This is a genomic window from Terrihalobacillus insolitus (assembly GCF_028416575.1).
Taxonomy (GTDB): domain Bacteria; phylum Bacillota; class Bacilli; order Bacillales; family Amphibacillaceae; genus Terrihalobacillus; species Terrihalobacillus insolitus.
In genome coordinates this window covers 57,672-115,342 of the sequence record NZ_JAMQKB010000008.1, presented here as the reverse complement: position 1 = coordinate 115,342, position 57,671 = coordinate 57,672, and the positions used below count along the sequence as shown (strand labels likewise).

67 protein-coding genes (2 of these 67 cut by a window edge) are annotated in these 57,671 nt (G+C 37.9%); 61 read left to right on the top strand and 6 right to left on the bottom strand.

What is annotated here, in order from left to right; all coding sequences use genetic code 11:
• The 8 genes from NC797_RS09975 to NC797_RS09940 all read left to right on the top strand — a co-directional run.
• Nucleotides 1-94: the 3' portion of a D-alanyl-D-alanine carboxypeptidase family protein gene (locus NC797_RS09975; protein WP_417168704.1), read on the top strand. 977 nt of this gene lie to the left of the window's left edge; 94 of the gene's 1,071 nt are visible here — the last part of the coding sequence; the start codon falls outside the window, past its left edge; it ends in the stop codon at nucleotides 92-94.
• On the top strand, nucleotides 95-685 hold the full coding sequence (locus NC797_RS09970; RefSeq protein ID WP_272436636.1) for a nucleoside recognition domain-containing protein: 591 nt from the start codon (nucleotides 95-97) through the stop codon (nucleotides 683-685).
• Nucleotides 682-1,215 carry a spore maturation protein gene (locus NC797_RS09965; protein WP_272436635.1) on the top strand — a complete coding sequence of 178 codons (534 nt, stop codon included), beginning with the start codon at nucleotides 682-684 and terminating at the stop codon, nucleotides 1,213-1,215. Before NC797_RS09970 ends, NC797_RS09965 begins: the two co-directional genes overlap by 4 nt.
• A 72-nt stretch (nucleotides 1,216-1,287) precedes the next feature.
• Nucleotides 1,288-2,028, top strand: a complete 741-nt coding sequence (locus NC797_RS09960) for a pseudouridine synthase (protein ID WP_272436634.1) — start codon at nucleotides 1,288-1,290, stop codon at nucleotides 2,026-2,028.
• A 51-nt stretch (nucleotides 2,029-2,079) separates the two neighbouring features.
• Nucleotides 2,080-2,802: a response regulator transcription factor gene (locus NC797_RS09955; RefSeq protein ID WP_272436633.1), complete on the top strand. Its 723-nt coding sequence runs from the start codon at nucleotides 2,080-2,082 to the stop codon at nucleotides 2,800-2,802.
• Nucleotides 2,799-4,574, top strand: a complete 1,776-nt coding sequence (locus NC797_RS09950) for an ATP-binding protein (RefSeq protein ID WP_272436632.1) — start codon at nucleotides 2,799-2,801, stop codon at nucleotides 4,572-4,574. Before NC797_RS09955 ends, NC797_RS09950 begins: the two co-directional genes overlap by 4 nt.
• 196 nt (nucleotides 4,575-4,770) lie before the next feature.
• On the top strand, nucleotides 4,771-5,319 hold the full coding sequence (gene sigX, locus NC797_RS09945) for an RNA polymerase sigma factor SigX (protein ID WP_272436631.1): 549 nt from the start codon (nucleotides 4,771-4,773) through the stop codon (nucleotides 5,317-5,319).
• Complete coding sequence (locus NC797_RS09940) at nucleotides 5,300-6,511, top strand: hypothetical protein (RefSeq protein WP_272436630.1); 1,212 nt, start codon at nucleotides 5,300-5,302, stop codon at nucleotides 6,509-6,511. Before sigX ends, NC797_RS09940 begins: the two co-directional genes overlap by 20 nt.
• Nucleotides 6,512-6,965: 454 nt before the next feature.
• Here the strand turns inward: NC797_RS09940 and NC797_RS09935 are convergent, their stop codons facing one another.
• Nucleotides 6,966-7,214, bottom strand: coding sequence for a ferredoxin (locus NC797_RS09935; RefSeq protein WP_272436629.1), 249 nt, complete (start codon nucleotides 7,212-7,214; stop codon nucleotides 6,966-6,968).
• Between the two features lie 134 nt (nucleotides 7,215-7,348).
• On the opposite strand from NC797_RS09935, the gene NC797_RS09930 reads away from it, so the two are divergent.
• Genes NC797_RS09930 through NC797_RS09915 form a run of 4 tightly spaced genes read left to right on the top strand, consistent with a single transcriptional unit; the run spans nucleotide 7,349 to nucleotide 11,187 of the window.
• Nucleotides 7,349-8,410, top strand: a complete 1,062-nt coding sequence (locus NC797_RS09930) for a YpbB family protein (RefSeq protein WP_272436628.1) — start codon at nucleotides 7,349-7,351, stop codon at nucleotides 8,408-8,410.
• Nucleotides 8,407-9,963, top strand: a complete 1,557-nt coding sequence (locus NC797_RS09925) for a RecQ family ATP-dependent DNA helicase (protein ID WP_272436627.1) — start codon at nucleotides 8,407-8,409, stop codon at nucleotides 9,961-9,963. The genes NC797_RS09930 and NC797_RS09925 overlap by 4 nt, the downstream gene beginning before the upstream one ends.
• Nucleotides 9,938-10,525: a CPBP family intramembrane glutamic endopeptidase gene (locus NC797_RS09920; protein WP_272436626.1), complete on the top strand. Its 588-nt coding sequence runs from the start codon at nucleotides 9,938-9,940 to the stop codon at nucleotides 10,523-10,525. Before NC797_RS09925 ends, NC797_RS09920 begins: the two co-directional genes overlap by 26 nt.
• Complete coding sequence (locus NC797_RS09915; RefSeq protein ID WP_272436625.1) at nucleotides 10,522-11,187, top strand: LysM peptidoglycan-binding domain-containing protein; 666 nt, start codon at nucleotides 10,522-10,524, stop codon at nucleotides 11,185-11,187. Before NC797_RS09920 ends, NC797_RS09915 begins: the two co-directional genes overlap by 4 nt.
• A 64-nt stretch (nucleotides 11,188-11,251) precedes the next feature.
• On the opposite strand, the gene NC797_RS09910 is transcribed toward NC797_RS09915, so the two are convergent.
• From NC797_RS09910 to NC797_RS09900, 3 genes are read right to left on the bottom strand one after another with little or no spacing between them, the layout of a single operon-like run.
• Nucleotides 11,252-11,821, bottom strand: a complete 570-nt coding sequence (locus NC797_RS09910) for a manganese catalase family protein (RefSeq protein WP_272436624.1) — start codon at nucleotides 11,819-11,821, stop codon at nucleotides 11,252-11,254.
• A 27-nt stretch (nucleotides 11,822-11,848) separates the two neighbouring features.
• Nucleotides 11,849-12,112, bottom strand: a complete 264-nt coding sequence (locus NC797_RS09905) for a spore coat protein CotJB (RefSeq protein WP_272436623.1) — start codon at nucleotides 12,110-12,112, stop codon at nucleotides 11,849-11,851.
• Complete coding sequence (locus tag NC797_RS09900; RefSeq protein ID WP_272436622.1) at nucleotides 12,109-12,336, bottom strand: spore coat associated protein CotJA; 228 nt, start codon at nucleotides 12,334-12,336, stop codon at nucleotides 12,109-12,111. Before NC797_RS09900 ends, NC797_RS09905 begins: the two co-directional genes overlap by 4 nt.
• A 249-nt stretch (nucleotides 12,337-12,585) precedes the next feature.
• On the opposite strand from NC797_RS09900, the gene NC797_RS09895 reads away from it, so the two are divergent.
• The 4 genes from NC797_RS09895 (at nucleotide 12,586) to NC797_RS09880 (ending at nucleotide 16,891) form a co-directional block, all read left to right on the top strand.
• Nucleotides 12,586-13,389, top strand: a complete 804-nt coding sequence (locus tag NC797_RS09895; protein WP_272436621.1) for a metallophosphoesterase — start codon at nucleotides 12,586-12,588, stop codon at nucleotides 13,387-13,389.
• Nucleotides 13,390-13,478: 89 nt separating this feature from the next.
• Nucleotides 13,479-14,057, top strand: coding sequence for a genetic competence negative regulator (locus tag NC797_RS09890; protein WP_272436620.1), 579 nt, complete (start codon nucleotides 13,479-13,481; stop codon nucleotides 14,055-14,057).
• Nucleotides 14,058-14,355: 298 nt separating this feature from the next.
• Nucleotides 14,356-15,636 (top strand): Glu/Leu/Phe/Val family dehydrogenase, encoded by a 1,281-nt coding sequence (locus NC797_RS09885; RefSeq protein ID WP_272436619.1) that lies wholly within the window; start codon nucleotides 14,356-14,358, stop codon nucleotides 15,634-15,636.
• Between the two features lie 271 nt (nucleotides 15,637-15,907).
• On the top strand, nucleotides 15,908-16,891 hold the full coding sequence (locus NC797_RS09880; RefSeq protein ID WP_272436618.1) for a YpdA family putative bacillithiol disulfide reductase: 984 nt from the start codon (nucleotides 15,908-15,910) through the stop codon (nucleotides 16,889-16,891).
• Between the two features lie 61 nt (nucleotides 16,892-16,952).
• On the opposite strand, the gene NC797_RS09875 is transcribed toward NC797_RS09880, so the two are convergent.
• Entirely contained in the window at nucleotides 16,953-17,924 is a 972-nt protein-coding gene (locus tag NC797_RS09875; protein WP_272436617.1) for an asparaginase, read from the bottom strand.
• Nucleotides 17,925-18,005: 81 nt separating this feature from the next.
• Between NC797_RS09875 and prsW the strand changes: the two genes are divergently transcribed.
• The 38 genes from prsW (at nucleotide 18,006) to NC797_RS09685 (ending at nucleotide 50,881) form a co-directional block, all read left to right on the top strand.
• Entirely contained in the window at nucleotides 18,006-18,689 is a 684-nt protein-coding gene (prsW, locus tag NC797_RS09870) for a glutamic-type intramembrane protease PrsW (RefSeq protein WP_272436616.1), read from the top strand.
• Between the two features lie 164 nt (nucleotides 18,690-18,853).
• Nucleotides 18,854-19,741, top strand: coding sequence for a spore cortex-lytic enzyme (sleB, locus tag NC797_RS09865; protein WP_272436615.1), 888 nt, complete (start codon nucleotides 18,854-18,856; stop codon nucleotides 19,739-19,741).
• Between the two features lie 14 nt (nucleotides 19,742-19,755).
• Nucleotides 19,756-21,099, top strand: a complete 1,344-nt coding sequence (gene ypeB / locus NC797_RS09860; RefSeq protein WP_272436614.1) for a germination protein YpeB — start codon at nucleotides 19,756-19,758, stop codon at nucleotides 21,097-21,099.
• 94 nt (nucleotides 21,100-21,193) lie between these two features.
• Nucleotides 21,194-21,853, top strand: coding sequence for a flagellar brake protein (locus NC797_RS09855; protein ID WP_272436613.1), 660 nt, complete (start codon nucleotides 21,194-21,196; stop codon nucleotides 21,851-21,853).
• A 158-nt stretch (nucleotides 21,854-22,011) separates the two neighbouring features.
• Nucleotides 22,012-22,212: a DUF5359 family protein gene (locus NC797_RS09850; protein WP_272436612.1), complete on the top strand. Its 201-nt coding sequence runs from the start codon at nucleotides 22,012-22,014 to the stop codon at nucleotides 22,210-22,212.
• Nucleotides 22,213-22,285: 73 nt separating this feature from the next.
• On the top strand, nucleotides 22,286-22,963 hold the full coding sequence (gene cmk / locus NC797_RS09845; protein WP_272436611.1) for a (d)CMP kinase: 678 nt from the start codon (nucleotides 22,286-22,288) through the stop codon (nucleotides 22,961-22,963).
• Nucleotides 22,964-22,977: 14 nt separating this feature from the next.
• Nucleotides 22,978-23,559 carry a lysophospholipid acyltransferase family protein gene (locus NC797_RS09840; RefSeq protein WP_272436610.1) on the top strand — a complete coding sequence of 194 codons (582 nt, stop codon included), beginning with the start codon at nucleotides 22,978-22,980 and terminating at the stop codon, nucleotides 23,557-23,559.
• A gap of 104 nt (nucleotides 23,560-23,663) precedes the next feature.
• Entirely contained in the window at nucleotides 23,664-24,803 is a 1,140-nt protein-coding gene (rpsA, locus tag NC797_RS09835; protein ID WP_272436609.1) for a 30S ribosomal protein S1, read from the top strand.
• Between the two features lie 126 nt (nucleotides 24,804-24,929).
• Nucleotides 24,930-25,535, top strand: coding sequence for a YphA family membrane protein (locus tag NC797_RS09830; protein WP_272436608.1), 606 nt, complete (start codon nucleotides 24,930-24,932; stop codon nucleotides 25,533-25,535).
• A complete protein-coding gene (locus tag NC797_RS09825) occupies nucleotides 25,528-26,415 on the top strand; it encodes a YIEGIA family protein (protein WP_272436607.1) in 888 nt (295 codons plus the stop codon). Before NC797_RS09830 ends, NC797_RS09825 begins: the two co-directional genes overlap by 8 nt.
• Entirely contained in the window at nucleotides 26,416-26,601 is a 186-nt protein-coding gene (locus tag NC797_RS09820) for a capping complex subunit for YIEGIA (RefSeq protein ID WP_272436606.1), read from the top strand.
• A gap of 96 nt (nucleotides 26,602-26,697) precedes the next feature.
• Nucleotides 26,698-28,008, top strand: a complete 1,311-nt coding sequence (gene der, locus NC797_RS09815) for a ribosome biogenesis GTPase Der (protein ID WP_272436605.1) — start codon at nucleotides 26,698-26,700, stop codon at nucleotides 28,006-28,008.
• A 12-nt stretch (nucleotides 28,009-28,020) separates the two neighbouring features.
• Entirely contained in the window at nucleotides 28,021-29,061 is a 1,041-nt protein-coding gene (locus NC797_RS09810) for an NAD(P)H-dependent glycerol-3-phosphate dehydrogenase (RefSeq protein ID WP_272436604.1), read from the top strand.
• Between the two features lie 340 nt (nucleotides 29,062-29,401).
• A complete protein-coding gene (locus tag NC797_RS09805) occupies nucleotides 29,402-29,665 on the top strand; it encodes a stage VI sporulation protein F (RefSeq protein WP_272436603.1) in 264 nt (87 codons plus the stop codon).
• A 234-nt stretch (nucleotides 29,666-29,899) separates the two neighbouring features.
• Entirely contained in the window at nucleotides 29,900-30,160 is a 261-nt protein-coding gene (locus tag NC797_RS09800; RefSeq protein ID WP_417168702.1) for a DUF2768 domain-containing protein, read from the top strand.
• 29 nt (nucleotides 30,161-30,189) lie between these two features.
• Nucleotides 30,190-30,921 (top strand): hypothetical protein, encoded by a 732-nt coding sequence (locus tag NC797_RS09795; protein ID WP_272436601.1) that lies wholly within the window; start codon nucleotides 30,190-30,192, stop codon nucleotides 30,919-30,921.
• Nucleotides 30,922-31,214: 293 nt separating this feature from the next.
• The gene (gene spoIVA / locus NC797_RS09790; RefSeq protein ID WP_272436600.1) at nucleotides 31,215-32,693 is read left to right on the top strand and encodes a stage IV sporulation protein A; all 1,479 of its coding nucleotides are present in this window, start codon (nucleotides 31,215-31,217) and stop codon (nucleotides 32,691-32,693) included.
• 314 nt (nucleotides 32,694-33,007) lie between these two features.
• Nucleotides 33,008-33,280, top strand: a complete 273-nt coding sequence (locus tag NC797_RS09785) for an HU family DNA-binding protein (protein WP_272436599.1) — start codon at nucleotides 33,008-33,010, stop codon at nucleotides 33,278-33,280.
• A gap of 289 nt (nucleotides 33,281-33,569) precedes the next feature.
• Nucleotides 33,570-34,367, top strand: a complete 798-nt coding sequence (locus NC797_RS09780) for a heptaprenyl diphosphate synthase component 1 (protein ID WP_417168701.1) — start codon at nucleotides 33,570-33,572, stop codon at nucleotides 34,365-34,367.
• A gap of 4 nt (nucleotides 34,368-34,371) precedes the next feature.
• Nucleotides 34,372-35,085: a demethylmenaquinone methyltransferase gene (locus tag NC797_RS09775; RefSeq protein ID WP_272436597.1), complete on the top strand. Its 714-nt coding sequence runs from the start codon at nucleotides 34,372-34,374 to the stop codon at nucleotides 35,083-35,085.
• A gap of 19 nt (nucleotides 35,086-35,104) precedes the next feature.
• Nucleotides 35,105-36,076 (top strand): heptaprenyl diphosphate synthase component II, encoded by a 972-nt coding sequence (gene hepT, locus NC797_RS09770; protein WP_272436596.1) that lies wholly within the window; start codon nucleotides 35,105-35,107, stop codon nucleotides 36,074-36,076.
• 114 nt (nucleotides 36,077-36,190) lie between these two features.
• A complete protein-coding gene (ndk, locus tag NC797_RS09765) occupies nucleotides 36,191-36,637 on the top strand; it encodes a nucleoside-diphosphate kinase (RefSeq protein WP_272436595.1) in 447 nt (148 codons plus the stop codon).
• Nucleotides 36,638-36,895: 258 nt separating this feature from the next.
• On the top strand, nucleotides 36,896-38,062 hold the full coding sequence (gene aroC, locus NC797_RS09760) for a chorismate synthase (protein WP_272436594.1): 1,167 nt from the start codon (nucleotides 36,896-36,898) through the stop codon (nucleotides 38,060-38,062).
• Entirely contained in the window at nucleotides 38,062-39,141 is a 1,080-nt protein-coding gene (gene aroB, locus NC797_RS09755) for a 3-dehydroquinate synthase (protein ID WP_272436593.1), read from the top strand. The genes aroC and aroB overlap by 1 nt, the downstream gene beginning before the upstream one ends.
• Nucleotides 39,138-39,518, top strand: a complete 381-nt coding sequence (gene aroH, locus NC797_RS09750) for a chorismate mutase (protein ID WP_272436592.1) — start codon at nucleotides 39,138-39,140, stop codon at nucleotides 39,516-39,518. The genes aroB and aroH overlap by 4 nt, the downstream gene beginning before the upstream one ends.
• Entirely contained in the window at nucleotides 39,515-40,612 is a 1,098-nt protein-coding gene (gene hisC, locus NC797_RS09745; protein WP_272436591.1) for a histidinol-phosphate transaminase, read from the top strand. The genes aroH and hisC overlap by 4 nt, the downstream gene beginning before the upstream one ends.
• 43 nt (nucleotides 40,613-40,655) lie before the next feature.
• Complete coding sequence (locus NC797_RS09740; RefSeq protein WP_272436590.1) at nucleotides 40,656-41,759, top strand: prephenate dehydrogenase; 1,104 nt, start codon at nucleotides 40,656-40,658, stop codon at nucleotides 41,757-41,759.
• 14 nt (nucleotides 41,760-41,773) lie between these two features.
• The gene (aroA, locus tag NC797_RS09735) at nucleotides 41,774-43,069 is read left to right on the top strand and encodes a 3-phosphoshikimate 1-carboxyvinyltransferase (RefSeq protein WP_272436589.1); all 1,296 of its coding nucleotides are present in this window, start codon (nucleotides 41,774-41,776) and stop codon (nucleotides 43,067-43,069) included.
• A 63-nt stretch (nucleotides 43,070-43,132) separates the two neighbouring features.
• Nucleotides 43,133-44,023: a hypothetical protein gene (locus tag NC797_RS09730; RefSeq protein WP_272436588.1), complete on the top strand. Its 891-nt coding sequence runs from the start codon at nucleotides 43,133-43,135 to the stop codon at nucleotides 44,021-44,023.
• A 25-nt stretch (nucleotides 44,024-44,048) separates the two neighbouring features.
• On the top strand, nucleotides 44,049-45,314 hold the full coding sequence (locus NC797_RS09725; RefSeq protein WP_272436587.1) for a tetratricopeptide repeat protein: 1,266 nt from the start codon (nucleotides 44,049-44,051) through the stop codon (nucleotides 45,312-45,314).
• A gap of 34 nt (nucleotides 45,315-45,348) precedes the next feature.
• Complete coding sequence (locus NC797_RS09720) at nucleotides 45,349-45,915, top strand: ReoY family proteolytic degradation factor (RefSeq protein WP_272436586.1); 567 nt, start codon at nucleotides 45,349-45,351, stop codon at nucleotides 45,913-45,915.
• 108 nt (nucleotides 45,916-46,023) lie between these two features.
• Nucleotides 46,024-46,482, top strand: coding sequence for a DUF2487 family protein (locus tag NC797_RS09715; RefSeq protein ID WP_272436585.1), 459 nt, complete (start codon nucleotides 46,024-46,026; stop codon nucleotides 46,480-46,482).
• A gap of 128 nt (nucleotides 46,483-46,610) precedes the next feature.
• Nucleotides 46,611-47,120: a QcrA and Rieske domain-containing protein gene (locus NC797_RS09710; RefSeq protein WP_272436584.1), complete on the top strand. Its 510-nt coding sequence runs from the start codon at nucleotides 46,611-46,613 to the stop codon at nucleotides 47,118-47,120.
• A 4-nt stretch (nucleotides 47,121-47,124) separates the two neighbouring features.
• Nucleotides 47,125-47,799 carry a menaquinol-cytochrome c reductase cytochrome b subunit gene (gene qcrB / locus NC797_RS09705; protein WP_272436583.1) on the top strand — a complete coding sequence of 225 codons (675 nt, stop codon included), beginning with the start codon at nucleotides 47,125-47,127 and terminating at the stop codon, nucleotides 47,797-47,799.
• Nucleotides 47,800-47,831: 32 nt separating this feature from the next.
• The gene (locus tag NC797_RS09700; RefSeq protein ID WP_272436582.1) at nucleotides 47,832-48,608 is read left to right on the top strand and encodes a menaquinol-cytochrome c reductase cytochrome b/c subunit; all 777 of its coding nucleotides are present in this window, start codon (nucleotides 47,832-47,834) and stop codon (nucleotides 48,606-48,608) included.
• Nucleotides 48,609-48,715: 107 nt separating this feature from the next.
• Nucleotides 48,716-49,303 carry a lipoprotein heptaprenylglyceryl N-acetyltransferase LhaT gene (lhaT, locus tag NC797_RS09695; RefSeq protein WP_272436581.1) on the top strand — a complete coding sequence of 196 codons (588 nt, stop codon included), beginning with the start codon at nucleotides 48,716-48,718 and terminating at the stop codon, nucleotides 49,301-49,303.
• A gap of 60 nt (nucleotides 49,304-49,363) precedes the next feature.
• Nucleotides 49,364-50,134, top strand: a complete 771-nt coding sequence (locus NC797_RS09690; RefSeq protein ID WP_272436580.1) for a sporulation protein YpjB — start codon at nucleotides 49,364-49,366, stop codon at nucleotides 50,132-50,134.
• A 60-nt stretch (nucleotides 50,135-50,194) separates the two neighbouring features.
• The gene (locus NC797_RS09685; RefSeq protein ID WP_272436670.1) at nucleotides 50,195-50,881 is read left to right on the top strand and encodes a zinc metallopeptidase; all 687 of its coding nucleotides are present in this window, start codon (nucleotides 50,195-50,197) and stop codon (nucleotides 50,879-50,881) included.
• A gap of 104 nt (nucleotides 50,882-50,985) precedes the next feature.
• On the opposite strand, the gene NC797_RS09680 is transcribed toward NC797_RS09685, so the two are convergent.
• Nucleotides 50,986-51,861: a YitT family protein gene (locus NC797_RS09680; RefSeq protein ID WP_272436579.1), complete on the bottom strand. Its 876-nt coding sequence runs from the start codon at nucleotides 51,859-51,861 to the stop codon at nucleotides 50,986-50,988.
• Between the two features lie 388 nt (nucleotides 51,862-52,249).
• Between NC797_RS09680 and NC797_RS09675 the strand changes: the two genes are divergently transcribed.
• The 7 genes in view from NC797_RS09675 to panB are tightly spaced (at most 14 nt apart) and all read left to right on the top strand, a layout consistent with a single transcriptional unit that may run on beyond the window.
• Nucleotides 52,250-52,600 (top strand): nucleotide pyrophosphohydrolase, encoded by a 351-nt coding sequence (locus tag NC797_RS09675; protein ID WP_272436578.1) that lies wholly within the window; start codon nucleotides 52,250-52,252, stop codon nucleotides 52,598-52,600.
• Entirely contained in the window at nucleotides 52,593-53,393 is an 801-nt protein-coding gene (dapB, locus tag NC797_RS09670) for a 4-hydroxy-tetrahydrodipicolinate reductase (protein ID WP_272436577.1), read from the top strand. Before NC797_RS09675 ends, dapB begins: the two co-directional genes overlap by 8 nt.
• Before the next feature lie 11 nt (nucleotides 53,394-53,404).
• Nucleotides 53,405-53,830 carry a methylglyoxal synthase gene (mgsA, locus tag NC797_RS09665; protein ID WP_272436576.1) on the top strand — a complete coding sequence of 142 codons (426 nt, stop codon included), beginning with the start codon at nucleotides 53,405-53,407 and terminating at the stop codon, nucleotides 53,828-53,830.
• A complete protein-coding gene (bshA, locus tag NC797_RS09660; protein WP_272436575.1) occupies nucleotides 53,779-54,981 on the top strand; it encodes an N-acetyl-alpha-D-glucosaminyl L-malate synthase BshA in 1,203 nt (400 codons plus the stop codon). The genes mgsA and bshA overlap by 52 nt, the downstream gene beginning before the upstream one ends.
• The gene (locus NC797_RS09655) at nucleotides 54,959-56,167 is read left to right on the top strand and encodes a CCA tRNA nucleotidyltransferase (protein WP_272436574.1); all 1,209 of its coding nucleotides are present in this window, start codon (nucleotides 54,959-54,961) and stop codon (nucleotides 56,165-56,167) included. The genes bshA and NC797_RS09655 overlap by 23 nt, the downstream gene beginning before the upstream one ends.
• Nucleotides 56,143-57,117, top strand: a complete 975-nt coding sequence (locus NC797_RS09650) for a biotin--[acetyl-CoA-carboxylase] ligase (RefSeq protein WP_272436573.1) — start codon at nucleotides 56,143-56,145, stop codon at nucleotides 57,115-57,117. The genes NC797_RS09655 and NC797_RS09650 overlap by 25 nt, the downstream gene beginning before the upstream one ends.
• A gap of 14 nt (nucleotides 57,118-57,131) precedes the next feature.
• Nucleotides 57,132-57,671, top strand: partial view of a 3-methyl-2-oxobutanoate hydroxymethyltransferase gene (gene panB / locus NC797_RS09645; RefSeq protein ID WP_272436572.1) — the 5' portion only. 297 nt of this gene lie beyond the right edge of the window; 540 of the gene's 837 nt are visible here — the first part of the coding sequence; the start codon lies at nucleotides 57,132-57,134; its stop codon lies off the right edge, out of view.

Sequence of the window (57,671 nt, the reverse complement as noted above, 5' to 3'; positions counted from 1 at the left end):
AATATACCAAAAACAACAGGAAACAGAGGAAGAAGATACTGGTTTTTGGAATGAGTTTACACAACTTATCTATCAAACGATCGGAGTTTCTTAGATGGTTAATATCATATGGGCCTCCATGGCGATTCTCGGAATTGTCTATGCGATGTTTAATGGAACAATGGAGGAAGTGAATAAGGCATTATTTGAAAGTGCTGATGAAGCAGTAATGCTATCGATTGGTTTAATTAGTGTACTCGTCTTCTGGTTAGGTTTAATGAAAGTTGCAGAAAAGGCGGGACTTTTACGAATCTTAACGAAAATGTTTCGTCCATTTGTATCAAGATTGTTTCCAGATATACCAAAGGATCATCCAGCAATGGGATATATTTTATCGAATATTACTGCAAACCTCTTTGGTTTAGGGAATGCCGCAACACCGATGGGAATTAAGGCAATGGAGCAAATGAAAGAATTAAGTCAATCTGATCATGCAAGTAGGTCAATGATAACTTTCCTAGCAATAAATACATCAAGTGTCACATTAATACCGACCACTGTTATTGCGATTCGCATGAAATATGAGTCTGGTGCCCCAACAGAAATCGTCGGTACTACTATTATTGCAACGTTCATATCCTCTTTAGGAGCAATTATAGTTGATCGAATATTCTACTATAGAAGGGTGCGTAAAACAAAACGATGAGTGTAATAACAACCATTAGTACGTGGCTCATTCCAAGTCTCATTTTATTCGTTTTATTAGTAGCTACTTGGAAAAAGTTACCGACGTATGAGTTATTTGTGGAAGGAGGAAAAGAAGGAGTCAAAATGGCTGTTTCCCTTCTTCCATTTTTATTAGGAATGATTGTTTCGATTGCGATTCTCCGGAGTTCTGGTGCTTTGGAGGCAATGATCCAATTTATTTCCCCACTACTGTCCCTTTTTGGCGTCCCTTCAGAAATTGTGCCACTGGCCCTTGTTCGACCGATTTCAGGAACAGCTGCACTCGGAATGACAACAGAGCTAATCCAAACGTATGGCCCTGATTCTTTTATTGGAAGACTTGCTTCCACCATGCAAGGAAGTACAGACACGACACTTTATATTTTAACGGTTTATTTTGGAGCAGTTGGAATTAGGAGGATGGGGGATGCTCTTAAGGTTGGACTGATAGCAGATCTTATTGGTATAATAGCATCAATCGTAATTGTAACGATTGTATTCTCGACTTAAGGCGTTAACGTACATGTTAACGCTCTTGTTTTTGTAAAGATATGGGGAAAATACAAACAAAATGGTGATGATATGGAAAATAATGGAGACAGATTGCAAAAAGTAATTGCCCAAAGTGGCGTAACTTCTAGACGTAAAGCTGAAGAATTAATCGTAGCTGGTAAGGTAAAAGTTAATGGAAAAGTTCAAATTAAATTAGGTACAAAGGTTGCACATCATGATAAAATCGAAGTGAATGGTATCCCACTTGAAAAAGAAGAACCCGTCTATTTTTTACTATACAAACCAAGAGGCGTTATTTCTAGTGTAAAGGATGACAAAGATAGAAAAGTTGTTACGGACTTCTTACCAGATATTCAGCAAAGAGTGTATCCAATCGGAAGACTTGATTACGATACATCTGGTTTACTTTTGTTAACAAACGATGGCGATTTTGCAAACATGCTTATGCATCCGAAACATGAGATCGAAAAAGTGTATATTGCTAAAACAAAAGGGATCCCCACAATCGATCAATTGGCACGGTTAAAAAAAGGAATTCAAGCTGATGGGGAACGATTGAGAGCTGTTCGAACAAGCATTATTTCGACGGACAACAAAAATAAAAAGGCAATCGTTGAAATTGTGTTGCACGAAGGAAAAAATAGACAAATAAAAAAAATGTTAGAAGCCATTGATGCTCCTGTTGAAAAACTAAAACGAGAAAAATATGGTTTTCTAACGACGACAGGAATGCACCCTGGTGAGGTAAGGGAGTTAACCCCTCATGAGGTGAAGCAACTAAGGAACCTTGCGACTAAAAACATTTTGTAATGATCCACGTTCCATACGTACATTTAATGTGAGACTTTAGGGGGGATGAAATTGGAGACGGAAGAAGCTAGAATCCTAGTAGTTGATGATGAAGAAAGAATTCGGCGTTTAATACGGATGTATTTAGAACGGGAAGGCTATGCTATCGAGGAAGCGGAAGACGGGGATGAAGCATTAAGCCTTGCACTTGCTATTGACTTTGATCTGATCGTATTAGATGTCATGATGCCTGGTATGGATGGTATTGAGGTATGCAAAGAACTAAGAGAAACGAAAGCTACACCAGTAATTATGCTTACCGCAAAAGGGGAAGAAACGAACCGTGTAGAAGGTTTTGAAGTTGGAACAGATGACTACATTGTGAAGCCTTTTAGCCCGCGGGAGGTTGTATTACGAGTGAAAGCTTTATTACGCAGGGCTTCTGGAACCAAATATCTCCAAACAGATGTTGCTACGAAAAATGTACTTGTTTTTCCGCATTTAACGATTGATAACGATGCACATCGGGTTACAGCCGATGGGGAATTAGTTAATTTAACGCCTAAGGAATACGAATTACTATGTTTTCTTGCTAAAGCACCAGACAAGGTTTTCGATCGAGAACAGTTATTAAAAGAAGTGTGGAAATATGAGTTTTTCGGAGATTTGCGGACAGTTGATACCCATGTAAAACGGTTAAGAGAAAAGCTTAATAAGGTTTCACAAGACGCAGCAAAGATGATCGTAACTGTTTGGGGAGTGGGCTACAAATTCGAGGTCGAAGAAGAACAGTGATTTGGCGCAGTTTAGTAGGGAAATTATGGCTTACCATTCTTTTGCTCGTGTCATTCGTATTATTTGTTTTAACCATCTTATTATTGGAGTTTTTAGGGAATTTTCATGTGTCCCAAGCAGAAAAAGATTTAATGGAAACAGCTACAAAAGTTTCGGATATGGTGGAGCAATTAGGTGTTGAAAATGATTTGACCATCGATACTGTGAATCGAATAAAAGATCCATCAAGTAGGATAGCAATTGTATATAATAACCAAGATATCTGGCTTTCCGATACAAACGATAACAATCTTTCAAAAGTGACGTTAGATTGGCTGAAAAAGGACAAGGATTTATCTCTCGTTTTATCTGATAGGGCAGAGAAAAAGAAATTAACAAAGATACCCAACTTTGATGACGAGGTAATGATTGTCGGAACCCCCATATTAGGGTCAAAAAGAGCGGTTTTCGCATACCAATCGCTGAATGCAGTTGAAGAAACGTCAAAGCAAACCACACAAATTATTTTTTTAGGTGCAGGAATTGCTTTTATATTAACAACCGTTTTTGCCTTCTTTTTATCCACTAGAATAACATCCCCTCTCATTAAGATGAGGGAAGGAGCATTTGAGCTAGCTCGTGGCGAGTTTAACACGAAAGTTCCAATTTTAACGCATGATGAAATTGGTGAATTGGCAATGGCGTTTAACCGTATGGGAAGACAATTAAAATTTCATATTAATGCATTAAGACAGGAAAAGGAACAATTATCAGGTATTCTCAGTTCTATGGCAGATGGAGTGATCACTGTAAACCGAAAAGGAGATATTAGTATAACAAACCCGCCTGCACAGCATTTTTTAATGGATTTCTTTTACGAAAAAGATGTGCAGCAGGATATAAATGGTGTTGTGTTACCAAAGGAGTTAATATCCATTTTAGAAGAAGTAATTTCAACGGAAAAAGAGGTCATGCGTGAAATTAACTTGCAAGGTAGAAGCTGGGTTATGATCATGACCCCGTTATATGATCAAACGTATATACGTGGTGCAGTGGCTGTCATTCGAGATATGACAGAAGAGAGAAGATTAGATACGTTAAGAGAAGATTTTATAGCAAACGTCTCACATGAACTAAGGACACCTATTTCTATGCTTCAAGGGTATAGTGAAGCAATTGTGGACGATGTAGCTGTAACAAGGGAAGAAAAAAATGAGTTAGCCTCTATTATTTATGAGGAATCATTAAGAATGGGACGCCTCGTTAACCAGTTATTAGATTTAGCCCAAATGGAGGCTGGTCACCTACAACTTCAATTAGAATCAGTAAAACTAATGCCGTTTCTAGAACGCATCGTAAAGAAATTTAAAGGTTTAACAACAGAACATTCCATTGCCTTGCAGTTGACAGTGGATAAAGACATTGATGAATTGTCGCTTGATCCGGATCGAATTGAACAAGTGCTCACGAATCTTATCGACAATGCGATAAGACATACAAATCAACACGGAACCGTTGAAGTTGTTGTAAGTGATGAGGGTGATAGTATCCGCTTTTCGATTATGGATACTGGCTCAGGTATTCCACAAGAGGATCTACCGTTTGTATTTGAACGTTTTTATAAGGCTGATAAATCACGAAAGCGAAAAAACGGTAACACTGGAACTGGACTTGGACTGGCTATCGCCAAAAACATCGTTGAATCGCATAATGGGACAATTTCCGCACAAAGTAAAAAACAAGAAGGAACAACTTTCTCCTTTCAACTCCCAAAAAATCACGAAAATGCATAAATATTGTTGGAAAATCTTGTTCCTTATGAAACATGGAACAATTGTTTGACCCATATTTAAAAAGTGCCGGCTCAATAGCTAGTCGGTACTTTTTATTTGAATTTTATACTGAAGCAACTGTATTTTATGTATAATTGGGTAAGTTGTAACTTTATTGTGGATTATACGACTAATAAGAAGACTGGGGGATCTCAAGATGAGAGGCTTCTTTCAGGAATTATATGACTCATATCATACATCGTTATACCAATTTATTTTTTATATGGTAAAAGAGAAAGAGCTTGCAGAAGATTTGATTCAGGAAGTGTATATAAAAGTACTCAAATCGTATCATACCTTTAAAGGTGATAGCAGCGAAAAAACTTGGCTTTTTTCCATTGCAAGGCATGTTGTAATCGACTACTTCCGTAAACAAAGTAGCAAAAAAAGTCGCATAATGGAATATTTCGATTTTGGAGAGAAAGGCCATATAATGAAAGACAATCAACCACTGCCTGAGGAGATTGCTCTACAGAATGATGAAATGAAACGTATTTATCAATGTCTTGATCTGTGCACAGTTGACCAAAAAAGTGTTTTGGTATTGAGATATATTCAGTCGTTTTCTATCCAAGAAACAGCTGACATTTTGGGGTGGAGTGTTAGTAAAGTGAAAACCACTCAGCACAGGGCAATCAAAGCATTAAAGGTTCTTCTTGAAGAAGAAGGTAAGGAGGACAATCCAAATGGATCGCAAAGAGTATAAGGAAGAAAACATTGAATCGTTACTTTCACAATTACCTGTCGTAAACGATGACATGGATCGAAATGACTTATACCAGAAAGTCTCCGCTAGGTTATCGACCAATAAATCTTTTGCATGGACAAAATTTAAATGGATCATTCCAACTTTTGCTGCTTTAACGGTATTGTTCCTTTTGGTTTTATTAATTCCTCCATTCGTTAATCAGTCTAACGAATACTCAAAGGAAGCAGATATGCAAACCGGTGAAGCATCATCTGCCAATTCAGATACTGGTTCTACTGCATCCAATTCTACTTTAGAGGAGGAAGCGACCATAGAGAAAGCTGACCAAACGGAAGAAAGCGAGAGAATAGGACTTACAAGTGATGAGAAACCTGACTTCGTTAGTCACGTACTTAACCAAACCATTGATGGAATGTCGTTCATTCAATCGGGAGTACTAGACACTAATGCGCAGTACCTTATTCCCATTTCCTTTCGTGTTCCAAGTGGTTATACACGGATGGAGCTTTATAATCGACTTCCTCAAATGATCCAGGAAGAAGAATGGGGAGTGTATGCATTCCCTTTGAATCGGGTATCGTTTACGCTAAATAAAGGTGAAGAGCAGGTCACGATGCGCATTCCAGAAAAGTATTCACTCAATGAGGGCTATCAAAAGCTGTATGTTGACCTATTATCTTATATGTTTACACCACTTAAAGTAAGTAAGGTTAAAATTGAACAAACAGGAAATGAAACTGCTAATTTTGGGATGTATGGGAATGTAAATGAAATTGAGTTAGAGCCATTGGGGAAGCAAAGTTATTTCGTGTATCAAGTAAGTGAAAATAAGCCACAATTTTTAGTTGCTGTACCACAGGATAAGGAATCGACTTTAGAAGAGGCTCTCCAGTTTATGCAAGTACCAGTTGATACACCGAACATTTCTCCTTCTATACAAAAAGAAATGCTATTTACTGTTGAAACATATGATCAAATGAAGCGTGCTAAAATAACGGTATCCAATCAGACGAAACTCCGTAACAATCAAACAAGTTTGAACATGATAGAATCGATCATGATGACTGCCAAAAGTTACGGATATGAAACAGTCACCTTTGATCTTCCTATTCAAAAAATCGGACCATATGAATTTACCGAGGAATTACCAGTTCCAGTAGCCGCTAACCCAATGCCTTTCACAGAATAAAGAAAAAGAGGCTATGTAGCATTGATTGTGCTTCATCGTGTGCTCTCGAGAACAATGGTGGACGGTGAACTGTGAGGCTCCTGTGTAAAATCGCATGGCGATACCCCACACAGAGGTATGGACGAGGAGGGGGGCAGTTTGTCCTCGGAGAGCCAGTAGTTTCCTGGCTCTCTTTTCTTCTGTAAATTTTTTCTGGTAAAAAATCATAATGAAATGGTATGATAGGATAAACCTACTATGATGATTCCATTAAAGAGGTTGTTCAAAAAGTCACCAAATGATAAGCTGCGCATCTCTTCGTTGGCTTGTTTTTCCGTTACTCACGTATTAAAAGCATACGCTCCGTTACTCAAAACAGCGCCGCCTCGACCTGCTTGCTTCTAATTTGCCGACTTTTTGAACACGCACTTAAATCAAAAAAAACTCCCTAATATATAAAAAGGGAGAATGAGGCTTATTCGTGCTTAAACGGGTCACCATTAAACGGTTTATCTGCTACTTTGATCGAATCCGTAGGGCACCCTTCGTAAGCATCGATCATGTCTTCCTCAAGGAATTCTGGTACTTCTGCTGTTCCTTGGTTATCATCTAAAACGACGTAAGCAATTCCTTCGTCATCATAATCATATATGTCAAGCGCAGATGCTCCACAAGCACCGCACGCTATACATGTTTCTTTATCAACAATGGTGTATTTAGCCATTCATGTATTCCCCTCTCAGACTTCCAGATGGATCTCTGCCTCTATATTAAATCTGTTTTCCATTCTTTTCAACAAAGAGACTATATGATGCCTTAATCCTTACTTATAATGATCACATTAAAGGAGACTGCCCCATGTTTGAATTATTAGTGTTACAATGCTTAAATAAAATCAACCAAGAAAGAACCGTCTACAACATTTTTCACTTGTTAAAAGGAAAGCGATCCTCTCAAACATTGCAGGATGCCCATATTTATAAATTGAAAAACTACTTTGGCATCTATAAAAATATAAATAAGAAAACCTTTCATTCGTGTATCGATCGCTTAACAAAACATGGTTATTTAGAGAATGGATCCAGTTCCACATGCGTGGTTACAGACAAAGGGAAAAGAAAGTTGGAACAGAATAGAGATCTAGTGCAACGAACACCCTTCCGTGGAATGGAATATTCAAATGTTGCTCAAATACTTCTCGAACGTCTCCTTTTGTTTATACAGACAACAACCAATATTGTTTCTGGTAACCACATTTTTATACCAATAACAGATAAAAGCGAAGTACTTCGATGGGTAAAGCGCATTTATAGAAAAAATAAAGAAATGTTACCCGAACTACTGGAAAAGTTGTATAGCGAATTGATGCTGTTTTGTGAGTCATTACCAGACCAAGAAGCTTGTATTTTTGTTGATCAATTAACTGGTTATCGGAAATATGGATTAAGTAAAGAACAGTTAGCAATGAAATATAATCTCCCGTTGGAGGATGTGGAATTAAAGCGGGCACTTATCATCCATAAACTAATCAACCATATTAATCGTGTCTGTCAAACTACTGATCTATTACCATTTTTTATAAAAGATTTGCAACAACCATTTTTTTTAACAACTTCTGCACAAAAAACATATACACTTCTGCAAAAAGGTTTTACTATTGAACAAATTACAACTTTACGTCGGCTCAAGGAAAGTACGGTATTCGACCACATTGTAGAAATAGCACTAGTTGATCCAACTCTACCAATAGATCCCTATGTTTCAAAAGAAGCGATCGACAATATCCTGGAGATAACGGATCAACTTCATACAATTAAATTGAAAGAAATTAGACAAGCACTTGAAAACCAGTATAGTTATTTTCAAATACGTTTAGCACTTGCTATCGCAAAAAACCATCGGAGAAGAGATGTGTTATGACGAGAGATTTAGAATATGCATTACAACAATATTACGGTCATGCTGCCTTCCGTGAGGGTCAAAAAGAAATAATAGAGGATGTCTTAGCAGGGAAAGATGTTTTAGGCATTTTACCAACTGGTTCAGGTAAATCGTTATGCTATCAATTACCAGCTAGAATGGTTGACGGAGCTGTATTGGTTGTGTCTCCATTAATTTCGTTAATGATTGATCAAGAAAAACAGTTAGTCGCGACGGGTTTTAAGCAGGTTATTGCCATTACAAGCTTTCTTAGCAAATCCACTAAGGAAAGGGTAATGCACCAGCTGGAACAGTACAAGCTCATATACGTATCACCAGAAATGCTTCAAACAAAACAACTTATCGACAAATTGAGAAGCATTCCGATCTCTGTTTTCGTTGTTGATGAGGCACACTGTATTTCTCAATGGGGGCACGAGTTCCGACCAGATTATCTAAAGCTACATCAGGTCGTCGAAACGCTGAATTACCCTACTGTGCTTGCTCTTAGCGCAACTGCCACTCCGGATGTCCAACAAGATATTATCGAGCAGCTCAAATGTGAACGCATGGTAAGACATGTTTACCCAATGGATAGAGAAAATATTGCACTGTCAATTGAAAAAGTAAAGAACAATCAAGAGAAGCTCCATTTTCTGATCGATACCTTAAATAAATTCCCAGGTCCAACGATGATTTATTTTTCTAGTCGGATGTGGGCAGAAAAAGTAACAGATGAGCTGTGCAAACACTTGCCAAATTTAAGGACGGCCTATTACCATGGTGGTATGGAACAAGCTGACCGACTCCTTATTCAACAACAGTTTATGAATAATCAACTTGACGTTGTTTGCTGCACGAGTGCATTTGGTATGGGAATCAACAAAAAAAACATTAGACTAGTCGTTCATTTTCATCTTCCAACACAAATTGAATCGTATATACAAGAAATTGGAAGAGCAGGTAGGGACGGTAAACAAAGTGTGTCACTTTTGTTATTCGCTCCACATGACGTAAGTATCCCAAAACGTTTAATAGAATCAGAACTTCCATCGCCAATGATGATAAACATTGTCTTACAGTTTTTAAAAGAAAGAGCAAACACAAACCAAATGTTACCAGATGACAAAGAAGTACTCGAAATTCTACAGATAAATGAAATTCAATGGCGATTTTTATCCTATCATTTTGAGAAACATGGTATGATAATAGAAAGTCGAATTTTGTATAACGAAAACATATGGATGAATCGTATTACCTCTATTCAAAAGGTGATAAAAGTAAGATCAGAATATAAAGAACAAAAGCTACAGGAGCTATTACAATGGGCTGAAGGATCTGCCTGTAGGCGAACTAGTTTATTTTCTTTTTTTCAACAAACCGTTAAAAAACCTACTGGCTTTTGTTGTGATGTTTGTGATTTCACATTTAAAACATGGGAACCATCTGTAGTAGAACAACAACATACGAAATCAGATTGGCGATCCGCTTTCAAAGATTTAATGCTACAAGGAGAAATACATGTAAATGAAAAGCCAAGCAGAAATAGTTAAACAAATGACAAATGCACAGTTAAAGAAGAGCGTTTATATGTCAGAACTTCTTCTTTTTGTTCTAAGTATTGGCCTTAGTATTCTATTGTTTGATTCAGTTTATAAATGGCTTGACCTTTTTTATATTGATATAATGCAATTGTTTTGGCTAGGTGTTGTTCCTGGTTTGACAGTTGTCGGGATCGATTTATTACTGATGAAATTTGTACCTGAACGTTTTTTAGATGACGGTGGAATTAATACAAAACTTTTTTCGAATAGTTCCATTACAGAAATTATGCTTCTAACGTTAGTTATTTCAATTGCAGAGGAGTTATTGTTTCGAGGTGTGATCCAAACATCACTTGGTTATATTGTGGCAAGTATTGTTTTTGCACTGGTACATGTTAGGTATGTTCGAAAGCCTATTCTCTTTATTTCGATTTTATGTATAAGCTTCTATATTGGCTATTTGTTTGTACGAACAAATAATTTAATGGTGACAATTACTGCTCATTTTGTCATTGATAGTCTACTTGGGTTCATTGTGCGATTTAAAAGCGAGGGGGGTATCCGTTCATGACTCGGGAAGAAAATAGTGATGACCAAGCATATCAGCTACGCACATTAATGGACAAAATAAATGAAAAACAAGCACAACAAGAAAATTTGAAGGTTGCTAGCCCTGCTGTTGAGAAAAACGAGGAGACATCATTCAATGTGTTAAATTTGCCACCAAGAAGCCAAATCCATACCGCAAAAAAAACACGAGTCAAATGGAAATTCAATTTATTATTAATTCGGTTTCTATTTGTTTTGTTTTTCATTATTATCGGATTGGTAGTCACATACAACTATTGGGGGGAAGAACGTTTCCAACTTGGTTCTATCCGTGTACCGTCAACCATAAATTCTGCTATTGAAACCGTTAGAATTGATAGTAGCCCTAGCGAATTAGAGACTGAAAAAATCTCGAATCTAAAACAAACACTTCAAATTGAACAAGGAGTTGCATCCGCTAAGTCAATAACCCCTTCAGAAGAGAATAGTACAGAACCCGAGAATACATTCTTCTATTATGAAACGAAGGCTGGAGATACTTTACTTTCTATCTCTAATAGGTTTTATGGTAACAAGAATGGTCAAGAGATCATCAGAGAAGCAAATAAACTTTCCAATTATGAAATTGAGCCAGGACTAGTGTTACGATTACCAGGTGTCTCTTTAGAATCAAAAGGTGGGTAGTTGGTTCTTAGAATGGAAAAAGGGAATGCTTGATAACATTCCCTTCTCCTTTTGCATACACCATTCAAAAAATGATCTTTTTGTCTCTTTCTTCTTTGAGAATCTCAGCCGCTTCTCGAAACCTAAGGGAGTGTACCACTTCTCTTTCTCGTAAATATTTCAATCCATCGTTTAAGTCAGGATCATCTGACATATTAATAATCCATTGGTACGTTGCTCTTGCCTTTTCTTCTGCTGCAATGTCCTCATAGATGTCTGCAATTGGATCTCCTTTTGCTTGAATATATGAAGCAGTCCACGGTACTCCACCCGCATTATTATAAAAAAGAGCTTTGTCATGGTTTGCGTAATGGGCACCAAGACCTGCCTCTTTCATTTGTTCAGCTGTTGCGTCCTTTGTGAGTTTATATACCATTGTCGCTATCATTTCAAGGTGCGCAAATTCTTCCGTACCAATATCGGTGAGCAATCCAATTACTTTGTCTGGAATGGTATACCGTTGGTTTAAATACCGTAGAGCTGCTGCCAATTCTCCATCAGCACCTCCATACTGTTCAATTAAATATTTGGCAAGGCGAGGATTACACTCCCTTACTTTAACAGGGTATTGAAGTTTTTTCTCATAATACCACAAAATTATTTCCTCCTTCCTTACAATCTGCTACACTTGCCATGGCCAAGGCGCATTATCCCATTTCCATGGATAGCTTGAATAGCTCATACCAAATTCCATTAGTGGCCCATACAGTTGTTCATATTGTTGTTTTAGCTGTTTTGTATATTGGGAATATTGATTAAATTGTTGAATTGTTTCATAATCCTGTGGATGAGTATCTAAATAAAGTGTTAACTCAACTAAGACAAAATCAACTGCTTGAATTTCCTCAAGTAGGTCATAGTATTCTTGTGGCATTGGATTGGTCATTGTTGTTCGTCACCTCTTTCATAAGGATTTCGATAAGGACTATACAGTGCGGGCCAAAGTGTTCCTCGATATAATGCTTCTTTAGGCGACTCATACTGGGGTAAGGATGGGGGCTGAAATCCTATATAAAGCTGTGGTGGGGTTTCATAGCTTTTTACTTCAATTGGACGGCATGGATCAAACGGACTAATATATGGGTAATAGTATTTTCGTTGTGTAAACATGCTTGCTCCTCCTTTCTTCACAAATAAATAGGGTACTCTTGAAATGTATGGTTGCATAACTTGTCTTATTCGAAGTATTTCTGTCTTTTGAAGGGGAATTTTAATATAGGAAGCAGCATGTATGAAATGAAGGCAAAAAATCAAACCTTTGGCATAGAAATGTTGTAAGAGGATGTTCAAATGCATGTTCTAAACGTTTTCTGGGCGGTAGTTCCTGACTAACAAATAAACAGAGAGGGAGACGTTCGGTTGCTACTATTTTTGAGTTTACTTATTATATTGATGTGCGCATTTATCGGATATTTGGTTTATATGGCGTACCATGATACGATTGATGATCATACGATTTACAATCAAGCGTTACCGAAAGAGATTGGAAATGTCACCTTATTTTTTATTTCGGATGTCCATACTAGATACATAAAGGAAACAACATTGAATGAAATTAAAAAGCCAATAGATCTTGTGATTATTGGTGGCGACTTAACGGAAAGCAAGGTACCATTATCAAGAGTACGTGAAAATTTGAAACGATTAAAACAATTGCATGCACCAATTTATTTTATCTGGGGTAATAACGATTTTGAAGTTAATGTAGAAAGTTTAGAGCGTATATTGTATGAAGAAGAGGTGACGATTTTAGCGAATAAAGGAATGCATATCCATAAAAATGGCGCATCCTATTTTTTGTTAGGATTAGATTGCTGTAACAAAAGAGAAGCAAATATAGAAGCAGGATTAAAGGGGAATGACGGGGAATATTGTATTATGGTAACACATGATCCTTCTGCATTTTATGCCCTGGATCAAGAACACATAGAAAAATTAAATTTCGTTTTAAGCGGACATACCCATGGTGGGCAAATACGTATTTTTGGAATGGGTCCCTATTCAAGAGGGGGTTATCGAAAATACAAAGACACAGAAATTCTAACGAGTGAAGGATATGGGTTTACAAAACTGCCATTTCGTTTAGGAACACGTTCAGAGTGTCATGTCATAACGATTACCCATCAAAGTAGTGAAACCTATTCTGAAAAATATGGAAATTGACTATGCTATAGGATATTTGCCAGTACCATAAACGAAATAGTATGCATATATTAAAATAAGTATAGGGTCAGATGAGGGGGATGAGGTATATGCGTTTAGAAAGATTGTCAGGCGATCAGTTTAAAATTTTCTTGACTTTCGATGATTTAATTGAGCGCGGATTAACAAAGGAAGACTTATGGCATGATTTGCCTCGAGTTCATCAGCTATTCCATGATATGATGTATGAAGCAAGCGATGAATTAGGGATTGAACTTGAAGGCGTACTACTTGTCCAAGTACATCTTTTACAGGCCCAAGGTATGCTTATTATTGTAACGAGAAATAAACAAATAGAAGACGATTATGATGATGAGTTTGTTGAAATGCAGGTTACATTAGACGAAAGTAGGGAACTTATATTTTTATTTAAAGACTTTGAAAACATTATACAGTTATGTTCACATTTACATGAGCTTGGTATAATCGGAGGAGCAATTTATCATATGAACAATCTATACTATATGGAAATGAAAGATTTGGATGTTGCTGGACAAAATCGAGAACATATCATTGCAATTATGTCCGAATTTGGTTCTCCTAGTGTCGTTACATCGCACCGATTAATGGAATACGGAATACAAATAATGGAAAAGGAAGCTACAAAAAAAATCGTTGAATATTTTTGATAAATTGAAAGAAATAAAGAATGACTGAGTAATGGTCATTTATTCGGAAAGTATGGGATGTATCAAATTGGTGGCATCTCGGAAAATGAGAGGTTTTAATTTTAACAGGAAAGGGAATAATTCAACCACTTGAGAGACACCAACAAGCGAACAAAGAGATGCACCGCTTATCATTTGATGACTTTTTGAACATCCTCTTTAACATTTTATATTGCATCTTCCTTCTGAAAGTGTATACTAAGTTCTGAAAGTAAGGATAAAAGAGGTTCATTTTAACTGTAATGTAGGAGGTAAGTTCATGGTAGACAATCAAGCTTCAGATTCTCCAAACGAAAATAACGACAAGCTAGATGTACTGAAATCAACACAAAAAGTCATACATACAGCCCTCGATAAGTTAGGTTATCCTGACGAGGTATATGAATTGCTAAAAGAGCCAGTAAGAATGATGGCAGTAAGAATACCTGTCCGTATGGATGACGATTCCATTAAAATTTTTACGGGATTTCGTTCACAACATAATGATGCTGTTGGTCCAACCAAGGGGGGAGTACGATTTCACCCTGATGTAACGGAAAAAGAAGTGAAAGCATTGTCGATTTGGATGAGCTTAAAAGCTGGCATTGTTGATTTACCATATGGTGGTGGTAAGGGTGGTATTGTATGTGATCCACGAGAAATGTCTTTTAGAGAACTAGAAGGATTAAGTAGGGGATACGTACGATCCATCAGCCAAATTGTCGGTCCAACAAAAGATATTCCTGCGCCAGATGTTTTTACAAATTCACAAATAATGGCATGGATGATGGATGAGTATAGCCGTATAGATGAATTTAACAATCCAGGGTTTATTACAGGAAAACCACTTGTTCTCGGCGGTTCTCACGGTAGAGAATCGGCAACAGCTAAGGGTGTCACCATTTGTATTCAAGAAGCGGCAAAGAAAAAAGGCTTAGATGTCAAGGATGCCCGCGTCGTTATTCAAGGGTTTGGAAACGCTGGTAGTTTCTTAGCCAAATTTTTGAACGATGCAGGAGCAAAGGTGATCGGCATTTCGGATGCGTATGGCGGTTTACATGATCCTGATGGGTTAGATATTGATTATTTACTCGATCGTCGGGACAGCTTTGGAACTGTAACAAAACTTTTCAAAAATACAATTTCGAATACAGATTTACTTGAATTAGACTGTGATATTCTTGTTCCAGCAGCGGTTGAAAATCAAATTACGGAAGATAACGCGTATAATATTAATGCATCGATCGTTGTTGAGGCTGCAAATGGACCGACAACGTTAACAGCAACAAAAATTTTGTCGGATCGAGGAATTTTGCTCGTTCCTGATGTACTAGCTTCTGCTGGTGGTGTAACAGTTTCCTACTTTGAATGGGTACAAAATAATCAGGGATATTATTGGTCGGAAGAGGAAGTCGAAGAAAAGCTTTATAAGGTAATGTTAAAAGGGTTTAATTCCGTATATAATACTGCCGAAACAAGAAGAGTTGATATGCGACTTGCAGCATATATGGTTGGAGTACGGAAAATGGCCGAAGCAGCACGCTTCCGTGGTTGGATATAATCTATACATGTTATTACGACAATTTTAGTAGGTCAAAAAGGTGGTAAAATTTCTTTGAAGAGGTTGTTCAAAAAGTCACCATATGATAAGCTGCGCATCTCTTCGTTGGCTTGTTTTTCCGGTGCTCATGTAGGTTATGTCTACACTGCGCTCCTCAAAACTACGCCGCCTCGACCTGCTTGCTTCTAATTTGCCGACTTTTTGAACACGCATTTGAAGAGAAGTTTTACCTCTTCCTTTTTGTGGTTAAAAATGAAGGAGAGTGTGGAGGTTGCAAGTGGAGGATACAATTATAATAGGTGGGGGACCGTGTGGGATGTCTGTCGCGATCGAACTTCAAAAAAAAGGACAGCATCCATTAATCATAGAAAAAGAGAATGTAGTAAATACGATCTATCGTTTTCCAACCCACCAAAGCTTTTTTAGTTCAAGTGACAAACTCGAAATTGGCGAAGTTCCTTTCATTACGGAAAATCAAAAACCAGTTCGCAGCCAAGCATTGGCATACTATCGATCTGTTGCTAGCTTAAAAAACTTGCGTATAAATACGTATGAACGCGTCACAAAAATTGAAAAATTAGTGGAAGAGGATTACTTTGTCATTCATACAATGCAAAGTTCGAACCATCAAACGTATCGAACCCGCAAAGTTGTGGTTGCTACTGGTTATTATGACCTGCCAAATACGATAGGTGTAACGGGCGAAGAGTTAGACAAAGTCATGCATTATTTTAAGGAAGCACATCCATATTTTAATAAAAATGTTGTCGTAATCGGCGGAAAAAATTCTGCTGTTGATGCAACACTCGAGCTTCATAAAGTGGGGGCTCATGTGACCGTTTTATATAGAGGATCTGAATATTCTAGCAGTATCAAGCCTTGGATTCTTCCTGAATTTGATTCACTTATCCGAAAAGGTAAAGTGGAAATGGTTTTTAATGCTAATGTGCATAGCATAAACAAGGAAACAGTAGTGTATGAGGTAAATGGGAGAAAAAAAGAAATTGTGAATGATTTTGTGTTTGCAATGACAGGCTACCGCCCTGATCTTAAACTATTGCTGAATACTGGAGTGGAAGTCGACGAAAACACGGGTAAACCTGTTATTCAGTCAGACACAATGGAAACGAATATAGCAGGGGTTTATATAGCTGGAGTTGTCGCTTCTGGCTTCAATAATAATGAGATTTTTATAGAGAATGGCAGATTTCATGGAGAGAAAATTGCCAGGCACATTTGTAGGAATAGTGAGTAGAGGATGATGAGGTAATCTGAGGTTTTACCTGATACATGCTGCTAAAACCTCAGATTACCTCTCACATTTCAAATATACGTTTTAGTTCCTCTAGGTTATTTGTCATTTCCAGTACAATTAATAGTTTAATTCTTGCTTTCGGTCCAGTTAGTCCATTTGAAAAAATGACACCCATTTCTTTTAAATCTCTGCCACCCCCTTCATATGCATAAGTTGGTTGAACAATTCCTTGATAACACCTTGACACTAATACAATCGGAATACCAGCTTGAATCATTTGTTTTAACGGAGCAACGATTTCTTTGGGTACATTTCCTTGCCCAAGTCCTTCTAGCACAAGTCCATTAATATTAGATTGATGAATTGCTTGAACGAGAGATGGATCCATCCCTGCATATGCTTTTATTAGTGCTACGTTATTGTTTAGTTTTTGGATCGGATATGATTCGTACCCGATCAATTGTTGATGAAATATGACCTTCTCTTTTGTAACGATCCCGATAGGACCATATTGTGGACTTTGAAATGTTGCAACATTACTTGTAGATGTTTTCGTAACGTTTCTGGCAGAGTGTATCTCATCATTCATCACCACAAGAACACCTTTTTCTTGGGCTTCTCCAGATGCTGCTACCCTTACAGAGCTAATCAGGTTATATAGCCCGTCTGATCCAATTTCATTACTGGATCGCATGGCTCCTGTGACGACAAGGGGCTTTCGTGTTTGTAAAAATAGATCCAAAAAATAAGCGGTTTCCTCCAATGTGTCTGTTCCATGTGTGATCACTACTCCATCGTAGTGTTCTGTTGCCATTCTTTCGTGAACTTTTCTTCCAAGCTCCAACATATGGGAAGGTGTAATGTGTGGGGACGGCAAATGAAATACCAATTCTTCTTCCACATCGGCAATACCTGCCATCATGCCACCAATACGTTGTAAGGGATGGGTGGCTGTTGTGGAAACAACCCCTGTTTCCTTATCTTCTAACATGGAGATGGTTCCGCCTGTATGAATAATGAGTATTCTCTTCAATAGAAACACCTTCTTAACTGTTTTCTTTACGTTTACTTCATGATACGATGAATTCATTCTAATTGAAAGAGGGTGTCGACCATGTTCGCTATCCTGACCGCTGGGATTGCACCGGCACTTGCTTTATTAACATTTTTTTATTTGAAGGATCGATTTGAACCAGAACCGTTATCAATGGTTTTTCGCACTTTTTTGTATGGTGCATTACTTGTATTCCCTATTATGTTTATTCAACATGCGTTTGAAACAGAAGGCTATGGTACAAATCCATTTATTCAATCTTTCCTTATTGTCGGTTTATTAGAAGAATTTTTCAAGTGGTTCATTTTTTTGTATACCGCTTTTAAATATACTGAGTTTGACACAGCATATGATGGAATCATTTATGCCGTGTCAATAAGTTTAGGCTTTGCAACTGTAGAAAACTTGCTGTATTTGTTTTCCTACGGGGTTGAATTTGCCGTTGGACGTGCCATTTTCCCTGTGTCTTCACATGCACTGTTTGGAGTAATCATGGGCTACTATCTCGGAGTTGCTAAATTTTCACGCTTCCATCGAAACACCTTTCTTTTTCTAGCTCTCCTTATCCCTGCAATACTGCATGGACTGTATGATTTTATCTTAGAAGCAATCAAAATTGGTTGGATGTATTTACTTGTACCATTCATGCTAGCTATGTGGATGTTTGGTATGAAAAAAGTGAAATTAGCAAATCAATTAAAAGCTGAAGTGATTCCTCTTAGACAACATAAGGAACAAATTTAATATTACGTTACCAGAAAACCCTAGATAGAATTTTACCCTAGGGTTTTTTGTTTCTTAATTCTGAACTCCGAATAAATCGTGTTGAAACGTTGTGTATAAAAAAATAGGATGTTTCAAAAAATAAAGACCAATGAAGGCTTATTTGATGTTGGGAGGACAAGAGAATGTATGGAAAGAAAGTATCATTCTTTTTAGTTATCACTTTAACAGTGATATTAGGAGTAACTGCTACAAATAATCAGAATTCAGTAGAGGCATTTAGTCCACAAGTAATTCAACAAGGTGCTACTGGAACGGATGTGATCGAATTACAGTCTAGACTTCAATACTTAGGATTTTATAACGGGAAAATCGATGGTGTATTTGGATGGGGAACCTATTGGGCACTTCGAAATTTTCAATATGAATTTGGGCTTGAGATCGACGGGATCGCAGGGCCTGAAGCAAAACAAAAGTTGGCAGATGCAAGTGAATACGATCGTAACTACGTAATGGAGCAGATTCGTAAAGGGAATGATTTTAATACGTATGGTGGAGCTCCAAAAAACAATGGGAAAGGAAACACGAATCAAGGAAATAAGGCCCAAAATCAAGGGAATCAGGCAAAGAAAAAAGGGAACCAAAGCCAAAATCAAGGAAATCAGGCTGGAAATGAGACTGCAGCCGAACCAACAGCTGTTAATGTTCCAAAAGGTTTCTCGCAAAATGAGATTCAATTAATGGCTAATGCCGTATATGGTGAAGCAAGAGGAGAGCCATATGTTGGACAAGTTGCAGTTGCCTCTGTAATTTTAAATCGTGTGGAAAGCCCTACATTCCCAAACACAGTTTCTGGAGTGATTTTTGAACCACGTGCTTTTACAGCCGTTGCGGACGGTCAAATATGGTTAACACCAAATAAAACGTCAAGACGTGCTGTTTTGGACGCAATAAACGGTTGGGATCCAACGCTCGGTTCCATATACTATTTCAATCCAAATACTGCTACTTCAGGTTGGATATGGTCAAGACCACAGGTTAAGAAAATCGGACAACATATTTTTGCCAAGTAAAAGAGGTGTAGATAATGATTAGATGGATAGCTATTACAGTGCTTGCGGTAAGTGTGACAGCAACTGCTGTGTGGGGGTACCAGGAGCATCGTGAAAAAAATGCTATATTAATCCAAGCGGAAAACAATTATCAGCGTTCGTTCCACGATCTTTCCTATCATATGGACTTGCTACAAGACAAAATAGGAACGACCCTTGCAATGGATTCAAGGGAACAAATTTCGCCCCAAATGGCTGAAGTATGGAGATTGACTTCAGAAGCACAAGCAGATGTTAGTCAGTTACCACTTGCTTTATTGCCATTTAACAAGACAGAAGAATTTCTGTCCAAAATTGGTGATTTTACTTACCGAACCGCTGTAAGGGATTTAGATAAAGAACCATTAACAGACGAAGAGGTGAAATACTTAAGCTCACTGTATGACCAATCTGGCCAAATTACAAAAGAATTAAGAAAGGTGCAAAACTTAGTTCTAAAGGATAATTTACGCTGGATGGATGTCCAAGTAGCACTTGCATCAAATGACAAACAAGCAGACAATACGATTGTTGATGGTTTTAAAACAGTTGAAAAAACGGTATCAGGATTTGATGAAGGTAATTTCGGGCCTAGTCTAACAGGGACTTCTCGAGAAAATAAGCCTTATCGATTTGTAAAAGGAGAAAAACTTTCTAAGGAGCAAGGTGAAGATCGGGCAAGAAAGTTGTTTAATATAAAAGACAATATAAATTTAAACATAACGGAAACCGGGAAGGGCTCCGATTTACCAATTTATAGTGCATCCTATCGGTCTGATGGAAAAAATGGTTATGTAGATTTAACTCAAAAAGGCGGCAACCCGATTAATTTAATGATTGATCGTGAGATTGGAGAACAAAAGCTTAGTTTAAACGAAGGGCTAGAAAAAGCAGAAGCGTATTTAAAAAAGTACGATTTTGACGACATGGAAGCATTTCAAAGTAATCAGTATGACAATCTAGGGGTATTCTCATTCATTTATAAACAAGACGGGGTGCTGATTTACCCAGATTCTATCCAGATTAAAGTGGCTCTTGACAATGGTGAGATATTAGGTTTGTCAGCTAAAGATTACTACCAAAATCATACCGAAAGAGAAATTAAAAAACCAAAAATCACAGCAGAAGAAGCACGGGACAAGGTAAACCAAAATGTAGATATCCAAACGAATCAATTGGCAATTATCGAAAATGACGTCGGGGAGGAAGTCCTCACCCATTCTTTCTTAGGTACACTTAACAATGAAACATATCGCATTTTTATTAATGCACAAACTGGTGTAGAAGAAAGTGTTGAAAAGTTATCAACCAAAGAAGAGAAATTTGACCCCTCCTTATAGAGGTCGTGAAAAAGGGAAAGGTTTTCACCTTTCCCTTTTTCATTTTTTTTGAGATAATTATATTAGAAAATGGAATGAAAGAAGGAGTATCCGCATGATTAAAATCGGAACCTCACTTACCTTGGAACTAAAGAATACAGAAAACGATGAAAGCGAGAAATTTCGTTGTAAAATGGTGGAGCAAGCAAAAAATTTTATTTTTATCGACTATCCGATCAATGTTAAGACAGGTAAAACAAATATTTTTTTTAAAGGAACAGAGTTTGAGGCAAGCTTTGTTGGCTCTGATCAATCGGTTTATTGCTTTTCCACAGAAATTAAAGGAAAACAAAACATAAAAATACCGACCTTAATTCTTAGTTATCCAGGGGATGACCAATTACTACGAATTCAAAGAAGGCAGTATGTTCGCATAGAAAGTGCAATCGATGTATCTGTTCATGAAATGGAGGGTGTTGTACAGCCTTTTACGACTGTAACACAAGATATAAGTGGTGGTGGAGCTTCCATTCTATTACCTACACATTCTGCTCTAAGGCCTTCCATGGAGTTAGATTTATGGTTGGTTTTACCGATGCAAAGCGGACAATACGAGTACATTTATGCAACTAGTGAGGTCATACGTGTCATAGAGGGGAATCAAGATTACCCGAGTACTGCATCGATTCATTTTACTGCCATTCAAGATAAAGATCGGCAATCCATTATAAGGTACTGCTTTGAAAAACAGCTAATCCAAAGAAGAAGATTCTAATCGAACATGAATAAATGAATACCACCACTGGTTAAAATAGTAAATGATAACTCGGCGAGTGCAGAGCCGTAGTCCCACTGGGATGATCTAATGGCCTTTATAAGAAAGGATTTTATGCTTTCTTGTTAAAAGAGGCTGTTCAAAAAGGGATGGTATTCATGAAACGAATGGAAAAATGGATTATAACATTGGTGCTGTCGCATTTTATTTTATTAATTGTAACACAGGTTCTAATAAATCATACCGACTTTGAAATGCAATGGAACCCTGTGTTTGAATACCTAGGAGTGAATCAGATTGGTAATAGCGAGATTAGAAAAACGATAGACCTTATTTTGAACAATGTGTTATCATTTTAGTAAAGAGGCCTCGTTCCATACATCATAATTTTACTAGGATAAACGGTTTAATAGAGAGGAATGAACAGTACATATGGGTTCAGAGAAAATTGCCATTGCTATTGATGGACCTGCAGCAGCTGGGAAAAGCACGGTTGCAAAAAAAGTAGCAGAACATTTGTCTTATATTTATATTGATACTGGTGCAATGTATCGGGCACTTACGTATTACGCTATAAAAGAAAAGTTGGATTTAACCAGCGAAAAACAAATTATCGACTTACTTTTCACAATTACCATTAAGCTTATACAAGGTGAGAAAGGTCAAAATATCTTTGTTAATGATCAAGATGTGACACAAATGATTCGTTCACAAGAGGTGACAAATCACGTGTCGATTGTTGCTCAACACCCTTTGGTGAGAGCAGAAATGGTCCACAGACAGAAAGCACTTGCAGTTAAACGCGGCGTTGTAATGGATGGAAGAGACATTGGTACCCATGTCATTCCTGATGCAGAAGTAAAAATATTTTTAGTCGCATCCGCCTTAAAGAGAGCTGAGCGTCGCCAAAAAGAAAATGAAGCGAATGGAATTGCATCAAATTTAGAGAAATTAAAAATGGAAATCGAGCAACGAGATCAATTAGATTCGGAGAGAGAAGCTTCCCCATTGGTGAAAGCAAAAGATGCAGTAGAAATTGATACAACAACATTAACGATTGATGAAGTTGTGCATCATATTTTAAATGTTGTAGAACAGGTAAGGTCATGAAGAGGGGAAATAGGATGAATTTATATAAGTTTGGTAAACGAGTTGTAAGCATTGCATTATTTCCAGTTTATCGAGTGAAAGTGTTGGGAAAAGAAAACATACCGAAAGAAGGGCCAGTTATTATTTGTTCGAACCATATTTCGAATTTAGATCCACCTGTTGTCGGTATGACTTGTCCCAGAGATATATATTTCATGGCTAAAGAGGAACTATTTTCAAAACCAATCTTACGCGCATTAATGGTACGAATTAATGCTTTTCCAATTAAAAGAGGGATGAAAGATAGGAATGCCTTAAGAAAGGGATTGGAGGTACTCAGTGAATCCAATGTCCTCGGATTATTTCCAGAGGGGACAAGAAGCAAAACTGGCGAGGTTAAAGAAGGATTAGCAGGTGCTGGTTTTTTTGCTGTCCGGTCAAATGCACAAATCGTGCCATGTGCCATTATAGGACCTTATCAAGTTTTTCGTCAGCTGAAGGTAGTGTACGGTAAGCCGATCGATATGGATGAATTCCGTGCAAACAAAAGCTCTGCTAAAGAAGTGACGGATACAATCATGGAGGAAATTAAAAAACTAGTTGAAAATCACCGTTAATCGTTTCCAATGGCTTGACAAATACGTATAAATATTAGAAGTTAGATAAAAGAACATGTTATTTTATGGCGTGTGTCGGAATCTGAAGGAGGTCTCAGGTAATAATGGATGAATTAAATCATGATGTTTCGGAAAAAGAACTAGCAGTGGGTGACATAGTTACAGGAAAAGTAGTTAAGGTAGAGGAAAAACAGGCTCTTGCTGATATTGGATATAAAGTAGAAGGGATCATTCCGATTAGTGAATTATCCAGTTTACACGTAGAAAAGACGTCTGATGCTGTAAAAGAGGGCGATGAACTCACTTTAAAAGTAAAAAAATTGGAAGATGAAGAAGTTATACTTTCCAAACGAGCGGTTGAAGCTGATTTGGCATGGGAAGATTTAGAAAAGAAATATCAAAGTGGTGAAGTTTTTGAGGCTGAGGTCAAAGAAGTAGTAAAAGGTGGCCTTGTTGTTGATGTTGGCCTTCGTGGATTTATTCCCGCTTCTTTAGTGGAAACATATTATGTAGAGGATTTTGAAGCGTATAAAAACAAACAGCTCACATTAAAAGTGGTGGAGCTTGATAGCGAACAAAACCGAGTAATATTGTCACACCGATTGGTAACAGAAGAAGCAGAAGCATCCAAAAAACAAGAAGTTCTTGAAACCCTTCAAGCTGGGGAAATATTAGAAGGAAAAGTGCAGCGAATTGCCAACTTTGGTGTATTTGTGGATGTTGGAGGTATCGATGGATTAGTTCATATTTCCCAGCTGTCACATGAACACGTTGAAAAAGCATCTGACGTAGTGGCAGAAGGACAAACGATCAAAGTGAAGGTACTATCCGTTGATCAGGATAATGAAAGAATTTCCCTTTCGCTTAAAGAAACATTGCCTGGTCCATGGGATAACATAGAGTCTCGCGTTTCCATAGGAGATGTATTAGATGGTAAGGTCAAAAGATTGGTGAATTTCGGTGCATTCGTAGAAGTGTTCCCTGGTGTAGAAGGTCTTGTTCATATTTCCCAAATATCCACAGAACATATCGGTACACCACAAGAGGTTTTAGAAGTTGGTCAAAATGTGAAGGTCAAAGTACTTGATGTGAGTGAACAGGATAAACGAATGTCCTTAAGCATTAAAGAGTTAGAACGGGAACGACATGAAGCTGAATATAAAAAATATGAAAAAGAAGAAGATCACACTGGTTTCCAATTAGGTGATGTAATTGGTAACAAACTAGACAAATATAAAGAATAGTTGAAAATGGAAAGTTGCTCCTATCGTAATGGGGCAGCTTTTTTTGTATTTGAAATTCCTTATGAACAACCTCTTATGTTTAGAAAACTGTAGATTGATCCATAATGCTAAAGGTAGGTGGTGCATATGGATGGTTTGCTTTTTTATTGGATTAGTTGGCTAATGTGGATTATTATCACCTTTCTTATGCCTAAAAGAAAAACGAGAACATGGTTAGCCGTATGGGTTTTATGCACGATTATCTTGTCAAATACATACATAGAGACGATCGATATCCGGTTAAACGCATCCATTGGTATATTATTTTTAGGTGCTATTTTGTTATTGTCAACTAGACAGCGTTGGTTTTATCTTACACTTTGTAGCATTTTCCTTGTTTTTGGCTATAATGGACTTTATTTATGGGAAAAAATAAGTCCAATTTGGATGGTATTTCCTAGAACCGTAACAATTCCGTTTATTGGATTAATCGTTGTTACTTTTTTAACAAAAGGTTTGTACGAAAAGGCAGCAATTTGGATTTTAGGATCGTCGATGGGAGAGGTTGTGTATAGCTTTATTTTACATGGCTATGGGTTTCAGGAAACGATTGGTGACAAGTCCTATCTAGACATTATAGCGGTTGAAATGGGCTTTTTATTGTTGACTAAATGGATAATAGACCTGAAATTAAGGATGGATTTGGCCACACAGGAATTGGAAAAGCGGAAAATGGGGTGGACTCATGAATGAATATACATACCCAATGTTGTTAGGTGTATTAGTCGGTACTTTTACACGAATCGCTATGTTAAGAACGGATTACCGACAATATCCAACCTATCTCCATGGGAAAATAATCCATATTGCACTTGGGTTTATAGCCGCTGGACTTGGGTCTGTTGCAATACCAGCTATTATGGAAAAACAATTTACTGCCGTTACCTTTTTAACCATTGCAGCCTCACAATTCAGAGATGTTCGAAATATGGAACGAAATACGTTAACCGAAATTGATGGGTATGAGCTTGTTTCACGGGGCAAAAGTTACATAGAAGGAATTGCAGTAGCGTTTGAAGGTAGAAACTATATTGTCATGTTTACTTCTTTTTTAGTGACGCTTTTCTATTTAATTTATAATATTTGGGCAGCAATTGCGATCAGTATCGTAACTTTTCTAATAAGCAAAAAGTTGATGAGTGGTGGGAAGTTGAAGGATCTTGTCCATATTGAACAAGAAGAAATACACTTTGAAGGTGCTGGGCTCTATATTGGGAATATTTATATTATGAATATTGGGATACCAGATCGACAAAAAGAAATCCTGGAGTATGGAATGGGTTTTATTTTAACACCGAAAAGTTTTAATGTACGACCTACAATTGCTAACTTAGGTCAACGACAGGCCATTCTTCACGATATATCCACCATAATGGGCGTGTATCGAGATTCAGGAACACCAGCTCTCGTTCCATTAATTAAACGAGACCTAAGAAGTGGAAAGATTGGTGTTTTTGTGCTTCCTCAAGACAGGAATGTTGAAAAAGCGAAGTTCGTGATTGGCTCGGTACCAATTCTTGAAAATGCAATACGTCTCCCAAATGAATCAAAGGCAAATAAAGGGGATGAATAAATGAAAATTGAAAAGATGATACTTGCTGTTATTACAACGAACAAGCAAAAAGTAGATGGTGGTGCTCCTATTTTTCTGTGTGAAGATAAACAGGAAATGGATCAAGTTGCAACAGACATTGAAGCTATTATGGATGGGATTAGCCATGCACTTAGTGAAGAAATGTATATTATTGTAAAGCATTAGAACGTTTCGCTCCAAATTATATTTGTTTAAAATACCCTCTTTTGCTAGAATGATAAAGTTAAGGTTACTTTAAGTATGAGAAAGGATGTACCTTTCATGAGGAAATCAGTAGTAGCAGTAGTAGGTAGACCAAATGTGGGAAAATCAACCATCTTTAATCGACTTGTAGGAGAACGCATTTCGATTGTAGAAGATGTTCCAGGTATAACCCGTGATCGGATTTATGCTCAAGTCGAATGGCTTACAACCACTTTTAATTTGATCGACACCGGTGGAATTGAGTTAAGTGACGAACCATTACTCGTACAAATGCGTGAACAGGCCGAAGTTGCAATGAATGAAGCGGACGTCATTATATTTATCGTAAATGGAAGAGACGGGATTACGGCTGCAGATGAGGAAGTTGCAAAAATATTATACAAATCAAATAAGCCCGTAGTACTAGCCGTTAACAAAGTGGATAACCCTGAGATGAGGGAAAATATATACGAATTTTATTCATTGGGATTTGGTGAACCATACCCTATTTCCGGTACACATAGCTTAGGGCTTGGTGACTTGTTAGATGCAGTAGTTCAACATTTTCCTGAACTTGATCAAACACCTGATGACGACGATACAATATATTTTAGTTTAATTGGCAGGCCAAACGTTGGAAAATCGTCGCTCGTTAATGCATTGTTGAATCAAGAACGTGTTATTGTGAGTGATATTGCTGGTACAACAAGAGATGCGGTTGATACCCCATTCAATAAAGATGACCGAGATTTTGTTATAATCGATACAGCAGGAATGCGCAAAAGAGGAAAGATTTATGAAACAACGGAGAAATATAGCATCCTACGTGCATTAAAGGCGATTGAACGATCGGATGTAGTCCTCACATTAATTGATGCGGAAACGGGTATTATTGAACAAGATAAAAAAATTGCCGGCTATGCCCATGATGCTGGAAAAGCAGTTGTGATTGTCGTAAACAAATGGGATACTGTTGAATCGAATGAAAAGGCCATGAAAGAATTTGAGGAAAAAATCAGAGCACATTTTTTATTTTTAGATTATGCACCAATTGTTTTTCTCTCTGCGTTAACGAGAAAACGTACGCATACGCTTATCCCGAAAGTATTAGAAGCAAGTGAGAACCATGCAAAACGTGTCCAAACGAACGTGCTGAATGATGTCATTATGGATGCCCTTGCAATGAATCCGACTCCGACCATTAAGGGGCAACGTTTGAAAATTTTATATGCAACACAAGTATCCGTGAAACCACCAAGCTTTGTCGTATTTGTGAATGACCCTGAACTTTTACACTTTTCCTATGAAAGGTTTCTGGAGAACCGAATTAGAGAAGCTTTTGGATTTGAAGGAACACCTATTAAAATATTCGCCAGAAAAAGAGGGTAAGGAGCGTTTAATATGGAAAAAATTGCAGTATTAGGTGCTGGTAGTTGGGGAACAGCTCTTTCCTTAGTGTTAGCAGATAATGAGCATGATGTTCGCCTGTGGACGCATAATCAGGTTCAAGCAGAATCAATCAATGCAACTCGAGAAAATAAAAAATACCTTCCTAACGTTGTGTTTCCAAAGAATGTGAAGGTATACCACGATATGCAGGAAGCAATTAGAGATGTATCAAGTGTTGTTATTGTGATTCCAACGAAAGCAATACGTGAAGTCTGCCAGCAATTAGCAAACGTGTTGGAAAATAAGATAACATTAATTCATGCTACTAAAGGGATAGAACCAGGATCACTGAAACGTGTGTCCGAGATGATTGCTGAAGAAATGCCTAGACATCTGTACAATGATATTGTTGTTTTATCAGGCCCAAGTCATGCGGAAGAAGTTGGTGCAAGACAGCCAACAACACTAACGTCCTCTTCCGTTTCTCTGTCAGAAGCAAAAAAGATACAGGATTTATTTATAAATGAAAATTTCCGTGTGTACACGAGTCCAGATGTCATTGGAGTCGAGCTTGGCGGCGCATTAAAAAATATTATTGCTCTTGGTGCAGGGATTTCTGATGGACTCGGTTATGGAGATAATGCAAAAGCTGCTCTCATGACGAGAGGTCTTGCTGAAATAGCTCGACTAGGAACAAAAATGGGCGCAAACCCGTTAACCTTTATTGGTCTTTCTGGTGTCGGTGATTTAATTGTTACTTGTACAAGTGTACATAGCAGGAATTGGAGAGCAGGTAACTTGCTTGGAAAAGGAAACAAGCTTGATGATGTATTAGAACAAATGGGAATGGTCGTAGAAGGCGTTCGGACAACGAAAGCTGCATATGAGTTTGCAAGAAAGCAACACATTGATATGCCCATTACAGCTGGTATTTATCAAATTTTGTTTAAACAAAAGAATTCGAAAGATATGGTGGATCAGCTTATGAATCGTGATAGAAGACATGAAATGGAGGATCTCTCACATATTTTAACAAATCGATACTCTATATAAGTTCGTGTTCAAAAAGTCGGCAAATTAGAAGCAAGCAGGTCGAGGCGGCGATGCTTCTGAGGACCGCAGTGTAGGCTTTCCCTACATGAGGACCGGAAGAACGAGCCTTTTAAGGAATACAGGCTAAGACCGCCACGTCCTGTGGCAACGCCTGCATGACCCACATCGTGTGGCCCCGAGATGCGTAGCTTATCATTTGGTGACTTTTTGAACATCCTCTATATAAGTTCGTAATCAGGCAACAATTATCATTTGACATCCATTTATGTGCGCTCTTTATACACTTATTCATCCTTCGTGCATATACTATTTTGAATGAAATAGGCAAGGAGGACTTGACGTGAGTGGATCACAGAAAGACATGTTCGACCATATTCAAAGCAGTACCGATATGAAACCAGATGACCTTTTAAGTATAGTGGACTCATTGGGGGATGCCGATTTATCCAATGATGAAACCGTTCGTAATCTTGTTAGAAATCTATCAGAAATGGCAAATCAACCAATTTCCAAGGAAAAAGAAGATACCTTAGTTGATACGATTACGAATAACAACGTACCATCCGATTTTAGTTCTTTGAGTAAATTGTTTGAAAATAACTAATACTAGGCTTTTGAGGATACAAAACATTGCTCTTTCGCATAGAATAAATCGCACAAGCATTCATTTAGGGTTGCTTTGGGGTATTGTTTAGTCATTACCGAGGTGGAGATTGCCCCTTCCATCTCGGTTTTTATTGTGTAGGTTGTTTGAACATGCACTAAAAAAGAGATATGTTATACTATTTGTGTGATGAAAGGCTAAAGTGGAAGTAGAGAAGTATCCAACAGGGATTTAATGGATACTACAACCTTTTATCTAAAAAAATGGACAAAGCCCCTGGACGTAAGGAGTGGTACTATGTCGGAATCTATGTTAAAAATGTACATATCTTTTGCTGGAATGATTTTTTTGTTTATATCTATTGGTCTCATTCTTTTAAGCAGATACAAACTGAAAGGAATATTTGCTGTAGTTGTTGCAATTTTCGCCTATCTCTTCCTAATTGTAGGAGGACTGATAATTTTTTATATCGTTATTAGCGGCCCTACATCATGATTACTTGCAAACCTAGGAGGAAGAAACAAATGTTTTACCAACGAACTTATATCACGCTTTTGAGCCTTCTTTTACTACTGTTACTGCTAAGCGGATGTCTCTACCCTAAGGAAAGGCTTTCAAAAAATCAGATGCCAAACGATGCGCAGTTAAGCATGGTACAAGATGCAGTTGATACATATAGAGAGAATACAAATGGCCTTGTACCGATCAAAACAAAAGAACAAGATACCCCTATTTTTTTGAAATATGTGATTGACTTTACTGCATTAAAGGAACAAAATTTAATCCAGTCCATTCCAGGCAATGCATTTGAAAATGGGGGAATCTACCAATACGTATTGATTTATCCTGAGCAGAACCCTACAGTGAAGTTAATTGATTTGAGGATTGCCGAAAAGCTAAGAAGTCTACAACAAAGGGTAAACATCTATCGTAACAAAAACATTTATCCACCATTTGGTAAGGAAATCGATGATGGTGTGTACCAAATAAATTACGAAAAGCTAGGATTAGATGCATTACCTTATGTTGAAAGCCCCTATACCCAAAGGAATTTACCAGTTGTATTTGATACACAAGGAAATTTGCTGATTGATTACAGTAAGGATCTTTTCAAATACTTAAATGAGTATAAACACAATTATAAAAATGGTGATGATATTCGATATATATTGGCAGATAATGCGCCATTCGTGCCTGCATATTCTTTGCCGTACACGATTAAAGATGGAGAACCCATTCCACTTAAAAACGAATAATTGGTAACCGTATACCTTATAATAATGGATCAAAACAAGAAAAATTTCGGAATACTAGATCCCTCGCCGCATATAATGTGGCGAGGGATTTTTTCTTTTTCCTATCCTATTATTGTTACGTTGGGCAAAAGTGTTAACTGGTTTTTAATAGGAAAAGTAGAAATAGGAACGAAAATACAAACTTTTTATGCTTTTCCTAATAAACAAGTCATATTTTAACTGGACAACGTCATAGAATCATAATGTCAATGATTCGTAATGATAAATGGCGAAGTAGATCGGGAGGGGATCGTTTGGAAAGAGTAGATATTTTTAAAGATATCTCGAAACGGACAAATGGAGATATTTACTTAGGCGTAGTTGGTGCAGTACGAACTGGAAAATCAACCTTTATTAAAAAATTTATGGAGCAGGTGGTTTTACCAAACATTGAAGATGAAGGAGAAAGAGCAAGGGCCCAAGATGAACTCCCACAAAGTGCTGCGGGAAGAACAATTATGACAACAGAGCCAAAATTCGTACCAAATCAAGCCGTATCTGTTCATGTCGGTGATGGACTTGATGTAAATGTTCGAGTTGTAGATTGTGTTGGGTATACAGTTAATGGTGCAAAAGGATTTGAAGATGATGATGGCCCAAGAATGATTAATACGCCATGGTATGAGGAACCAATTCCGTTTCATGATGCAGCAGAAATAGGAACAAGAAAGGTCATCCAAGAGCATTCTACCATTGGGGTTGTAGTAACGACGGATGGTTCAATAGGAGAAATCGAAAGAAATGATTACGTTGATGCAGAGGAACGAGTGGTTGAAGAACTTAAGGAAGTAGGAAAGCCCTTTATCATGGTTGTCAATTCTGTTCAGCCACACCACCAAGAAACGGAGCTATTACGACAGGAACTTGTTGAAAAATACGATATTCCTGTACTAGCAATGAGTGTAGAAAGTATGAGTGAGCATGACGTGTACAATGTATTGCGTGAAGCATTGTACGAATTCCCGGTACTTGAAGTAAATGTAAACTTACCGAGCTGGGTTATGGTCTTAAACGAGAATCATTGGTTAAGAGAAAATTATCAAGTGGCCATTCAAGAGACAGTTAAGGACATTAAACGATTACGAGATGTCGATCGTGTAGTCGGTTACTTTGATGAATATGATTATATTGAAGAAGCAAATTTGTCTGGCATGGAAATGGGTGAAGGGGTAGCAGAAATCGATTTGCAAGCACCTGATTATCTTTATGATCAAGTACTAAAGGAAATAGTCGGAGAGGAAATACGTGGCAAGGATCACTTACTACAGCTGATGCAAGATTTTGCGTTTGCTAAAAGAGAATATGACCAAGTATCCGATGCATTACAAATGGTCAAGCAAACCGGATATGGGATTGCAGCCCCTTCCTTGTATGATATGGAACTAGATGAGCCAGAAATCATACGTCAGGGTTCACGCTTTGGTGTGAGGTTAAAGGCAGTTGCACCCTCAATCCATATGGTAAAGGTGGAAGTAGAATCAGAATTTGCCCCGATTATTGGCACAGAAAAACAAAGTGAAGAGCTTGTTCGTTATCTAATGCAAGATTTTGAAGAGGACCCATTATCCATTTGGGAGTCTGACATATTTGGTCGGTCTTTGAGCTCCATTGTTAGAGAAGGAATTCAAGCAAAACTTTCACTTATGCCAGAAAACGCACGATATAAATTAAAAGAAACACTTGAGCGGATTATTAATGAAGGCTCAGGTGGACTCATCGCAATTATACTTTAGCGGCTGATTTTCAGGCCGCTTTTTGTTTTGGGTTTTTGTCGTATTCCTTTTGTACCAATTGTTGAACACGCTTGCATAACGTTACGCACTATGTTACGATTCATGTACAATAAAGCTTGGGTAATATTTGGTAGTTAAAGAAAATTTAACGATAATTGCTGATTTTTGTTGAATTTCCGCTTCAACTCGGTTATTATAAGCCATGTCACCAATTAAATGATGACACAGTTTATAAAAAACAAAAAAGGGAACAAATGATAGGTGACTACCACTTGTTCGAAAAGAATGATACATATTGGGAGGAGGTGAATGTCATGAACAAGACAGATCTAATTAATACAGTAGCTGAAAAAAGCGAAATTTCAAAGAAGGACGCAACGAAGGCTGTAGATGCAGTTTTTGAATCTATCATGGATTCACTAAAAAATGGTGAAAAGGTACAGTTGATCGGTTTTGGAAACTTCGAGGTACGTGAGCGTGCTGCTCGCAAAGGTCGTAACCCTCAAACAGGAGATGAAATCGAAATAGCTGCAAGCAAAGTTCCAGCTTTTAAACCAGGAAAAGCCCTAAAAGATACTGTAAAATAGTTTTACATATGGGCAAAAAAAGGGTGCTATTGAGCACTCTTTTTTTTTGCTTACCTTTTATCTACATGCGTAAATGACAAGCGTACATCTTTGACATTAATAAGGAAATACGTAATAGTATGAAGAGAAGGCTTATGAGAAGCGGTATAATACGAGAATTCATTCAGATAAGTCATGGTGAGTTACAACAGTGGAAGTGTAAGATTTACTTTGTAGTGAGACGAACCATGCATGTTTATGCTATAATTAATTGTAATTCGTTATGGTTATTGGGGTAGGGGGTTAAATGGTGCATATATTATTAACAGAACTCAAACAAATTAAAAAAGAAATAGAAGAAGAAATACAGCATTCTTATTTGGAAAAGTATGTTAAAAACCCAGTGATTGATGAAGACAAACTGTTCCTTTTAACATCCATTATTGATAATACCTCCTTTGCCAATTCGACAAAAAGACAGTATATCATTACTACGATGCTTGTACAGATAGCCCTTGACACACATGATCTAGTTGTATCTAAAAAAGAAGAGGAACCAGTGCTAACTACAAAAACGCGTCAGCTAACTGTTTTGGCGGGAGACTATTATAGTGGATTGTACTACCACCTACTGTCAAGAATGGATGATATACCAATGATATCTGCGTTAGCATCAGCTATTAAAGAGATAAATGAATATAAGATGAACCTCTATCACCGAAACACAGGTTCCTTTCAAGAGTATTTGGATGATTTAATGCAAATTGAGTCATTGCTGATTCAACGGGTAGCAGAATTCCTTCAACGTCCATCGATAAAAGATGTTGCAGGTGAATGGCTTTTAACAAGAAAGTTAATCCAAGAAAAGAACTGTTTCCAGAATAAAGGGAATTCCCCCGTTTTTGAGCATCTTTTTAAAAGGATAAGACCTTCATCTACCTATAAACAAATGATGGTCATGATCGAATCGCTAATTGAAAGCAAAATTAGCAAATTAGAAGTAACCATTTCAAATTTACCGATTCACTTTCATATGTTTAAATCATATGTTCAGTCTGTAATGTACGAAAATCTCACAACTAATTCAAAAGTGGCGGAAGAAGGGTAACATCATGCACCAGCAATCGAAAGAAGAACGCGTCCATCACGTCTTTGAAAAAATATATCGTAATTATGATAAAATGAATTCGGTTATTTCCTTTCAACGTCACACAGTTTGGCGCAAAGATGTCATGAAGCGAATGAAGGTTAAACCTGGTAATACAGCACTCGATGTCTGTTGTGGAACTGGGGATTGGTCGTTTGCGTTAAGTGAGGCAGTTGGTTCAAACGGTAAAGTGATAGGATTAGATTTTAGCAAGAATATGTTGTCTGTTGGAATAGAAAAAAAAGAAACAAACAATGTAAAACAGTTAGAATTTATTCATGGTAATGCCATGGAACTTCCATTTGAAGAAGATACATTTGACTTTGTGACAATTGGATTTGGATTAAGAAATGTTCCTGACTATACGAAAGTATTACAAGAAATGAAACGAGTCGTTAAACCTGGAGGTAAGGTTGTCTGCTTAGAAACATCACAACCAACACTTTTTGGCTTTCGACAAGTCTACTATTTGTACTTTCGTTTTATCATGCCATTGTTTGGCAAACTATTAGCGAAAAGCTATGAAGAGTACGCTTGGCTTCATGAATCAGCTAAAGATTTTCCTGGCAAAGAGGATCTCAAACAAATGTTTACTCAAGTAGGCTTATCAGATGTACAGACGAAGAGCTATACTGGTGGAGTAGCAGCCATGCATATAGGCAAAAAACCGACAAGATAAATATAAAAAGGTGACCCACATGAAACTAGCAATGATGTACTCTTTTTTAAAACAAGATATTGATAAGATTGAAGAAGCACTTCACGAAACAATCAAGGCAGATCACCCTGTATTAAGAGAAGCATCGACACAGCTTTTACAGGCAGGTGGGAAACGAATTCGACCTGTTTTTGTTTTGCTAGCGGGAAAATTCGGTGACTATGATCTAGAGAAGATGAAAACTGTGGCAGTTGCATTGGAGCTTATACACATGGCTTCATTAGTTCATGATGATGTGATTGACGATGCAGAGCTAAGACGAGGTAAACCAACAGTAAAAGCAAAGTGGGATAACAGAACTGCAATGTATACTGGGGATTATATTTTTGCTCGTTCCTTGGAATATTTATCCGCACTGGAAAATCCACGTATACATCGTATCCTATCAAAGACGATTCTAGAAGTTTGTCTTGGCGAAATGGAACAAATAAAGGATAAGTATAATTGGAATCAGCATTTACGTAGTTATCTACGAAGAATCAAACGAAAAACGGCTTTACTTATTGCAGTAAGTTCCCGTTTAGGCGCTATAGCAGCATCCGTTGACACGAAGACAGAGAAAGCACTATTTCGATATGGTTATTATGTTGGTATGTCCTATCAAATTATTGATGACATATTAGATTTCACATCTACGGAACAGGAACTAGGGAAGCCTGCTGGTGGTGATTTACTTCAAGGTAATATTACGTTACCTGTTATTTATGCAATGGAAGAAAAGGGTTTCAGACAGAAACTAGATATGTGCTTTCAGGACACTAATAATACAGAAAATATAGATATAACCCCTCTTATCCAAGATATTAAAGAATCAGACGCAATAGAGCGTTCCTATCAAATGAGTGAAAGATATTTAATAAAGGCGTATCAAGCAATTGAAGCACTACCAAACATACGAGAAAAACAAACATTGAAAAATATAGCCAAATATATCGGGAAAAGGCGTTCCTAATAGAGGTTCTTCAAAAATGATTGTTTTTTTTATTCCAATTTGATACTATTTTTAGTGGTGACTTTTAGAACGCACTCTTAAACGCTTACAACTTACATATTGGAGGTAACACAAATGGAACAAACATTTTTAATGGTAAAACCAGATGGTGTCCAACGAAATTTAATTGGAGAAATCGTGACACGATTTGAAAGAAAAGGCTTTAAACTTGCTGGAGCTAAACTGATGAACATATCAAAAGAAACTGCTGAACAGCATTACCAAGAACACAATGACAAGCCTTTCTTTGGCGAACTTGTATCATTCATTACTTCTGCTCCCGTTTTTGCAATGGTTTGGGAAGGGGAGAACGTCATTGCAACTGCAAGGCAAATGATGGGTAAAACCAACCCGCAAGAAGCTCTCCCAGGTACGATTAGAGGAGATTACGGCTTGACGGTTGGGAAAAATATTATACACGGTTCTGATGCACCAGAAAGCGCTAAACGTGAAATCGATCTATTTTTTAACGAAACAGAAATAGTAGAATTTGAAAAAAACGGTAACAATTGGGTGTATTAATCGCCAAAGTCCGCGTTCAAAAACTTCTTCCGTATAAGCGGAAGAAGTTTTTTCTGCTTTAATTGTGGGAATCCTGGCTAACAATCGATCGAATCCACAGCTGATCATTTGGAGCCTTTTTGAACATCCTTCGTTCGTATAGAATACCAATCTTTTTAACAATTTCTATATGAAAGCCCTTTCTAATGATCAAAATGCACACATTATGTAAAAGGTATGATATAGTAGTACAAAAATTACTAAAAATGAGGGATTATTATGCGCTATTTAACTGCTGGAGAATCACATGGTAAACAATTGACTACAATTATAGAAGGAATTCCGTCCAATTTATCATTAACGAAAGACGATATAAATGCATCCCTTTTGAGGAGACAGAAAGGACATGGGCGAGGGAAACGGATGCAAATTGAAAAGGATCTTGTTGAAATTGCAAGTGGAGTAAGACATGGATACACGCTTGGTTCACCGATTTCAATGGTCATACATAATGACGACTTTAAACACTGGATTGACGTTATGGGTGAAGATCCAATTTCAGAGGATCAGCAAATTCGTCGTACAGTAACAAGACCGCGCCCTGGGCATGCAGATCTTAATGGGGCAATGAAATATGGCCACCGTGACATTCGAAATGTACTGGAGAGATCTTCGGCAAGAGAAACTGCCGCACGTGTTGCTGCTGGAGCAGTAGCAAAAACATTGCTTTCACAATTAGGCATAGAAGTAATAGGCTATGTGAAAGAAATCGCTGGTATTGTTGCTGACGATCAACAGGAGATAACAATAAAAGAAAGACAAACAATATCGGAAGAGTCACCTGTCAGAACCTTAGACAAAAATGTGGAACAAAAAATGATGGATGCGATCGATCTTGCTAAGAAAGAAGGGGATTCGATTGGTGGGGTCGCAGAAGTGTATGTAGAAGGGATGCCCGCTGGAATTGGATCCTATGTTCATTATGACCGAAAACTAGATGGACGAATTGCCGGTGCTGTTGCAAGCATTAATGCATTTAAAGGTGTGGAATTTGGAATTGGCTTTGAGGCAGCACGCAGAAATGGAAGTCGTGTTCATGACGAGATTGCTTGGGAAAAGGAAAGAGGCTATTATCGTAAAACAAATCGGTTAGGTGGATTTGAAGGCGGGATGACAACGGGCATGCCAATTGTTGTAAAAGGTGTGATGAAGCCAATTCCAACCCTTTACAAGCCGCTTCAAAGTGTAGATATCGAATCAAAGGAGCCGTTCCAAGCTAGTATTGAACGTTCAGATTCTTGCGCAGTTCCAGCAGCTTCTGTTGTAATGGAACACGTTGTGGCATTTGAGCTTGCGAAAGGCATTTTGGAGCAATTTCCTAACGACCAGTTTCCGAAGCTAAAGAAAGCACTTGATGAATACCGTGAAGAACTTAGGTGTTTTTAATGGAATCGTTACAGGTTCAGTCTTACTCGAATTCATATACTGTATATGTCGGAGCAAACGTGCGTCACCGTTTAGCCTCTCTTTGTAACAATAATTACCAAACTATTCTCATTATAACAGATACGACCATTGAAAACCTCTATTTGGAAGATGTTAAACACTCGTTTTCAGCTGACCAGAATGTGCATACTGCTGTTATTCCTGCAGGAGAGTCCTCTAAAAGTCATGACGTTTATTTTCGTTTACTTACGAAAGCAATTGACTGTGGATTAGACCGTAAATCGCTAATCGTTGCACTTGGTGGTGGAGTTGTTGGCGATTTAGCTGGATTTGTCGCAGCTACCTATATGCGTGGAATAGACTATATTCAAGTTCCTACAACCATTCTCGCCCACGATAGTAGTGTTGGAGGAAAGGTTGCAATAAATCATCCGAAGGGGAAAAACTTAATTGGCAGCTTTTATCCGCCTGCTGCGGTAGTATATGATGTCGAAACACTTCATTCACTATCTAAGCAGGAAATTCGCTCAGGCTACGCGGAAATTGTGAAACATGCACTTATTGATAACGCTTCTTTTTTTCAGGATGTCGTTCAACATCGTTCTATCTATTCTATTTCAAATGAAGTTTTAATCGACCATTTGTTAAGAGGCATAAAAGTAAAGGCTTCTATTGTACAAGAAGATGAAAAAGAGAGTAACATTCGTATGTTTTTAAATTTTGGTCATACCCTTGGACATGCACTAGAATCTGAGCTAGGTTATGGAAAAATATCGCATGGGGAAGCAGTCGCGATCGGAATGTTGTTTGCCATTAAGGTGAGCGAGGATCTTTTATCCATTTCACTTCCTTACAACGAGCTATATGATTGGTTGAAAGAAAATGAATACCCGCTTCGTCTATCCTACATAAATCCTACAGATCTGCTGGAAAAGATGAAGTTAGATAAAAAAGCACACAATCAAAAGATTCAAATGGTCCTACTAGAAAAAATAGGATGTCCTAAAGCAGTTCAAGTTGATCATAGTTGGTTATTAAAGAAATTAACAAAATTTTTAGAGGAGATGACTGTGGAATGATGAGAGGAATTAGAGGTGCGACAACAGTAGATAGAAATGAATCAAGTGAAATCATCTCACATACAAAAGAATTGATCGACGCGATGGTACAAGAAAACGAACTTTCCCCACCAAATATTGCTTCTGTATTTATTTCTGTAACAAATGACATTAATGCAGACTTTCCAGCAAAGGCATTACGACTTTTAGATGGGTGGAAATTTGTGCCTGTCATGTGTATGCAGGAAATCAATGTTCCTGGAAGTTTAGCCAAATGCATTCGAGTGATGATTACAGCAAATACAGAGCGAAATCAAGAGGATGTTGTACACATCTACCATTATCAAGCAAAGAAATTACGTCCAGACTTGATTCGTGAGGAGGAACGGAACGGATGAAAGCAAAGGAAATATTAAATGAACTAAAGCCATATAAACCAGGTAAACAAATGGAAGACGTAAAACGTGAATTTGGATTAGAACGAATTGTGAAATTAGCATCGAATGAAAATCCATTTGGGTTTTCACCTAAGGTAAAAGCCGAGTTACCAAAGCTTATCGAAAACTTTCAAATCTATCCTGATGGTTACACTGGTAAATTGCGAGAGGCATTAGCTTCAAAGCTTGGAGTAAGAAATAATCAGCTCGTTTTTGGCGGTGGCTCTGATGAAGTGATTCAGATTATTTGTCGAAGCTACTTACAGACTGGAACAAATACGATTATGGCAACACCTACTTTCTCACAGTACAAGCAAAATGCGGTGCTTGAAGGTACGGAGATACGTGAAGTGCCTTTAGAAAATGGGTACCATAATCTAGACAAGATGCTTCAAACAGTAGATCATCAAACACGGGTTGTCTGGTTATGTTCACCCAATAATCCAACGGGTTGTCATATAAATCAAGAGGATTTTTACAGGTTCATGGATAAAATTCCACACGATGTTTTAGTCGTAGTCGATGAGGCCTATTATGAATATGTCGAGGCAAACGATTTTCCTGATACGATCGCTGCACTACAGGATTACCCTAACCTTATCGTGTTAAGAACATTTTCAAAAGCATACGGTTTAGCTGGTCTTCGAATTGGTTACGGTATTGCAAATGAAGCAATTATCGCGAAGCTTGATGTTGTTCGAGGCCCCTTCAATACGAGCTCCGTTGCACAACAGGCTGCTTTACTCGCATTAGAGGACGAGGAATTCCTCCAGCACTCAGTTGAAAGAAATAAAGAAAATAAACAGGTATTCATACAATTTTGTGACCAATTGGGGTTGTCCTACTATGACTCACAAACAAACTTTCTTCTCGTTCAATTACCTGTAAGTGGTGATCAAGTCTTTCAGCATTTGTTATCAGAAGGATTTATTGTGCGCTCAGGAGAAGCACTTGGCGTACCTAATAGTGTTCGAATTACAATTGGTGAAAGAGAAGATATGGAAAACCTACAGAAGAAATTGAAGGATTATCTAACATTAAATAGTGATTTTTGAACACACGCTACTTGAGGGAAAACAATAATGTAGGAGCGATGAAATGACAAGTAAAACAGTCTTAATTGCTGGGTTAGGTCTCATTGGTGGATCCCTAGCTATTAACATAAAAAATAATAATCCAAACACACATATACTAGGATATGATACAAATCAACAGTCGATTTCCTATGCACAACTGCACGGTTTTATGGACGAAGCGTCTTACGATTTTCATGCAGCAGTTGCAAAGTCAGACGTTGTTATTTTGGCTACTCCTGTATCCGTAACTGTTCAGTTAGTGAAGGAGCTAATGAAAATAAAAGATGTACAAAAAGAAGTCATCGTTACGGATGTCGCCTCCGTTAAATCTCCTGTCATGGAAGTGGCCTCACAGCTACAAGATCGTTCGATCACATTTATTGGCGGACACCCGATGGCTGGTTCTCACAAAAAAGGAATTGAAGCAGCTAGAGGGCATTTGTTTGAAAATGCATTCTACGTATTGTCCCCTTTTCCAGGTTGTCCAACAAGCAAAGTAGATCAACTTAAAACACTTTTAAGTGGAACGAAAAGCCACTTCATCGTCTTAAATCCAAAAGAGCATGATGAGATGACTGGGGTTATTTCACACTTTCCACATTTAATTGCATCTTCTTTAGTTCAACAAGCTAAAAAATGGGAACAAACACATGCCTATATTCCAAAGCTAGCAGCTGGTGGATTCCGAGATATTACCAGGATTGCTTCTAGTAACCCGTACTTGTGGGAAGATATTTTCTTCCACAACCGACCAAGGTTGACAAGACTATTGACCGATTGGATCACTGAAATGGAAACATTAAAGGGTTTATTGGAAACGAAGGATCAAACTTCCATTTTTCGTTACTTACAAGAAGCAAAGGATTACCGTGATGGGTTAGCGCCAAAGAAAAAAGGAGCTATTCCTTCTTTTTACGATATATATGTTGATATTCGAGATCAACCTGGTGCACTGTTACAGGTTATTAAATTACTGAAATCGATTAGCATTCGTAACATCCAAATACTAGAAATAAGAGAAGGAATAACTGGTGCGCTTCGGTTAAGCTTTCAAGAGGCATTGGAACAAAAAGAAGCAAAAAGAATATTAGAGGCAGACGGTTATGAAATATCGATTGAGGAATAGAGGGATGAGACAATATGATTAGAAAACTAGAGCCTAATTACGCCCCATTAGCTGGTGAAATAAGCGTTCCTGGTGACAAGTCTATTTCACACCGTGCCGTGATGTTTGGTGCAATGGCGGCTGGAATTACGAAAATCACCAATTTCTTGGATGGGGAAGATTGCCTAAGAACTTTAGAAGCTTTTCGTGCAATGGGAGTATCCATACAAAAGCAGGAAACAGACATCACGATTCATGGAAAAGGGATAAAACATTTAAAAGAACCTCATGATCCAATTGATTTAGGCAACTCAGGTACAACAACAAGGCTTCTGCTAGGTATTTTGTCTGGTTTACCTTTTCACACCACTTTATTTGGAGATGAATCATTAAGCAAAAGACCGATGGATCGTGTAGCAGTTCCTTTACGATCCATGGGCGCGAAAATAGACGGAAGAGAACATGGGAAGTATTTACCTCTTGCAGTTCGAGGCGGAGATCTAACGAGCATTGTCTATCAAACTCCAATTAAAAGTGCACAAGTCAAGTCCGCAATACTTCTAGCTGGACTATTGGCAGATGGACAAACAACTGTTAAAGAAAAGACTGTTACAAGAGATCATACCGAAAACATGATTCAAGCATTTGGCGGTGTAATAGAAAAGAATGATGACGCAATCTCAATTAAGGGAAAACAGAGCTTAACAGGTACAGATATCCATGTACCTGGTGACATATCGTCAGCTGCGTTTTTTCTTGTGGCTGCGGCAATGAGACAAGAAAGTGTCGTAACGATAAAAGATGTTGGGATCAATCCAACACGTACAGGTATTCTGGACGTGTTGGAACAAATGGGTGCAGACATCAAAATGGAAGAAAAACGAGCAATTGGCGGAGAACCCATTGGGGATATCACGGTTAAAGGAAGTCGGTTACATGGTGTGGAAATTGGAGGAGACATTATTCCTCGATTAATTGATGAAATTCCGATTCTTGCTTTACTCGCCTCCCAAGCAAGTGGTACAACCGTTATTAAAGATGCAGAAGAATTGCGATATAAAGAGACAGATAGAATCCAAGTTGTTGTCCACACATTATCACAATTAGGAATAAATATAAAAGCTACAGAAGACGGCATGATTGTCGAGGGAAATCAAAAAGTCATAGGTGGAGAGGTGGACTCATATGGAGATCACCGAATTGGCATGATGATTGCCATAGCATCACTTGTTTCCACGAATCCGATTATCCTTCATAATCCATCCTGTATCGCTGTTTCTTATCCGGCTTTTTTTGATGATCTAGAACAAATTTTGTCTATCTCATCATAGAGAATGCATAACCTTCATACCTTGTACAAGATGTTTAAAAATCCGAATGGAAAGGAACATGGTATGGAGGCCTATTCATTTTATAGTAAATATGTGTGGGAAAATGGCGAATGGAAGTCAAGACTATTTCATGTTGAAGATGGCAAGTTCACACGTTCCATAAGAACAAAAAGTATGGAAATGCGGCTTAATGTTGATTCATTTTGGTTGGGTCCTGGAAAGGTGTATGTCGATTCAGAGGAACCCGTTTATTATCAATTAGACTACCAAAATACAGTTAAAAAATTTATGTATCGCGGATGCACATTATTACTTTGTCAATTACCGGTGATCAACACAAGTAATTATCGGAAGGATTTTTTTCATTATATCGATCATCTAAAAAATATGCCGATTGACCATATGATCGTTCCTATTATTCCAGCACCAATTTTAAAAGACGAACATATTCGTTTTTTTGGGAGGCAAAAGGTTCCTTTTCTATTAATTGAGACAAGTAGTCAAGAAGACTTGCTCAATATAAAATGGGAATGGATCCAACAGGCACAATCCTTTTCAAGAATGCCACTCATGTATAAAAAGAGTTCTTTTCTTCAAGAAGAAATTAATGTTTCAGAGCTTTGGCACGAATTGTGTAAAAACTACAATATCCCTTCCCTTCACCAAGAAATTGGACAGTCTCCATTATCAACGCAAACGTTACGATTAAGTGGTATTTCTCCATTTCACGGAGAATTTGTTGAAAATGGTAGTGCAGACTACAACTTGTTTGATTTGAGTTCAATCCAATCCGTTGATGAATCGCTTCTTTTTAGATATGATAAGGCTATTCCAGTAGTGACCGTTGCAAATGGTAATGTAATAAAGGCTAACCATTTGGTACTCGACCAGCAACAGAATGGAAAGTATCAAAAGGTCTCAATTCCACAGCATTTCGTGTATGAAGACCTTTGAACACCTTTAGAAGGGATGATGTTACGTGGAAGAAATATATGAAGCAATCCAATTCATGGAACAAGACAAAACAAAGGAAGCACTACGCCACTTAGAATCTTTTCTCCCACAAGCGAATGAAGAGGAGAAATTTACGATTGCTGAGTTATATATGAAATGGGGGATGCTGGAGGAGGCAAAAACCATTATTGAAGACTTGGCGCAACATTATCCGAACGAAACAGAACTAAAGATGATGTTAGCAGACATACACATTGATTTAGAGGAAGACGATCAGGCTATAGATCTATTAAATCAGTTCCAACAAGGGGACGAGGAATATGTAGAAGCACTCATTCAATTAGCAGATTTGTATCAGGCTCAAGGATTGTTTGAAGTAGCCGAACAGAAGCTTTTAGCAGCAAAGCAAGTTGACACCACAGAGCCTATAGTCGATTTTGCTTTAGGTGAGTTAGCATTTTCGATTGGAGAGTATGTTAAGGCGATTCCTTATTATGAAAAAGTATTTGAGCTGTCACGAGTGATTGGAGATATTGATGTTTCTTATAGACTAGCGGAAGCATATGCAGCTAGTGGGGATTTTGAGAGAGCACTTACTTACTATCAAGAGTCCGATAGTCAGAATCCAGATGTATTATTTAAATATGGATTTACTGCAGAACAAGCCAACCGACGCGATATAGCAATAAAAATATGGGAGCAGCTAATGGATATTGATCCGAACTACCAATCCGTTTATTTATACCTTGCAAAGGCGTATGAAACGGAGGGATTCGTGCAGGAGGCGATGGAAACAGCTAGTAAAGGATTAAAAATGGATCAATTTAACAAGGAATTATACCATTACTCAGGAACATTGGCACATCGGTTAGGCAAAGACCTAGAAAGTGAAAGGTTGATAAAAGAAGCAATTGCTTTGGATCCAGGATATAAGGAAGCCGTTTTATTTCTTGTAGAGAAATATAAAAAGGCAGGGGATTATGAAGCTATTGCTGATTTGTTGTCACATGTTGTGGAACTAGGAGAGGATGATCCATTATACAAATGGGAGCTTGCTAAAGCCTATCGTGAAATAGAGTCTTTTTCACATGCATTAAACATGTATATGGATGCATACAATAATTTCAAAGATGATAGTGATTTCTTGAAGGAGTTTGGATACTTTTTAGTAGAGGAGGGGAATGTAAAGGAAGCGAAAAAGGTTTTCTTGCATTATTTACAAGTAGAACCGACAGACCATGAAACAGAAGAATACGTAAGTCGACTTGGTGAACACGAAGATACTTTTTGAACGTAACTCTCTTTTTACAAAGGAGGGCTATCATGTGAATACGCCTGTTTCAATTAGAGATAAAAAGGAGTTTATTCGTTGGTTTCTTAGCCATTACCAACTGAAAAGACGAGAAAGTGTTTGGATATTAAATTATTTAATTAATCATGATTCGTTATTAGAAAAGGTACATTTTATACGGGAAGCTCGTTTCTGTCCGCGCGGTATTATAATCTCAACACATTGTTCGGATGATCCACCATTTCGTTTTTATAAAAACAATATCGTGACGACGGATGCAGAAAAGTCTTTTCATGATATTCGGTTAAACAAAGAAGATCCAATTTACATCCAATTAAATTTTAAAGATGCTCAACAGTGTGCGTCATATGTCGCTGTTCTGGAAGACAATCCCTTTTTACCAGACGATTTTTTTATAACGGATGCTGATCAAAGACTTGCTAAAAGACTGTTAGATTATTCTTTGTTTCATTATCAAAAGGAAAAAATCCAAGAGAAAATTAACCACGCCCTTGACAACCGTGAAAAAGTTCATTTTAAACAACTGTCTATTCAACTTAAGGAATTGGAAAAGCGCTTTAAGATGGATGATCCTAAATAAAAGAGGTTGTTCAAAGAAATGAAGAAAACTTGCCGATTTTTGTTGGTAAGTTTTCTTTTTGTTATATTTTCGATAAAATAGTTAAAGAATAAGAAAAGGAGGGAAAACATGCAATGGAGTAAAAAAGATATGGAACAATACATAGGCGCCAAAGAATATGTGGATACTGTACTTATCCCATTAATGCCGGTTGTTCTGGCGGGTAACGAAGAATTGGTGAAACAGGCTTTTCAAGGTGAGCTATTAAACCGATTCAGCCAAGAAGTGGAAGTGCAGTTTAAAGGTCGAATTTATTTGTCGCCGATCTATACGTATTTAGCTTCAGCAAATAAAATATCGGAAGCTGAACGGCTAAAAACATGGGTGGATGGAATAAAAGAAAATGAACCAAAGCATATTTTCTTTTTTACTTTTGATCCCCAATGGAAAAAACACGAAAAAAACTTAGATGGAACCATTATCTGGATACCTGCCATACAAACTGGTGATATACATTCACAAGAAACAAAGGATTTATTAAAACAACAAACATCCCAATTAACGGAGCTTATTTTGTCTTATTGGTGATCGTAAATTTTGCTCGTTTCAAGCTTATAGGATTGACCACACAATAAGATTACGCTATCATAGTTATGTCCTAGTAAACTGTATAAATTATATTAAACGTGGAATAACGCATAGAGGGGGGTAAACTTATGAGCGAAAAAAAACAGCAAGTATCCCGTCGTCAATTTTTGAACTATACACTAACAGGTGTAGGGGGATTCATGGCAGCAGGAATGCTTACACCTATGATACGAATGGCGGTTGATCCAGTACTCCAACCAAAAAAGAGCGGTGATTTGGTTGCCGTTGTCGAGGTTGACAAGTTAACAACTGAACCTCAACGATTTGATTGGGAAATTGATCAAGTTGACGCATGGTATGAATCAAAGGTTACAAAAACAGCGTGGGTATTTATACAAGAAGATGATAGTATATTAGCACTGTCACCTATATGTACGCACCTTGGTTGTACTGTTTCATGGGAAGGAAACGAAGAATATCCAAATCAATATTACTGTCCATGTCATGGTGGGCGCTACTACAAAAATGGGGTAAACGTACCAGGTCTTCCACCGCCAGCACCACTAGCCGTATATGATCAAGATGTAAAAGACGGCACGTTATATCTCGGAAAAGCTATTTCTAGAAAGGGGGCGTAATAATATGATGCAAAAAATTTACGACTGGGTTGACGAACGTATGGATATTACGCCTTTATGGCGAGATATAGCGGATCATGAAGTACCAGAACATGTGAACCCAGCACATCACTTTTCTGCATTTGTCTACTGTTTTGGTGGCCTTACGTTTTTTGTAACAGTCATTCAGATTCTTTCAGGGATGTTTTTAACAATGTATTACGTCCCAGATATTGAAAATGCATGGAAATCAGTCTATTACCTGCAGTCAGAAGTAGCATCTGGTCAAATTGTACGCGGGATGCACCATTGGGGTGCGAGTGTTGTTATTGTAATGTTGTTTCTACATACATTGCGAGTATTTTTCCAAGGTGCATACAAAAAACCACGTGAGTTGAATTGGATTGTTGGTGTACTATTGTTTTTTGTAATGCTTGGGTTAGGTTTTACAGGTTATTTACTCCCTTGGGATAATAAAGCGTATTTTGCAACTCAAGTTGGTCTGCAAATTGCAGAGACAACCCCGTTTATTGGTGATTCTGTAAAAATACTACTATCTGGTGATGCAGACATCGTCGGTGCACAAACATTAACGAGGTTCTTTGCCATTCATGTATTCTTTTTACCAGCAGCACTGTTTGGATTAATGGCAGTTCACTTTATCATGATACGAAAACAAGGAATTTCAGGACCACTTTAATTCCAACATATAGTTGAAAAGGAGGGAAAGCTGTGCACAAGGGAAAAGGCATGAAGTTCGTTGGTGACTCACGGATAAAAGCTGATCGACAGCCTAACATACCAAAAGACTACTCTGAATATCCTGGTAGAACGGAAGCGTTTTGGCCTAACTTTCTTTTAAAAGAATGGCTCGTTGGTGCTGTGTTTTTAGTAGGGTTTCTAGTAATGACCTTAGCGGAACCAGCACCACTTGAAAAAATGGCTGATCCGACTGACACCACCTATATTCCTTTACCGGACTGGTATTTCTTGTTTTTATATCAGTTTTTAAAATATGAATTTGCTGGTGGGAACTACGTTTTAATAGGAGCAATTGTTGCTCCAGGACTTGCGTTTGGTGCACTTCTACTTGCGCCATTCTTAGACAAGGGATCTCAGCGACGCCCGGTTAAAAGACCAATTACAACAGGTATTATGTTATTGGCTATTACCTCTGTTATTTGGTTGACTTATGAGTCAGTGGCAGAAGTTGATTGGGAAACACGTACGGAACAAAATAAGCCAGTCCTACAACCTGAAGTAGAGATTGATAAAGAATCAGACGGCTATGCGGTTTTTAACAAGAGTTGTGTTTCTTGTCATGGAGATAACTTACAAGGCGGAGTTGGACCGACATTAATTGGTGTTGACTACTCCGTAGAAGAGATCAAGAAAATTGCAGTCGAAGGAACTGGTGACATGCCGTCAGGTCAATTTAAGGGTTCAGATGAAGAGCTACAGCAGTTAGCAGAATTTATTGTGTCTGTAAACGAACAAGCTGATGAGTAACGAAACGTTTGAATTAATGATTGTATTTCCATACCCCCGCAGTTTTGCTGTTGGGGGTTTTCAAATTTAATGGCATCACACGAATATAAGCCGGAAAGGATCGTTAAATGATACACAAAATACTACTGGACCGTAGATTTTTATTTGTGTTATTGCTAGTCAATTTATTTGGGACGATTTACGGTTATCTATGGTATGGATACCAATTAAGCAATACACCCGTGCAATTTTTGTTATTTGTTCCAGATAGTCCAACTGCTAGTTTGTTTTTTACAATTTTCTTGTTTTTCTTTATAGTCGGTAAAAACGCTCCGTACGTGGAAGCACTAGCAATCATTACACTATTTAAATACGGGATTTGGGCAGTTGTTATGAATGGATTGACCTTTATTGTCAATGGTTCCCTGCCATGGGAAGCGTATATGTTGATCGTATCACATGGAGCAATGGCGATTCAGGGACTATTATATGCACCATATTATGCAATTAAGATCCGTCATTTAGTTGTTGCTAGTATTTGGACATTACATAACGACATTATTGATTACGTTTTTGACATGATGCCCGTTTATTCCTCTCTCAATGATTATATGAATGAAATTGGTTATTTTACTTTTTGGCTAAGTATCGTGTCCATCGCGCTTGCTTATTATCTAACCGTCCGAAAACGGTTGGAGTATTCCTATAGATCTTAGGTCTAAACTTGTCTAATCTTTCATACATTGTTTAGAGAATGTATGAAAGAGGGGATCTCTATGAGACGAAAGTGGAGAGTCATGTTGATACTGTTGTTTATGTTGGGCATAGGGACTCAAATTTTCACTAGTACCGTTCGTGCAGAACATAAAGATATTCGTTCTACTATTTTTCAGTATTTACGCTTAATTGAAGATAAAAGATACGATGCAGCAGTTAAAATACTTACGAAACATAAAGATAAAATTGTGAATGTAGAAAACAATAAAGAGAACAACGAAGAGAATCAAACGCTTTCTCTTTTATATGAACAAAATAGACAACAATTAAATGCATCACCAGTAAACGAGCAACAATTGTATCAAAGTGCTGTATCACTAACATTGGTATTAGATGCAGTGACATCAGATGGGGTAAGTCCAGTGTGGAAGAATTGGCAATCTGAATTAACGAATAAACTATCAGCCATTGTGAATGACACAGATCAGATTTCCCAAACGAAGGTGGATGAAGTGATCACCTATTGGGAAATTATATCTCCAGTTCTAGTTGTGACCTTAAATGATGTGGAGTATGAACAAATAGCATCTGTTTATCAACAATTGCAAACAAATAGTAATAAAGTTAGTCAAACAGCAGTAAAAGAAGCATTCCGACAAACAAAATTGTTGGATGTAACAAGTTCTGTAACAACAGAAAAGGAAAGCTCTACTTTTGTAATGGTGCTATTCATAGTGGGTGGCTTTATTACCCTCACATTAAGTTATGTAGGCTGGAAAAAATATAAAGGAAACAAAAATAAAAAAAGGAAAACCGAGAAGAACAGTTGACTATTGCATCAAATCTGACTATAATTGACCATAGGTAATATATACATGAAAAATGGAGGAATGTATATGTCGTTGGGTGCTTATGTTATTTATCTTGCACTTCTGATCATTATCCCGATTTGGGCGCAATCAAAGGTAAAGAAAACGTATAAGAAGTATTCTAAGGTTGCTAACTCTTCTTATATGACTGGTGCTCAAGTTGCTCGAAAAATTTTAGATGATAACGGTTTATATACTGTTCGTATAGAGGAAACAAAAGGAATGCTGTCCGACCATTACGACCCAAGAAAAAAAGTTGTTCGGCTATCGAGTGATAATTATCATGGCCATTCAATGGCAGCTTCAGCAGTTGCTGCACACGAAGTAGGACATGCAATGCAGGATGCGGAAGCATATGCTTTTCTTCGGTTTAGACATGCATTAGTGCCTGCTGCTAATATTGGATCCAATATGTCCATTTTTTTAATTATTGGTGGATTCTTGTTTTCCATGATGAACTTGGTTCTGATCGGCATCGTATTCATGTCCGTCGCTGTATTATTCCAATTGGTGACATTACCGGTCGAGTTTAACGCCTCTAATCGGGCTATGGCACAGCTGGTGTCAAGCGGTGTTATTCGAAACAATGAAGAAAGAGAAACGAAGAAAGTTCTAAATGCGGCAGCTTTAACCTATGTTGCAGCAGCTCTTGTTGCCGTTGCAGAACTGATTCGATTTATCTTAATGTTTACGATGGCAGACGAATAAAAAATAAAAAGACCCTTTTCAAGCTACTGGAAAAGGGTCTTTTTATTGTAATTTTAACATTGAATATGATGCATGATTCATGTGTTTTTCTGAATAGATGCTTGTTAATCAGATAATGGTTTTTTATTTTCATCCAGTGTAAAGCCTTCCCCAAGTACATCATGAACAGTATGAAGGGCGACAAATGCATGTGGATCTATGGTGTGGATGATCGTTTTTAATTTAACGATTTCATTACGTCCTACAATACAGTATAATACATCACGACTTTGGCCTGTGTAGCTTCCTTTTCCTTGTAAAACCGTTACACCACGATCCATCTCTTTGTTTATTCGTTGTGCTATATTCTGACTCCTTGCAGAAATAATCGTAGCTCCTCTTGCGGCATATGCGCCTTCTTGAATAAAATCAATCACTCTAGCTCCGATGTAAACAGCTACTAATGTGTACATGCCTTGTACCAATTCAAGTATTGTAAAGACGGACGTAACAATGACAACCGCATCAAACAGAAACATCGTTTTACCCATACTCCAGCCGACATACTTATGAACGATCCTCGCAATGATATCGACACCACCAGTTGTTCCACCATATCGAAAAATGATTCCTAAGCCTGCTCCTATTGATACACCTGCAAACAATGCTACTAGTGTCATATCCGATTGTAAATTAGTTGGAAAAGGATCCATTTGAAATATGCTTAGAAAAATGGATACAGCAAACGTGCCAATGATCGTATATATAAACGTTTGACGCCCCAGATATTTCCACCCAATTAAAAACACCGGAAGATTTAATAAAATGTTCGTTATAGCTGGATCCCATCCCCAAAGAAAATAAAAGAGTAAGGTAATTCCAGTAAATCCTCCTTCACCTAGATTGTTCTGCATGTTAAAATGGACAATTCCGAAAGCAAATATGGCGGATCCGAACAAAATGAAAAAAATATTTTTAAATTTCAAACCGAAAATGGACATGAATGGCACCTCCAATTGAATCATCCTATCTATTATAGTGGATGCTCAACAAGTTACAAAATGATAAGTTAGCACATTTGCATACAAAAAGGAGCGTATTATGATTTAAAACAATACTTATCGTATGAAATAGGATAAATAATTTGTCAAAATTCCGCCTTTTCGCTACCATTAAGGAAAGATAAGGATTTTAAACTTTTTGAACAACCTCTAAAAGTATGTGTCCAAAAGTCGGCAAATTAGAAGCAAGCAGATCGAGGCGGCGTAGTTTTGAGTAACGGAACGTATGCTTTTAATACGTGAGTAACGGAAAAACAAGCCAACGAAGAGATGCGCCGCTTATCATTTGATGACTTTTTGAACAACCTCTAAAAGGAGTATCATTTTTATGAAAGAAAATACCTATTCAACACAGAAGATGCAAGCAAGGGTGGACGATTATATTTCCCAATTTGAAGAAGGTTACTTTTCCCCTTTGAGTATGATGGCTAGATTAACAGAGGAAGTGGGGGAAATGGCAAGGGAGGTCAATCATTATTACGGAGAAAAGCAAAAAAAAGAGTCTGAAGATCCAAACACGTTAGAGGAAGAACTTGGCGATTTATTGTTTGTCATGGTTTGCTTTGCTAATTCCCTTAACATAAGTATATCTGAAGCGTTTGAACGCTCTATGTTAAAATTTGAAACAAGAGATAAAGATCGTTGGACAAGAGTAGACGAGGAGGCAAATGATGAGTAGAATTAAAGTAATTGTTGCAGGACCCCGTGGCAAAATGGGAAGTGAAGCTCTAAGGATGATAGAAAAAGCAAATGACTTAGAATTAGTTGGTTGTATTGACCGAAAAAACGCAGGAAAAAGAGTACAGGATGTCGATGAACTTCCTTCCTTTGATGCCATTATTTTTGATGACATTGAGACATGTATCCAATCGGTGAATCCGGATGTACTTATTGATTTAACGACCCCAAAGGTTGGTTTTCTACATACAAAATTAGCAATTGAAAATGGTGTACGTCCAGTTGTTGGAACGACTGGTTTTACGAAACAACAGATTGATGAATTAACTGGACTAGCTGAAGATAAAGGAATTGGGGCGGTAATTGCACCAAACTTCGCCATTGGTGCTGTGTTAATGATGCAGTTTTCAAAATGGGCGGCAAAATATTTCCCTGATGTAGAGATTATCGAACGTCACCATGATCACAAGTTAGACGCGCCTTCTGGAACAGCAGTAAAAACAGCACAACTGATTCAGGAGGTACGTGAACCGAAAAAACAGGGACATCCAAATGAACAAGAAACACTGTCTGGTGCTCGTGGAGCAGAAATAGATGGAATGCATATCCATAGTGTGCGCTTACCTGGACTTGTTGCCCATCAGGAAGTTGTCTTCGGTGGCCCTGGTGAAAACTTAACGATTAAACACGACTCGTTCCATCGAGAATCTTTTATGACTGGTGTGAAGCTAGCAGTTGATCAGGTTGTAAAATTAGATTTATTAGTTTATGGATTAGAAAATTTATTGGAATGAGGAGGTCGTACATGAATATCGCACTGATCGCTCACGATAGAAAGAAAAAAGATATGGTTCAGTTCACAACTGCATATCAACACATTTTGAAAAACCATTCTCTTTTTGCGACAGGAACAACAGGGTTGAAAATTCATGAGGCAACAGGCTTGGACATTCACAGATTTCAATCTGGCCCACTTGGCGGTGACCAACAAATTGGGGCTATGGTGGCAAAAAACGATATGGACGTCGTACTTTTTTTTCGGGATCCGCTTACTTCCCAGCCACATGAACCCGATATCATCGCATTAATACGACTTTGTGACGTATATCAAATTCCACTAGCAACTAATATGGCAGCAGGAGAAATCATTATCCGCGCATTAGAAAAAGGCGAGCTTCAATGGAGGGAAATCGTGCATCAAAAAAGAAAAAAAGAAAGTGGTTTGGAATGAAGATAGGGATCACTTGCTACCCATCAGTTGGTGGTTCGGGCATTATTGCTACCGAGTTAGGAAAGTTACTGGCAGAACGAGGACACGACATTCATTTTATTACTTCAAGTGTTCCATTTCGGTTAAATGAAATTTATCCGAACATATATTTTCATGAAGTAGAGGTGAATCACTATCCCGTTTTTCAGTACCCACCATATGATCTTTCCTTGGCAAATAAAATGGCAGAAGTAATGGATCAGGAAAAACTAGATATTCTACATGTTCATTATGCAATGCCACACGCAGTTTGTGCCATTTTAGCTAGAGATATAGCACAGCACAAGGTGAAAATTGTGACAACATTACACGGTACCGATATTACCGTACTTGGCATTGACAAAAGTTTGAAGAAAATGATTAAACATGGGATAGAACAATCTGACGTTGTGACAGCGGTGAGTAAAAGCCTGGTAGAACAAACACAGCAAATGCTTGATGTTTCAAAAGATATTCATGTTGTGTACAATTTCGTTAATGAAGCAGAATATTACCGGAGTGAAAATAAGAAGTTGAAATTGGAGTATGGGATAAAAGATGAGGAAAAGGTCATCATTCATATTTCTAATTTTAGAAAAGTAAAACGTGTAGAAGATGTTATATTAGCGTTTGAAAAAATAAAGAAACAGATTCCAGCAAAGCTGTTACTCGTTGGTGATGGGCCAGAACATTCAGAGATCTATCAACTTGTGCAAGAAAAAGGACTGCAACAAAACGTTTTATTTTTAGGTAAACAACGAAACATTCCGCAATTGTTCTCTATTGCAGATTTAAAGTTACTTTTATCCGAAAAAGAAAGCTTTGGTCTCGTTTTACTTGAAGCAATGGCTTGCGGAGTACCCGGGATTGGAACAAAGATTGGTGGAATACCAGAGGTGATTGTCGACGGTGTGAATGGCCATTTGGTTGAACTCGGAGACATTGATGATGTTTGTTCCAAAGCGATCAAGCTATTATCTAACCCAGATCAATGGAGACAATTTTCGGAAGCTGCGATAGGTTATGTACATGATCATTTTAACTCAAAGCGAATTTTAAATGAATTTTTAACACTATATGAGCTGGCATTAAAAACTACTGGTGATGAAAATGAAAAACAAAGTATTTCATAAAGCGGAACCAATTCTGCGTACTTTACAGCAAGCGGGATATGAAGCGTATATCGTCGGTGGTGCAGTACGAGATTTTTTGGTTGGCCGACCAATTGGAGATATTGATATTACAACATCTGCTACACCTGAGCAGGTAATGAACTTGTTTTCAAAAGTGGTACCGATCGGAATAAAGCATGGAACTGTTGCTGTGTTACAAAAAGGAGAACCCTACGAAATAACTACGTACAGAACGGAAGGAAACTACTCTGACCACCGACATCCAGATAACGTGGATTTCGTTGATTCGATTCAAACTGATTTGGCTAGGAGAGACTTTACGATCAATGCGATTGCAATGGATATGCAAGGTGATATCGTAGATCCGTTTCATGGACGTACCGATATAAAAAATCGGCTAATCCAAACAGTTGGTCCTCCAAAGGATCGATTTAAAGAGGATCCGTTACGGATGATGCGCGCTATTCGTTTCGTTAGCCAACTAGGTTTCCAGTTAGAGGGAAAAACGCTCATTGGACTATCTGAATGCGCCCATTGGTTAGACAAAATGGCTGTTGAAAGAATAAAAGTGGAGTTTGAAAAAATGTGGGCAGGATCTTTTTTGGATCAAGCATTACCAATCATCGAACAAACAGAAATAGATCGTTACATTCCTGTTTTTCGGGAAAAAAAGGGACGATTCCAAAAGCTCGTTCCTGCCTCGATTCAGCCGTTAGCATATATCTATGAATCGATAGCATTGTTTGTCTTACTCGATTCAAATATTTCCATCGAAACATGGACAAATAAATGGAAATGTTCAAAAAAAGAAAAATCAAACGTTAAACGACTCGTACAAGCAGTTCAGATGTTGGAAAAGGATGGATTAACCAACTGGCTTGTTTATAACTTAGATCGCAATTTATATACAAGCTTGGTGCGAATTGTCACCATTTTAAAGCCGCACTGCTCTGTTACGGAGGAGGATATAAAGGCTATTTGGGGGAGCCTTCCATTGCGAAATCGCCGAGAGCTGGCTATCAGTGGAACCGATTTACTGACGTTTTTTCCAGTTAGGACAAAGGGTGCTTGGATTGGCCGCTATTTACAAATGGTGGAGAGGATGGTCGTAATGGGGGATTTAAAAAATGAAAAAACCGAGATAAAGGAGTGGGTAACGAAATGGAATCCACCCGAAATGACCTAATCGAATTACTTGAAAAAAATAAGGATGATTATGTTTCAGGACAGGAGCTATCGAGGCAGTTAAATATTTCTAGAACCGCTGTTTGGAAGCACATGAAGGAACTGGAGAAAGATGGGTATATGATTGAAGCTGTATCAAGGAAAGGATATCGTATCACTCAATTTCCAAGCAAGCTTAGTCCAAACACCATTCAATGGGGCTTACATACAAACTGGATCGGCAAGAAAATTATTCACCGAGAACAAGTAGATTCGACACAGATCATTGCGAACCAGCTTGCAAGAGAGGGGGCTGAGCATGGAACCATTGTGATAGCGGATGAGCAAACAGCTGGCAAAGGAAGAATGAGCCGGCCGTGGCATTCTGCAAAAGGGAAAGGAATTTGGATGAGTATCGTTTTGCGCCCAAACATGATGCCCCAACACGCACCACAGCTGACCCTATTGACAGCGACAGTACTTGCAGAATGCATTGATCACTACATGGGAGTTAGGCCGTCTATTAAATGGCCAAACGACATTTTTATTCATGGCAAAAAAACAGCTGGGATATTAACAGAGATGCAGGCGGAACAAGATCGGATTCAATATGTAGTACTAGGTATTGGAATCAATGTCAATCAAGACGAACACGACATACCACCAGAGCTTCGCAGTATTGCCACATCTGTGAAACAAGAAACCAACCAAGAGTGGGATTTAAGAGAAAGCATTCAACATATTCTTTCAGGATTCGAAGTCTCGTATGAACACTATATGGCAAATGGTTTCGCACACATTAAACAAACATGGGAAAAATATGGGTATAGAATAGGGGAAACCGTAACAGTCGAAACGTTGCAGCGTACTTGGCAAACAGTAATCGTAGGAATAGCAGAAGACGGAGCACTCCTCATAAAAGAAGAGGATGGTAACGTGGATAAGCTCTATTCTGCAGAAATCCAGTGGTGAAGGAGGATTTTTAGATGAAAAATAAAAACCATCTCCAAAAGATGAAAGAAAACAAAGAAAAAATTGCGATGATGACAGCATATGACTATCCTTCCGCAAAGCTTTGTCAACAGTCTGAAGTGGACATGATCTTAGTAGGAGACTCACTTGGAATGGTAGTTCTTGGATATGATTCAACGATCCAGGTCACGGTAGAGGATATGATTCATCACGGAAAAGCAGTAAAACGTGGTGCAGATGATACGTTTATCGTAGTAGACATGCCATTTATGTCCTATCATCTGTCAATTGAAAACTCGCTCATGAATGCAAAGCGTTTGTATCAAGAAACAGGGGGACAAGCATTAAAACTGGAAGGCGGATCCCAAGAAGTGATCACCCTTGTTGAAAAACTGACCAATGCAGGCATTCCTGTTGTTGGTCACCTTGGGCTTACCCCACAATCTGTCAATGTGTTGGGCGGATACAAAGTACAAGGTAAAGACAAAGAAAAGGCGCAAAAACTTTTCGATCAAGCACTTCAATTAGAGAAAAGTGGAGCAATGGCTCTTGTC

Bases quoted from the DNA above. Each gene is read 5' to 3' on its own strand.
- mgsA (WP_272436576.1), top strand. From the start codon at position 53,405: ATGAATATCGCACTGATCGCTCACGATAGAAAGAAAAAAGATATGGTT.
- NC797_RS09795 (WP_272436601.1), top strand. From the start codon at position 30,190: ATGTTTTACCAACGAACTTATATCACGCTTTTGAGCCTTCTTTTACTA.
- aroC (WP_272436594.1), top strand. From the start codon at position 36,896: ATGCGCTATTTAACTGCTGGAGAATCACATGGTAAACAATTGACTACA.
- prsW (WP_272436616.1), top strand. From the start codon at position 18,006: ATGTTCGCTATCCTGACCGCTGGGATTGCACCGGCACTTGCTTTATTA.
- NC797_RS09940 (WP_272436630.1), top strand. From the start codon at position 5,300: ATGGATCGCAAAGAGTATAAGGAAGAAAACATTGAATCGTTACTTTCA.
- NC797_RS09785 (WP_272436599.1), top strand. From the start codon at position 33,008: ATGAACAAGACAGATCTAATTAATACAGTAGCTGAAAAAAGCGAAATT.
- NC797_RS09680 (WP_272436579.1), bottom strand. From the start codon at position 51,861: ATGTCCATTTTCGGTTTGAAATTTAAAAATATTTTTTTCATTTTGTTC.
- NC797_RS09925 (WP_272436627.1), top strand. From the start codon at position 8,407: ATGACGAGAGATTTAGAATATGCATTACAACAATATTACGGTCATGCT.
- der (WP_272436605.1), top strand. From the start codon at position 26,698: ATGAGGAAATCAGTAGTAGCAGTAGTAGGTAGACCAAATGTGGGAAAA.
- hisC (WP_272436591.1), top strand. From the start codon at position 39,515: ATGAAAGCAAAGGAAATATTAAATGAACTAAAGCCATATAAACCAGGT.
- NC797_RS09715 (WP_272436585.1), top strand. From the start codon at position 46,024: ATGCAATGGAGTAAAAAAGATATGGAACAATACATAGGCGCCAAAGAA.
- NC797_RS09960 (WP_272436634.1), top strand. From the start codon at position 1,288: ATGGAAAATAATGGAGACAGATTGCAAAAAGTAATTGCCCAAAGTGGC.
- NC797_RS09890 (WP_272436620.1), top strand. From the start codon at position 13,479: ATGCGTTTAGAAAGATTGTCAGGCGATCAGTTTAAAATTTTCTTGACT.
- NC797_RS09675 (WP_272436578.1), top strand. From the start codon at position 52,250: ATGAAAGAAAATACCTATTCAACACAGAAGATGCAAGCAAGGGTGGAC.
- NC797_RS09655 (WP_272436574.1), top strand. From the start codon at position 54,959: ATGAAAAACAAAGTATTTCATAAAGCGGAACCAATTCTGCGTACTTTA.
- NC797_RS09970 (WP_272436636.1), top strand. From the start codon at position 95: ATGGTTAATATCATATGGGCCTCCATGGCGATTCTCGGAATTGTCTAT.
- NC797_RS09740 (WP_272436590.1), top strand. From the start codon at position 40,656: ATGACAAGTAAAACAGTCTTAATTGCTGGGTTAGGTCTCATTGGTGGA.
- NC797_RS09915 (WP_272436625.1), top strand. From the start codon at position 10,522: ATGACTCGGGAAGAAAATAGTGATGACCAAGCATATCAGCTACGCACA.
- ndk (WP_272436595.1), top strand. From the start codon at position 36,191: ATGGAACAAACATTTTTAATGGTAAAACCAGATGGTGTCCAACGAAAT.
- NC797_RS09965 (WP_272436635.1), top strand. From the start codon at position 682: ATGAGTGTAATAACAACCATTAGTACGTGGCTCATTCCAAGTCTCATT.
- NC797_RS09930 (WP_272436628.1), top strand. From the start codon at position 7,349: ATGTTTGAATTATTAGTGTTACAATGCTTAAATAAAATCAACCAAGAA.
- NC797_RS09935 (WP_272436629.1), bottom strand. From the start codon at position 7,214: ATGGCTAAATACACCATTGTTGATAAAGAAACATGTATAGCGTGCGGT.
- NC797_RS09690 (WP_272436580.1), top strand. From the start codon at position 49,364: ATGAGACGAAAGTGGAGAGTCATGTTGATACTGTTGTTTATGTTGGGC.
- NC797_RS09855 (WP_272436613.1), top strand. From the start codon at position 21,194: ATGATTAAAATCGGAACCTCACTTACCTTGGAACTAAAGAATACAGAA.
- NC797_RS09885 (WP_272436619.1), top strand. From the start codon at position 14,356: ATGGTAGACAATCAAGCTTCAGATTCTCCAAACGAAAATAACGACAAG.
- bshA (WP_272436575.1), top strand. From the start codon at position 53,779: ATGGAGGGAAATCGTGCATCAAAAAAGAAAAAAAGAAAGTGGTTTGGA.
- hepT (WP_272436596.1), top strand. From the start codon at position 35,105: ATGAAACTAGCAATGATGTACTCTTTTTTAAAACAAGATATTGATAAG.
- lhaT (WP_272436581.1), top strand. From the start codon at position 48,716: ATGATACACAAAATACTACTGGACCGTAGATTTTTATTTGTGTTATTG.
- sleB (WP_272436615.1), top strand. From the start codon at position 18,854: ATGTATGGAAAGAAAGTATCATTCTTTTTAGTTATCACTTTAACAGTG.
- NC797_RS09730 (WP_272436588.1), top strand. From the start codon at position 43,133: ATGGAGGCCTATTCATTTTATAGTAAATATGTGTGGGAAAATGGCGAA.
- aroH (WP_272436592.1), top strand. From the start codon at position 39,138: ATGATGAGAGGAATTAGAGGTGCGACAACAGTAGATAGAAATGAATCA.
- rpsA (WP_272436609.1), top strand. From the start codon at position 23,664: ATGGATGAATTAAATCATGATGTTTCGGAAAAAGAACTAGCAGTGGGT.
- NC797_RS09920 (WP_272436626.1), top strand. From the start codon at position 9,938: ATGAAAAGCCAAGCAGAAATAGTTAAACAAATGACAAATGCACAGTTA.
- dapB (WP_272436577.1), top strand. From the start codon at position 52,593: ATGAGTAGAATTAAAGTAATTGTTGCAGGACCCCGTGGCAAAATGGGA.
- NC797_RS09650 (WP_272436573.1), top strand. From the start codon at position 56,143: ATGGAATCCACCCGAAATGACCTAATCGAATTACTTGAAAAAAATAAG.
- NC797_RS09900 (WP_272436622.1), bottom strand. From the start codon at position 12,336: ATGTTTACACAACGAAAATACTATTACCCATATATTAGTCCGTTTGAT.
- NC797_RS09820 (WP_272436606.1), top strand. From the start codon at position 26,416: ATGAAAATTGAAAAGATGATACTTGCTGTTATTACAACGAACAAGCAA.
- NC797_RS09810 (WP_272436604.1), top strand. From the start codon at position 28,021: ATGGAAAAAATTGCAGTATTAGGTGCTGGTAGTTGGGGAACAGCTCTT.
- qcrB (WP_272436583.1), top strand. From the start codon at position 47,125: ATGATGCAAAAAATTTACGACTGGGTTGACGAACGTATGGATATTACG.
- NC797_RS09830 (WP_272436608.1), top strand. From the start codon at position 24,930: ATGGATGGTTTGCTTTTTTATTGGATTAGTTGGCTAATGTGGATTATT.
- NC797_RS09850 (WP_272436612.1), top strand. From the start codon at position 22,012: ATGAAACGAATGGAAAAATGGATTATAACATTGGTGCTGTCGCATTTT.
- NC797_RS09685 (WP_272436670.1), top strand. From the start codon at position 50,195: ATGTATATGTCGTTGGGTGCTTATGTTATTTATCTTGCACTTCTGATC.
- NC797_RS09905 (WP_272436623.1), bottom strand. From the start codon at position 12,112: ATGACCAATCCAATGCCACAAGAATACTATGACCTACTTGAGGAAATT.
- cmk (WP_272436611.1), top strand. From the start codon at position 22,286: ATGGGTTCAGAGAAAATTGCCATTGCTATTGATGGACCTGCAGCAGCT.
- NC797_RS09800 (WP_417168702.1), top strand. From the start codon at position 29,900: ATGGATACTACAACCTTTTATCTAAAAAAATGGACAAAGCCCCTGGAC.
- NC797_RS09710 (WP_272436584.1), top strand. From the start codon at position 46,611: ATGAGCGAAAAAAAACAGCAAGTATCCCGTCGTCAATTTTTGAACTAT.
- aroA (WP_272436589.1), top strand. From the start codon at position 41,774: ATGATTAGAAAACTAGAGCCTAATTACGCCCCATTAGCTGGTGAAATA.
- ypeB (WP_272436614.1), top strand. From the start codon at position 19,756: ATGATTAGATGGATAGCTATTACAGTGCTTGCGGTAAGTGTGACAGCA.
- sigX (WP_272436631.1), top strand. From the start codon at position 4,771: ATGAGAGGCTTCTTTCAGGAATTATATGACTCATATCATACATCGTTA.
- NC797_RS09825 (WP_272436607.1), top strand. From the start codon at position 25,528: ATGAATGAATATACATACCCAATGTTGTTAGGTGTATTAGTCGGTACT.
- NC797_RS09775 (WP_272436597.1), top strand. From the start codon at position 34,372: ATGCACCAGCAATCGAAAGAAGAACGCGTCCATCACGTCTTTGAAAAA.
- aroB (WP_272436593.1), top strand. From the start codon at position 38,062: ATGGAATCGTTACAGGTTCAGTCTTACTCGAATTCATATACTGTATAT.
- NC797_RS09840 (WP_272436610.1), top strand. From the start codon at position 22,978: ATGAATTTATATAAGTTTGGTAAACGAGTTGTAAGCATTGCATTATTT.